This is a genomic window from Paenibacillus physcomitrellae (assembly GCF_002240225.1).
GTDB classification, from domain to species: domain Bacteria; phylum Bacillota; class Bacilli; order Paenibacillales; family Paenibacillaceae; genus Fontibacillus; species Fontibacillus physcomitrellae.
This window is the reverse complement of record NZ_CP022584.1, coordinates 3,718,673-3,776,343: the sequence shown is the minus strand read 5'-3', so window position 1 is coordinate 3,776,343 and position 57,671 is coordinate 3,718,673. Positions and strand designations below refer to the sequence as shown.

49 protein-coding genes (2 of these 49 running past the window's edge) are annotated in these 57,671 nt (G+C 52.0%); 11 read left to right on the top strand and 38 right to left on the bottom strand.

Going from position 1 to position 57,671, the window contains the following annotated elements:
* Window positions 1–7 carry the beginning of an endonuclease MutS2 gene (locus CBE73_RS17005; RefSeq protein ID WP_094095240.1) on the bottom strand. The gene continues 1,958 nt to the left of window position 1, outside the view, so only the first 7 of its 1,965 coding nucleotides appear in the window; its start codon is at window positions 5–7; its stop codon lies off the left edge, out of view.
* A gap of 360 nt (window positions 8–367) precedes the next feature.
* A complete protein-coding gene (locus CBE73_RS22225; RefSeq protein WP_174704760.1) occupies window positions 368–550 on the bottom strand; it encodes a hypothetical protein in 183 nt (60 codons plus the stop codon).
* 131 nt (window positions 551–681) lie between these two features.
* Here CBE73_RS22225 and CBE73_RS17000 point away from each other — a divergent pair, with 131 nt between their 5' ends.
* The 4 genes from CBE73_RS17000 (at window position 682) to CBE73_RS16985 (ending at window position 5,011) form a co-directional block, all read left to right on the top strand.
* A complete protein-coding gene (locus CBE73_RS17000) occupies window positions 682–2,487 on the top strand; it encodes an LTA synthase family protein (RefSeq protein WP_229752593.1) in 1,806 nt (601 codons plus the stop codon).
* 214 nt (window positions 2,488–2,701) lie between these two features.
* On the top strand, window positions 2,702–3,616 hold the full coding sequence (gene trhO, locus CBE73_RS16995) for an oxygen-dependent tRNA uridine(34) hydroxylase TrhO (protein WP_174704759.1): 915 nt from the start codon (window positions 2,702–2,704) through the stop codon (window positions 3,614–3,616).
* Window positions 3,617–3,621: 5 nt separating this feature from the next.
* A complete protein-coding gene (locus CBE73_RS16990) occupies window positions 3,622–4,251 on the top strand; it encodes a helix-turn-helix transcriptional regulator (RefSeq protein ID WP_308420928.1) in 630 nt (209 codons plus the stop codon).
* Window positions 4,252–4,402: 151 nt separating this feature from the next.
* A complete protein-coding gene (locus CBE73_RS16985; RefSeq protein ID WP_094095237.1) occupies window positions 4,403–5,011 on the top strand; it encodes a superoxide dismutase in 609 nt (202 codons plus the stop codon).
* Between the two features lie 140 nt (window positions 5,012–5,151).
* Here CBE73_RS16985 and CBE73_RS16980 read toward each other — a convergent pair whose 3' ends face one another.
* The 9 genes from CBE73_RS16980 to CBE73_RS16940 form a co-directional block, all read right to left on the bottom strand.
* A complete protein-coding gene (locus CBE73_RS16980) occupies window positions 5,152–5,910 on the bottom strand; it encodes a hypothetical protein (protein ID WP_157739606.1) in 759 nt (252 codons plus the stop codon).
* Between the two features lie 202 nt (window positions 5,911–6,112).
* Window positions 6,113–7,246, bottom strand: a complete 1,134-nt coding sequence (locus tag CBE73_RS16975; RefSeq protein WP_094095235.1) for a glycoside hydrolase family 18 protein — start codon at window positions 7,244–7,246, stop codon at window positions 6,113–6,115.
* Window positions 7,247–7,264: 18 nt separating this feature from the next.
* Window positions 7,265–9,892, bottom strand: coding sequence for a transglutaminase domain-containing protein (locus tag CBE73_RS16970; protein WP_094096374.1), 2,628 nt, complete (start codon window positions 9,890–9,892; stop codon window positions 7,265–7,267).
* 9 nt (window positions 9,893–9,901) lie between these two features.
* Window positions 9,902–10,942, bottom strand: a complete 1,041-nt coding sequence (locus CBE73_RS16965) for a carbohydrate-binding family 9-like protein (RefSeq protein ID WP_094095234.1) — start codon at window positions 10,940–10,942, stop codon at window positions 9,902–9,904.
* A 17-nt stretch (window positions 10,943–10,959) separates the two neighbouring features.
* The gene (locus CBE73_RS16960) at window positions 10,960–12,378 is read right to left on the bottom strand and encodes an alpha-L-fucosidase (protein WP_094095233.1); all 1,419 of its coding nucleotides are present in this window, start codon (window positions 12,376–12,378) and stop codon (window positions 10,960–10,962) included.
* Between the two features lie 280 nt (window positions 12,379–12,658).
* Window positions 12,659–13,933 carry an alpha-L-fucosidase gene (locus tag CBE73_RS16955; RefSeq protein WP_094096373.1) on the bottom strand — a complete coding sequence of 425 codons (1,275 nt, stop codon included), beginning with the start codon at window positions 13,931–13,933 and terminating at the stop codon, window positions 12,659–12,661.
* Between the two features lie 78 nt (window positions 13,934–14,011).
* The gene (locus CBE73_RS16950) at window positions 14,012–15,649 is read right to left on the bottom strand and encodes an extracellular solute-binding protein (protein WP_094095232.1); all 1,638 of its coding nucleotides are present in this window, start codon (window positions 15,647–15,649) and stop codon (window positions 14,012–14,014) included.
* Between the two features lie 37 nt (window positions 15,650–15,686).
* Complete coding sequence (locus tag CBE73_RS16945; protein ID WP_094095231.1) at window positions 15,687–16,592, bottom strand: carbohydrate ABC transporter permease; 906 nt, start codon at window positions 16,590–16,592, stop codon at window positions 15,687–15,689.
* A 19-nt stretch (window positions 16,593–16,611) separates the two neighbouring features.
* Window positions 16,612–17,577, bottom strand: coding sequence for an ABC transporter permease (locus tag CBE73_RS16940; protein ID WP_094095230.1), 966 nt, complete (start codon window positions 17,575–17,577; stop codon window positions 16,612–16,614).
* A gap of 528 nt (window positions 17,578–18,105) precedes the next feature.
* Between CBE73_RS16940 and CBE73_RS16935 the strand changes: the two genes are divergently transcribed.
* Window positions 18,106–20,385, top strand: coding sequence for a helix-turn-helix domain-containing protein (locus tag CBE73_RS16935; protein WP_094095229.1), 2,280 nt, complete (start codon window positions 18,106–18,108; stop codon window positions 20,383–20,385).
* 180 nt (window positions 20,386–20,565) lie between these two features.
* On the opposite strand, the gene CBE73_RS16930 is transcribed toward CBE73_RS16935, so the two are convergent.
* The 6 genes from CBE73_RS16930 to CBE73_RS16905 all read right to left on the bottom strand — a co-directional run bounded on the left by CBE73_RS16930 (window position 20,566) and on the right by CBE73_RS16905 (window position 27,757).
* Window positions 20,566–21,462, bottom strand: coding sequence for an ABC transporter permease (locus CBE73_RS16930; protein ID WP_094095228.1), 897 nt, complete (start codon window positions 21,460–21,462; stop codon window positions 20,566–20,568).
* Window positions 21,459–22,403, bottom strand: a complete 945-nt coding sequence (locus CBE73_RS16925) for an ABC transporter ATP-binding protein (protein WP_094095227.1) — start codon at window positions 22,401–22,403, stop codon at window positions 21,459–21,461. The genes CBE73_RS16930 and CBE73_RS16925 overlap by 4 nt, the downstream gene beginning before the upstream one ends.
* Entirely contained in the window at window positions 22,400–23,623 is a 1,224-nt protein-coding gene (locus CBE73_RS16920) for a hypothetical protein (RefSeq protein ID WP_094095226.1), read from the bottom strand. The genes CBE73_RS16925 and CBE73_RS16920 overlap by 4 nt, the downstream gene beginning before the upstream one ends.
* Window positions 23,624–23,650: 27 nt before the next feature.
* On the bottom strand, window positions 23,651–24,199 hold the full coding sequence (locus CBE73_RS16915) for a sigma-70 family RNA polymerase sigma factor (protein ID WP_094095225.1): 549 nt from the start codon (window positions 24,197–24,199) through the stop codon (window positions 23,651–23,653).
* 214 nt (window positions 24,200–24,413) lie between these two features.
* Window positions 24,414–26,141, bottom strand: coding sequence for an ABC transporter ATP-binding protein (locus CBE73_RS16910; protein WP_174704758.1), 1,728 nt, complete (start codon window positions 26,139–26,141; stop codon window positions 24,414–24,416).
* Between the two features lie 191 nt (window positions 26,142–26,332).
* Window positions 26,333–27,757 (bottom strand): MATE family efflux transporter, encoded by a 1,425-nt coding sequence (locus tag CBE73_RS16905; protein ID WP_094095223.1) that lies wholly within the window; start codon window positions 27,755–27,757, stop codon window positions 26,333–26,335.
* A 160-nt stretch (window positions 27,758–27,917) separates the two neighbouring features.
* Here CBE73_RS16905 and CBE73_RS16900 point away from each other — a divergent pair, with 160 nt between their 5' ends.
* From CBE73_RS16900 to CBE73_RS16890, 3 genes are all read left to right on the top strand, one after another.
* Window positions 27,918–28,799, top strand: coding sequence for a helix-turn-helix domain-containing protein (locus CBE73_RS16900; protein ID WP_094095222.1), 882 nt, complete (start codon window positions 27,918–27,920; stop codon window positions 28,797–28,799).
* 345 nt (window positions 28,800–29,144) lie between these two features.
* Complete coding sequence (locus tag CBE73_RS16895; protein WP_094095221.1) at window positions 29,145–29,588, top strand: coiled-coil domain-containing protein; 444 nt, start codon at window positions 29,145–29,147, stop codon at window positions 29,586–29,588.
* Between the two features lie 23 nt (window positions 29,589–29,611).
* Complete coding sequence (locus CBE73_RS16890; RefSeq protein ID WP_373286351.1) at window positions 29,612–30,316, top strand: AIM24 family protein; 705 nt, start codon at window positions 29,612–29,614, stop codon at window positions 30,314–30,316.
* A 247-nt stretch (window positions 30,317–30,563) separates the two neighbouring features.
* On the opposite strand, the gene phnE (CBE73_RS16885) is transcribed toward CBE73_RS16890, so the two are convergent.
* The 5 genes from phnE (CBE73_RS16885) to CBE73_RS16865 all read right to left on the bottom strand — a co-directional run bounded on the left by phnE (CBE73_RS16885) (window position 30,564) and on the right by CBE73_RS16865 (window position 35,525).
* Window positions 30,564–31,370 (bottom strand): phosphonate ABC transporter, permease protein PhnE, encoded by an 807-nt coding sequence (phnE, locus tag CBE73_RS16885; RefSeq protein ID WP_094095220.1) that lies wholly within the window; start codon window positions 31,368–31,370, stop codon window positions 30,564–30,566.
* A gap of 15 nt (window positions 31,371–31,385) precedes the next feature.
* Window positions 31,386–32,201 (bottom strand): phosphonate ABC transporter, permease protein PhnE, encoded by an 816-nt coding sequence (gene phnE, locus CBE73_RS16880; protein WP_094095219.1) that lies wholly within the window; start codon window positions 32,199–32,201, stop codon window positions 31,386–31,388.
* Entirely contained in the window at window positions 32,194–32,976 is a 783-nt protein-coding gene (phnC, locus tag CBE73_RS16875; protein WP_094095218.1) for a phosphonate ABC transporter ATP-binding protein, read from the bottom strand. Before phnC ends, phnE (CBE73_RS16880) begins: the two co-directional genes overlap by 8 nt.
* A gap of 121 nt (window positions 32,977–33,097) precedes the next feature.
* Window positions 33,098–34,192: a phosphate/phosphite/phosphonate ABC transporter substrate-binding protein gene (locus tag CBE73_RS16870; RefSeq protein ID WP_094095217.1), complete on the bottom strand. Its 1,095-nt coding sequence runs from the start codon at window positions 34,190–34,192 to the stop codon at window positions 33,098–33,100.
* 217 nt (window positions 34,193–34,409) lie between these two features.
* Window positions 34,410–35,525 carry a phosphodiester glycosidase family protein gene (locus CBE73_RS16865; protein ID WP_094096371.1) on the bottom strand — a complete coding sequence of 372 codons (1,116 nt, stop codon included), beginning with the start codon at window positions 35,523–35,525 and terminating at the stop codon, window positions 34,410–34,412.
* Window positions 35,526–35,762: 237 nt separating this feature from the next.
* Between CBE73_RS16865 and CBE73_RS16860 the strand changes: the two genes are divergently transcribed.
* A complete protein-coding gene (locus CBE73_RS16860; RefSeq protein ID WP_094095216.1) occupies window positions 35,763–37,109 on the top strand; it encodes a 5'-deoxyadenosine deaminase in 1,347 nt (448 codons plus the stop codon).
* A 149-nt stretch (window positions 37,110–37,258) separates the two neighbouring features.
* On the opposite strand, the gene CBE73_RS16855 is transcribed toward CBE73_RS16860, so the two are convergent.
* The 12 genes from CBE73_RS16855 to CBE73_RS16800 form a co-directional block, all read right to left on the bottom strand.
* Window positions 37,259–38,713 (bottom strand): SulP family inorganic anion transporter, encoded by a 1,455-nt coding sequence (locus CBE73_RS16855; RefSeq protein WP_229752588.1) that lies wholly within the window; start codon window positions 38,711–38,713, stop codon window positions 37,259–37,261.
* A gap of 216 nt (window positions 38,714–38,929) precedes the next feature.
* Window positions 38,930–39,400 carry a GNAT family N-acetyltransferase gene (locus CBE73_RS16850; protein ID WP_094095215.1) on the bottom strand — a complete coding sequence of 157 codons (471 nt, stop codon included), beginning with the start codon at window positions 39,398–39,400 and terminating at the stop codon, window positions 38,930–38,932.
* Between the two features lie 150 nt (window positions 39,401–39,550).
* Window positions 39,551–39,973, bottom strand: a complete 423-nt coding sequence (locus tag CBE73_RS16845) for a universal stress protein (RefSeq protein ID WP_094095214.1) — start codon at window positions 39,971–39,973, stop codon at window positions 39,551–39,553.
* Window positions 39,974–39,992: 19 nt separating this feature from the next.
* Window positions 39,993–41,213, bottom strand: a complete 1,221-nt coding sequence (locus tag CBE73_RS16840; protein WP_094096369.1) for an MFS transporter — start codon at window positions 41,211–41,213, stop codon at window positions 39,993–39,995.
* A gap of 91 nt (window positions 41,214–41,304) precedes the next feature.
* Window positions 41,305–41,736: a MerR family transcriptional regulator gene (locus CBE73_RS16835; protein WP_094095213.1), complete on the bottom strand. Its 432-nt coding sequence runs from the start codon at window positions 41,734–41,736 to the stop codon at window positions 41,305–41,307.
* Window positions 41,737–41,991: 255 nt separating this feature from the next.
* A complete protein-coding gene (locus CBE73_RS16830; protein ID WP_308420926.1) occupies window positions 41,992–44,001 on the bottom strand; it encodes a bifunctional 2',3'-cyclic-nucleotide 2'-phosphodiesterase/3'-nucleotidase in 2,010 nt (669 codons plus the stop codon).
* 183 nt (window positions 44,002–44,184) lie between these two features.
* Entirely contained in the window at window positions 44,185–45,198 is a 1,014-nt protein-coding gene (locus tag CBE73_RS16825; protein ID WP_174704757.1) for a DUF3231 family protein, read from the bottom strand.
* A 139-nt stretch (window positions 45,199–45,337) separates the two neighbouring features.
* Window positions 45,338–45,826 carry a spore coat protein gene (locus CBE73_RS16820; RefSeq protein WP_229752587.1) on the bottom strand — a complete coding sequence of 163 codons (489 nt, stop codon included), beginning with the start codon at window positions 45,824–45,826 and terminating at the stop codon, window positions 45,338–45,340.
* Window positions 45,827–45,918: 92 nt separating this feature from the next.
* Window positions 45,919–46,551 (bottom strand): NUDIX hydrolase, encoded by a 633-nt coding sequence (locus CBE73_RS16815; RefSeq protein WP_157739605.1) that lies wholly within the window; start codon window positions 46,549–46,551, stop codon window positions 45,919–45,921.
* Window positions 46,552–46,589: 38 nt separating this feature from the next.
* Window positions 46,590–48,545: an ATP-dependent DNA helicase gene (locus CBE73_RS16810; protein WP_094095210.1), complete on the bottom strand. Its 1,956-nt coding sequence runs from the start codon at window positions 48,543–48,545 to the stop codon at window positions 46,590–46,592.
* A gap of 208 nt (window positions 48,546–48,753) precedes the next feature.
* Window positions 48,754–50,568 (bottom strand): glycerol-3-phosphate dehydrogenase/oxidase, encoded by a 1,815-nt coding sequence (locus tag CBE73_RS16805; protein ID WP_229752586.1) that lies wholly within the window; start codon window positions 50,566–50,568, stop codon window positions 48,754–48,756.
* Window positions 50,569–50,891: 323 nt separating this feature from the next.
* Window positions 50,892–51,455, bottom strand: coding sequence for a glycerol-3-phosphate responsive antiterminator (locus CBE73_RS16800; protein ID WP_094095209.1), 564 nt, complete (start codon window positions 51,453–51,455; stop codon window positions 50,892–50,894).
* Window positions 51,456–51,621: 166 nt separating this feature from the next.
* Between CBE73_RS16800 and CBE73_RS16795 the strand changes: the two genes are divergently transcribed.
* A complete protein-coding gene (locus tag CBE73_RS16795) occupies window positions 51,622–52,746 on the top strand; it encodes an NADH:flavin oxidoreductase (protein ID WP_094095208.1) in 1,125 nt (374 codons plus the stop codon).
* Window positions 52,747–52,892: 146 nt separating this feature from the next.
* On the opposite strand, the gene CBE73_RS16790 is transcribed toward CBE73_RS16795, so the two are convergent.
* The 3 genes from CBE73_RS16790 to CBE73_RS16780 are packed head-to-tail and all read right to left on the bottom strand — an operon-like array spanning window position 52,893 to window position 55,318.
* A complete protein-coding gene (locus tag CBE73_RS16790; RefSeq protein ID WP_094095207.1) occupies window positions 52,893–53,531 on the bottom strand; it encodes a ThuA domain-containing protein in 639 nt (212 codons plus the stop codon).
* A 26-nt stretch (window positions 53,532–53,557) separates the two neighbouring features.
* Window positions 53,558–54,283: an SDR family NAD(P)-dependent oxidoreductase gene (locus tag CBE73_RS16785; protein ID WP_094095206.1), complete on the bottom strand. Its 726-nt coding sequence runs from the start codon at window positions 54,281–54,283 to the stop codon at window positions 53,558–53,560.
* 54 nt (window positions 54,284–54,337) lie between these two features.
* Window positions 54,338–55,318: an aldo/keto reductase gene (locus CBE73_RS16780; protein WP_094095205.1), complete on the bottom strand. Its 981-nt coding sequence runs from the start codon at window positions 55,316–55,318 to the stop codon at window positions 54,338–54,340.
* A gap of 124 nt (window positions 55,319–55,442) precedes the next feature.
* Between CBE73_RS16780 and CBE73_RS16775 the strand changes: the two genes are divergently transcribed.
* Window positions 55,443–56,297 carry an AraC family transcriptional regulator gene (locus tag CBE73_RS16775; protein ID WP_094095204.1) on the top strand — a complete coding sequence of 285 codons (855 nt, stop codon included), beginning with the start codon at window positions 55,443–55,445 and terminating at the stop codon, window positions 56,295–56,297.
* 135 nt (window positions 56,298–56,432) lie between these two features.
* On the opposite strand, the gene CBE73_RS16770 is transcribed toward CBE73_RS16775, so the two are convergent.
* A protein-coding gene (locus CBE73_RS16770) for an ABC1 kinase family protein (RefSeq protein WP_094095203.1) crosses the window boundary here: on the bottom strand, window positions 56,433–57,671 show its 3' portion. The gene runs 429 nt beyond the window's last position; 1,239 of the gene's 1,668 nt are visible here — the last part of the coding sequence; its start codon lies beyond the right edge, outside the window; the stop codon is at window positions 56,433–56,435.

The following is a 57,671-nucleotide window of genomic DNA, read 5'->3' as shown; positions in this document are numbered from 1 at the left end:
GATCCATTCGTCTGGATACCTCCTTAAGTGTGAAAACGCAAAAAAGGGCAAAGAATGAACGAATTCATTCCTTGCCCCGGATATTTCTCAGCCTTCGATAGAAGAAACTCCAACAAAAAAACCGTGCTGAAAGACAGCACGGTTGTGGAATGTTCTTCATATCAAGGCCGCAATACGGGCGACAATGATGGTCCGCGTGTTCTTAACTAATTTCAGAATGAATCCGGGCAAAGGAAAAATAAGCTCCTCTACGGCCATTTTTCTACGCAAAGGGGCCTTCGCCGTCATTCATCGCTATGAAATTGCTTAGTTAAGAACGATCACCGTCATCAAAATCTCTCCCGTCAGTTAGGATACTGCCAATGTATCAATTCAAAGATATAGAGTCAATAGGCGCAATCAGGTTTATTTGAAAATTCCAGATATTTTCCATTTTCGCTTTTATTGCAGCTAATCCTTCAATTTTACGTGAATTATCCACATCTTCTACAACTTTACGCCGCTTTTGGTCGTCTTTTAATGGAGAAACACATTTTATTGTGGACTTCATTTAGAGTATTATAGTTGTATTGCTCTTTGACCAAATTTGTTATGGAAAGGCAGGTTACCCTCGTGTCATCACAAAACCGACTCTTCAAGGCGTTCAGCGGCCTGAAAGTTTTCTGGATTTTCTCCCTGATCATGATCGTGAAGAGCTATTTAGCATGGATGGCTGTTTTTGACGGGATTCCTCCGTTATCGCCAATTCTGAAAGAGGTTCCGTTCGTCTGGATCGCATTCTGTCTCGTAGAATACTTTGCCTCCAAACGCAAAACCTTATATTACCTTATCGTAAATTTATTACTGACCGGACTTTTCTTTGCCGTTATCATGTATTACAAATATTACGGGGTTATCGTCACGTACCACGCCCTGCAGCAGGTCAATCAGGTTACTGCCGTAAGCAACAGCGTCTTTTCCCTGCTTGATCCTTACTATTTGTTAATCTTTATAGATATCGTGATCATCGGCTTCTACCTGATCCGGAGGGCAAGACGCAGCAAGCGGCAGCCGATCATGTTCCAAATGCCGCGCCGCACAAGCAGAGGTCTGGTTTCCACCGTCTTCGTGTTTGCCCTCGCCGTCTGCCTGCTCAATACCTGGCCGAACCGGGCCAGCATGAATGAGATCAAGAAGGCCGAAGCCATGGGCATTCTGAATTATGAGGCTTACACCGTATTAGCTTCCCAGAAAGAAAAGCTGGTGGACCCTAATCAGATCACCCAGGACACGATTGATAAATTGAAAGGGACTACCGGACTGGAAAATCCTGTTTACTTTGGTCAGGCCAAAGGCAAAAATCTGATTATCATTCAGATGGAGTCCCTGCAAAATTTCCTGGTCAACCTGAAGATTGACGGACAGGAAATTACGCCTAACCTGAATAAGCTTGTCAGCGAAAGCTTGTATTTCCCGCATTTTTATCAGATGGTCGGCCAAGGCAACACTTCGGATGCGGAATTTGTAGTCAACACTTCGTTCTACATTCCGCCGAACGAAGCGGCTACGCAGAACTATCCGGACAAACAGCTTCCTAGCTTGCCGAAGCTGCTTCAGCAGAACAACTATGATACCGCCACTTTCCACACCAATATCGTGGAATTCTGGAACCGCGGCGAGCTGTACAAGGCTTTGGGCTGGAACCGGTATTATGACCAGAAGTTTTATGGCACGGAAGATTCCGTGTTCTTCGGACCTGTAGATGAAGTGTTGTATAAAAAGACTTTGCCGGAGCTCCAGAAAATGGACGCGGCTGACAAACCTTTTTATTCCCAGGTTATTTCGATGACTGCGCACCATCCTTTTACCATTCCGCATGAGCTGGACAAAATCCAGCTGCCGGAGCGTTATCAGGACACGATGGTCGGCGATTACCTCCGCGCGCAGAACTATGCGGACTGGGCTTTGGGCCAATTCATCCAGGGGCTGAAGGATTCCGGCATCTGGGACAACAGCGTAATCATGCTGTATGGCGACCACCAGGGCCTGCCGAAATACTCTCTGAGCAGCAAAGAGATGGATCTGATGAAGGAAATCTACGGCCATGATTACGGCAATATCGATATGATCAACATTCCTTTCATCGTCTCGGTACCGGATGTAGAACCTCAGGTCATCGACCATGTCGGCGGCGAGGTGGACATTTTGCCTACGGCTGCCAACCTGCTTGGCATTCCGCTTGATAACCACATCCATTTCGGCCAGGATATCCTGAACCAGACTTATAACCTGCTGCCTGAACGCTATTATCTGCCTTCCGGCTCGTTCCTGAACGATAAGGCGCTGTTTATGCCTGGCGTTTGGTACAACGACGGCGAGCAGATGCCTCTGGCAGAAGACGGGGTCAGTCAGGCCTTGACGACTGAAGATGAATACAACCGGGCGCTGAAGCTGCTTCAGCTTTCGGACAGCTATGTGAAACAGCTGCCAGACCGGACTGATAAATAGTCTGAATCTGAATATCACTTTATTGCTATCTTGAATCAAAATGGTTAACGCCCGAAGCCGCGAGAAGCGACCGTTCGGGCGTTTCTTTTTTTACACGGACATGTATGCTGGTTGCGATGCCAATTTAAGACTTTCTATACTTATATGTTGACTATCTATTTTTATTGCCTTAAAATCGATCATTATCACTTCAAGAACAAGGAGCTAAACCATTTTGAATAACCAAGCTTACCGCGTGTTGTTGTATTATAAATTCGTTCACATTGAAGATCCGGCGGCTTTTACAGCCGAACATCTGCAATATTGCAAGGATATGGGCCTGAAAGGCCGTATTTTGATTGCCTCTGAAGGCATTAACGGGACTGTGTCCGGCACTTGGGAGCAGACCGAACAATATATGAAGGACCTGCGCAGCAATCCCCTGTTTGCAGATATCGTATTTAAGATCGACGAGGTCGAAGGCCACACCTTCAAAAAAATGTTCGTCCGCCACAAGCAGGAGCTCGTTACCTTCCGGTATGAGAAGCCGCTTGATCCGAATACGAAATTTGGCAAACGCCTTTCGCCTGTTGAATTTTATGAGCAGCTGCAGCAGGAAGACGTCGTAGTCATTGACGGACGTAATGATTATGAATATGAAATCGGCCATTTCCGCGGCGCTATTCGTCCTGATGTCGAGTCCTTCCGGGAGTTTCCGGAATGGATCCGTGCCAACATGGAGCAATTCAAGGACAAGAAAGTACTGACTTACTGCACCGGCGGTATCCGCTGTGAGAAATTGACCGGCTTTCTGATCGATGAAGGCTTCCAGGATGTGAACCAGCTTGAGGGCGGAATCGTAACCTACAGCAAAGATCCGGAAGTTCAAGGACGGCTGTTTGACGGAAAATGCTACGTGTTCGACGAGCGCATCTCTGTGCCGATCAACCACACCGAAGAAGATGTTGTGATTGCAAAATGCTATCACTGCGGCAAAACGCATGACCGCTACATCAACTGCCCGACCTGCAATTTGCAGCATGTGTGCTGCGAGGAATGCGAGGATACTCATCACCGCTTCTGTTCTTCCGAATGCCGCGAGAACGCGCCTGCCAACTACATTTATGAGAAGACGGAGGTTTCTCTTTGAACAAAATGAAAGAAATGCCGACAAGGGAATACCTGCTCCATCTGCTTAAAACCCGCGGACCGTTAACGGCCAAGGAAATGGCGGCCGAGCTCGGCATTACCGAAATGGCGGTCCGCCGCCATTTGGGAACGCTTGAGAGGGACGAACTGATCGAACCTCGCTTGCAGCGTCAAACGATGGGCAGGCCTACGTCTGTCTACGCGCTGACTGAACATGCCGACGGCCTATTTCCCAAAACCTATCATAAGGTCGCTCTGGACCTGCTTGGCGAGCTTGCTGAAGAAGCCGGTGAAGATATGGTTAGCCGGCTGTTTGAACGCCGGAAGCTGAAGCTGATGCGGAATTATGAACCGAAGATGTCCGGCGAGGATCTCCGGGGTAAAGTCCGCCTGCTGGCAGATATGCAAAATGAAGGCGGCTATATGGCCGAATGCGAGGAGCTGGATAACGGACAATTTGTGCTGAAAGAGTACAATTGCCCGATCTTCCAAGTGGCCAATGTCTATAACCAGGCCTGCAGCTGCGAGCTGGATTTGTTCCAGTCTCTGCTGGGCACGGACGTTCAGCGGACCGAATGTCTGGCCAAAGGCGGAAGCTGCTGTACTTATGTCATTTCTCAGAAAAAGAGCGATTAAGCGCAAATTCCGGTTCCACCGGGTCGGAGTTTGCTTCTTCGTGTTTATTTTCCAAGCTAACTTATGATACATAGTTGTTGACTAAGTTGGAAAAGTTTTTTACAATGTCAGTTGTAAGCAAGTTTATACCCACTTTGAGGAGGAATTTATAATGGCTCATCAATTGCCAGCATTGCCTTACCCAGCTAACGCTCTGGAACCGCATATCGACGAAACTACAATGAACATCCACCACGACCGTCACCATAATACATATGTGACAAACCTGAACGCTGCTTTGGAAAGCGCTCCTGAGCTGCAAAGCAAATCCGTTGAAGAGCTGATCGCTAACCTGGACGCTGTTCCAGAAAGCATCCGCACAGCAGTCCGCAACAACGGCGGCGGCCACGCTAACCACTCCCTGTTCTGGGAAGTTATCGGACCAAACGGCGGCGGCGCTCCTAAAGGCAACGTGGCTGCAGCGATCGAAAGCGAGCTTGGCGGCTTCGAGAAATTCAAAGAAGACTTCGCTAAAGCAGCTACTACACGCTTCGGCAGCGGCTGGGCATGGTTGTCCGTGAAAGACGGCAAACTGGTTGTTTCCAGCACACCTAACCAAGACAGCCCGATCATGGAAGGCGCTACGCCGATCCTTGGCCTGGACGTTTGGGAGCATGCTTACTACCTGAACTACCAAAACAAACGCCCTGACTACATCGCTGCTTTCTGGAACGTAATCAACTGGGACGAAGTTGAGAAACGTTACAACGCTGCGAAGTAAGATCGCGGAGACTTGCAAGAAGAAGCAACCCTTCTTCTTTGAGAACACGAAATGCCCCTGAGAATTAGCTGGCAGCCCAATGGGCTGTTCCAGGCAAATTCTTGGGGGTGTTTTTATATATTTAGGATTTATACATTCGGTTATATATCAGGAATAACTTCGATATGATCTGCAGTGAACTCATTTTGGGATTTATCATACTTATAAGTGACGTGGACCGTGCAGATCAAATCAGGAATCATCGACTTTGACTGCAGCCCGCCGGCTAACTCTACCGTCAGCTTCTGCTCCTTTATACTATTTAAAATCACGCTCCCAAAGTAAAGCTTATTTTTGAATTTATCGTCCGGCTCATGCGCTAGTGGAAGCTCACTAATTTTTTTGCTGAATTTGTATTCTTTACCTTGAGCTTTAACGCTAATTTGCAGCTCATCGTTCTTTTTCCTCACTTCCGTTTCTATCTCTGCGGCTATTTCCTCCGCCTTCTGTATCTTGATCTCCGAAAGGTCATCTACGTTTAATACATGAGCTTCATTAGTATCTAATTCAGTCCCCTGTCCAGTAATAAGAATGATAACCGCTTCTTCTTTACCGTCTCCTGTAAGATCGACATGGTACACCAGCGGGTCATAAGTTCCATGTATCATTTCCCAATGAAAATCCTTTTGTCTACCATTAACGTCGACAATGACTCCATCTGCTGTTTCATAGAGCTTTACTTCCTTATCTTCAGAAGCGCTGAGCAGCTTGGAATGATCTTCCGGTTCATTTTGTTCCGTGACGGCAGCAGAGGACTGTTCAACATCTAGCAAGCCGCTCGCCGGTTTATCCGAAGCGCATCCAGAAATCACTAAAACAGCAGACAATAACAATGCGCCTAATCCTATTCCCTTTTTCAATTTGATAAGCTCCCTTTCCGTTCGTATATGGATTATAGTAACAGAACCAATCAAAAGCTTATTTACATAAAAATAACAATTAATTACAAAAAATAAATAGACGACAAAAAGGCACCTGTCACTGAGACCGGCGCCTTTTGCCTTTTTTAGTAGTAACTTTTTTGATAGCTGTTTCAGAGAGTTCACTCCGCTTTAGCAGCTGTTAATGGGAGGACGAAAGCTTCTCCTGCGCAAAGGCCCGGTCAATCGCATTCAAAAGGACACGGTCCGGATCACATTTGTATTCCCAGAACATGATTCCGCCCAGCCCCTGCTCTTTGATAAATTGGCATTTGCAGGCGATCGACTGCTCATCATCATAAGTAATAAACGTGCTGCCGTCAAATAGATAAGGCGCTTTAGCTTCGTCGTCCCAATATCGTTTGTAGCCGTTTTTGTTCAGATATTTGGCGGCAAGCTCGCCGTAATCAGGCCCGTACCCGCCGGAGCCGGCGGTCATCTGGTAGAGGCCCTGATTGTGGTTCGGGACCTCCTTCCACATGCGGGAATAAAAAGCCGCACCCAGCAGCAGCTTCTCCTTCGGTACTCCGGCCCGGATGAACATTTGCGCCGAAGCGTGCGCGCTAATCCGGAACAAATCCCCCGTTCCCGTATACAGATTGGTATGATGCCCGGTTAACGTCTGGAAGCCGCCGCGCATGTCGTAGGTCATCAGCTGCACATAATCCAGGTACTGCTGCGCCTGGTCCATTTCGGTGCCGTCGAGGTAATATTGGTCGGCACCGGCCGCGATCGTAAGCAGGTAATGGCGGCCGTCTTTGGCGCCTGCCGCGTCCAAAGCTTCGCGGATGGCGGCAAGCAGCAGCGTGAAGTTGGTTTTGTCCGCCGGACTGGATGCAATCCCTGCTTCCGAATAGCAGGGATATTCCCAGTCCAGGTCAATCCCGTCGATGGCGTAATCTGTCACGACTTTGACGGCGGATGCGGCCATCCGCAGCCGGCCTTCCGGCGTTGAGGCGGCTTCGGAGAACCCGCCTGCGCTCCAACCGCCGACGGACAGCAGGACGGTAAGGCCCGGGTTCATCCGTTTGATTCCAGGCAGCAGCTCCAGGCTGATCAGATGCCCGGTCTGGATTTCATCGTTGTTGACATGGCCAAACGCGATATTTAAATGGGTCAGCTTCATGGCATCTTCCCGGCTTAATCCCGGCAAATCGCGGTCCCCGACATAACCGACTACCCGGTAAGGTTTAGGTTGTGCCGTTTCCCTTTTGGCCAATTCCGGCTGTCTGAATGACTCTTTCTGTTCCGGCTGATCAAATGATGCAGGCTCCATGCTTAGGATCACCTTCCCTTAATTAGATTGAATGCCTGTCAGAATGCCAAGCGCTTCTTTGCCGCTGCCGGGTTTGTATCCCGATTCCTGATACCGGATGCGGCACTCGCGATCCAGCACGTACAAATAAGGGTATCCCGACCCGCCGAGTGGAACTGCCTTGGCAAAAGCCTGCAGGCTTTCGTCCGCCGGGTCCAGCACGAAGCCAGCGATGGAAGGAAGCCCCGGATGGGCGGCCTGCAGCTCCGCTAACGCCGCCTTATCCGCGCCACCCGTTACGAGCAGAAGCGGAGCGCCGGCCGCATCAAATGCCTCCGCCAGCTCGGCCGATTCCCGCAGCAGATGTTTGGACGGCTCGCGGGATGGATCCAGAAAGGCGACCACGGCGCCTTTGTCCGCGGCCCGCTCTCCAAGCCGGATTGTGCCGGCCCCTTCATTACCGGCCGTAAATACGGCTGCCGGATCGACCTGTCCCAGCACCGGAATGGCCTGCTCCGGCTGGTGGAAGGTAATCGGCACCGTGATTTCCTTACCAGGCTGCACCTCAAAATAGGCCAGCCGGCCGTAGACCGTGCCTTCCTTAAGCCGGATGCCTGTTGTAAGCCGGTATTCGCCGGCTTCAACCTCCAGCGGCTCGGCGAAGTCTTTTTTGGCGTGCGGGTAAATCAAGGTTTTATAGATTCCGTTCTCCAGTCTGGCCAACGTAAAGTTCTCATTGTAGGAGGCCTCCGTGCCGGACTCTGACTCGCTTACCAGACGAAGTGTGCCGGTCTCGCGGGTTTCCTGCTTGGAGCTGGCTATCGTCCGTGGATGACCTTCAAATTCGGCGGCCTGCCAGCCGCTTTCATCCTTAAACTGAGGGTACAGCTCGCTGGGATGCAGCCTTGCCGGGATGCCCAGACTGCGGCAGACCGCTACAAAACAAAGATCGATGGAAACGGAGTCGCCTTTCTTCAAGGCGAAGGTGCCGCCTGGCGCGGCTTTCCCGCGCAGATGGGTCAGGTCGTCCCGAATCTCCCATTCCTGATTGAAGAACTCTACCAAACGGGAAGGATCTCTGCGGAACTCTGCCGCTTCCTCTGCCGTAAAGGCAGATTGGATGGCCTTGCGGTAAGGCGTGAACATTTCAAAATAAACCCTTGGCCGCAAAATATACCGGCTGAAGATTTCATCTTCCTGCTCGCCGAGCAGCGGCAGAGCTCCTTCCAGATGGTCCACCAGCACTTCTCTGGCAGTGTCGATCAAATCCTTGTCATTCAGCACTTCCAGCAGTTTAAGCGCCCATTCGCCATGTTTGGGCGACTGCTCCTTAAGGAAAGCAGCGATGTCATGCGAATTGCCGCGCGCTTTCTCCAATACGGCCCACACGCGGTCTTCAGGCAGCTTAAGCCCGCGCGCCAATTCTTCCGCTTCCGTTTCGTTCATAAAAGAGGCTTCATAAGCCGCACGTATGGCAGTTCCTTCCGCAACCCGGGCGGCATGGCGCTCCAACGCTTCCTCCGTAAGGGGAGCAAGCTCGGGATCCGGAATTTCCGGCGGCGGTACCATAATAAAATCTTCGGCGGCCTGCGGTTGTCCGGTTTGACTCAGCACGATCTCCAGTCGTTCGGCCTCCGGGACGGTAATTTTGCATTGCCCCCACTGCTCTTCATAAACGGCCCGGACCATGAGCTCCCCATACCCTGTCTTGAAGCTCACCTCGCCCTGCGCGTCCGTCACCAGCTGCGCCAGTGGAAACAGCTCAGCATAGTTGTACAGCAAGAATTGAACAGTCGCGCCGGACACCGCCGCTCCGCCGCTGTCCCTGACGCTGACCGTGATCGTGCGGGCAGGCGCGTAGTTGTCCAGCAGGTTGATTTCCGTATGCCACTTGTCGGCATACGTGATGTCCTCCGGCCCGGCATATTGCGCGGGCACACGGGAATGCACCAGCATCGCCCTCCGCGCCGGGCCGCTGAACCAGCCTTGATCCAGCCGCGCTTCCGGCTCGCAAGCGCCGATATAATGCCACTGCCCATCCGCCCAGGCTTCGACCCAGGCGTGATTGTCATCGCAGTGCGCCCAGCGCGGCGTGTAGCACTGGCGCGCCGGAATCCCGATGCTGCGCAGCGCGGACACGCAAAGCGTGGACTCCTCCCCGCAGCGCCCTCTGGCGCTGCGGATCAGGCCCAGCGGCGAAAGTGTCCGGAGGTCGCTGCCGATGTAGGTCGCTTTTTCATGGCACCAGTAGTTGGCCTCCAGAATCGCTTCCTCCATGGTCAAACCTTGAACCCGGGGACCCAGCTCGCTATAAATCACACCGCGATAGTCCTCAATGTTCTCGTTGTTCACGCGGTAAGGCAGCACAAAATGCAGAAAAACGGAATCCGGTATCCTGCTGCCCCATTCGGACTCTCTGCGGGTTGCCAGCGCCTGCCGGACATGCGAAAGGAACAATTCCCCGCTGTAGTCCGCCATATCGTTTAACGGCATGTAAGCATACAAGAATTGCAGCGCAAACCGCTCCTCTGCCGTCAGGGGCTCGTCGAATACGCCGAACAGCTCCTGCCGGCGTGCGGCACCGATCTCCAGCTTCTCCTTAAACCGCTGCTCCATGTTCAGCAGCTCCTGCTCACTCAGCGAAAACACCGGGGTTTTCAGCTCCATGGGTTTCACTCACTCCCTCCACCATTTTCCGTCTTCACGGATATAAAAAGTGCCGGTTCCATCCGCCGAAGGCGCGGAAATCAGGAACGTCCGGGTTGTCGTTTCGATACGCGGCCGTATTTGCCGCACGTCCTCCAGGAAATCTCCGGCCAGCACGGCCAAATCTTCCGAGAAAGCTCCATTCTCCGCAAAATGGTTCCGCTGTCGGTAATACAGCCGTCTCAGCTTCCATTTGATGTATTCGTCCTGGGGAATTTCAAAGGCTTCGTCCCCCTTGCCCTCCTGACCGTTCGCAAAAACCACATACCCCCACAGCTCCGGATAATGCATGTTGATAAGGCCTTGCGGCGACCAGACCCAGTTATCCTCCGGGTAGGGTTTACCGGTTTCCGGATTCATAGCTTTGACGTATCGGCCATTCTTGACCTCCGTCCCCCACTCCACCCGCGAGAAGTTAACTCGCCAGAACTGTCCCGCCTCAGGCGGCTTCCCCTCCGCTGCGCACTCCTTCAAAGCGGACCAGGGCATAGCGACCTCCACGCTCCACATACGGTTCGCCGCCCCCGGCTTGTTGAGTTCCCCGTCGATGTAGACCGCTGTCTGCAAGCCTTGAATATCCCATCCGTTGACCGGCGGTCCACCGTCCCGGTAAGGTTTGATGAGAAGCAGATCCCACACCGTGTTCAGCGCGTTAACTTCAAATTCGTAATACTGGTGCGTGTCGCCGTCGGGATCGATGAAGATTTCAAAGTCGTTATCGTAAAATATAACCGAATCCCGCTCCGTCAGCGTCGCCCAGATTTGATCCTCCATCAGCTCCGCGCCGAAATAAAAATAATCGTCGTCCCATAGCATTTTTACCCGCGTCCGTTTGGCAGGTTTGGGCTGTTGGTCTCCTTCAATGTCAACGAAATCCTCCGTCCATTCGGCTCCCGCCCAAAACGGCTTATCCAGCCGGCCATCCGGCACAAGCTTGCCGGACGCTCGGCGGCAGATGTAGTGCTTGGGCCCATAAGTCAGATTGGGCTCCGGTACTCCGCTTAAATTCACTTGTTCTCCCCTCCCTCTTAACGAATCCGGAATACATGCGCGATTGGAGTCTCATTATTAAGGAGACCTTCCGGAAGCTCGAGCTCGATCCCTTCCGCCGTTCGGGTAAAGGCCAGCTGTTCCGGTCCACCGATCAAATCGATGCGCTCCACGTCTGTTTGCAGAGGGATCAGCAGCTTATCCGGGACCCCCGATTGTTCATCCGCATAAAGGTTAATGGCATAAACCGTGTCTCCCTTGCGAGTAAAACGAATATCCCCAGCCGAAAAAGGTTCGCAGACCCGCGTCCCGTAGATCGCTTCCCCGTTCACCTTCAACCAGGCTCCCAGCCCTTTCATGCCGGCAATGGCCCCCTTCGGCAGACGGCCATCCGGCTGCGGGCCAACGTTAAGCGCAAGATTGCCGCCCTTAGCCACGATTTCGACCAGGAGGTGCACCAGCTGGCGCGGCGTTTTGTATTTATCCTCGAAGCCGAAGGAGAACGAAGTTCCAAGTGTGATGCAGCTTTCCCAAGGTACGTTCATCGGGCGCTCCGGCAGGGTTTGCTCCGGCGTAATCAGGTTTTCGTAAGGACCGCCTACGGTCCGGTCAGCCGTCAGCAGCCAGGGTTGAATCTCCCTTGCTTTCCCCACGACTTCGCCAAGGCGAATGTCCTGATCCCGGCGGGCGTTGACCCAGCCCGCATCCAGCCAAAGCATGTCGATCCGCCCGTAACGGGTCATCAGCTCCATAATTTGATCATGCGTAAACTGGACGAACTGCTCCCACAGCCACGGATACTCCTTGGGATCGTAAGAAGGGCCGCGCCACATGTGGCTGCCTCTTTCCATGCCCGGCGCCCAGTAATAAGGCGTGTGCCAATCCGCCTTGGAGAAATACGCCGAAATCGCCAAGCCTTTGGCCCGGAAGGCATCAAACAGCTGCTTGCAGATGTCCGCATATTTATGAGTATGGAACGGGCACTCCGGCCCCGTAATCCGGTAGTCGGTCGTATGGGTATCCCACATGCAGAACCCGTCATGGTGTTTGGTCGTAAAGGTCAAATATTTAAAACCGCTGTCGGCCGCCAGCTCCGCCCATTGCTCGGGCTGGAAGCGAATCGGATTAAACGTTTTGTTCAACGCAAAATATTCGCGTTTCAGCTCTTCGCCGTCCACGCCCCAGTCTACGTCATGTCTGGCCCAGTCCGCGTCACCGTCGCTTAGCGCCCAGGACTCGACCAGTCCGAGCTGGGAGTATGGCCCCCAGTGCATCATCAGGCCAAGCTTCTGGTCCTGGAACCATTCCAGTCGCTCGAGCAGAACCGGGTCTTCAGGTTTAACCCAGTCACGTTCGCTGCTGTAGTTGTGTACGCCTTCCTCAACCACCGGTTCCTCTGGAAGCAAGGTCTCCTCCTGCACGGCTGTTTCAGATTCCGTCGTTTTCAGATCGCTCATGATTTTCCTCCTAGAAAAAATGATTATAGAGCAGCGTTTGCTCGTACCCCTCCGCTCCGATGTCGAATGTTCTTGCGGCCGCTGTTGTATCCGGAAATTTTTAGAATTCATGTAAGGGCAAGTACTTAAAAGTTTCCTCCGATCGCTGTTGTTCCCGGATTTCTCGAATTATTCTTAAAGGTAGAAAACCTATCACAAAGGCGACCACTGCCGTTTCTTCGGAATTCTTTTACTCCCTTGCCAACATTTCTTTAGCCATTCTTATAAAGCCTTTTTTAGCCTATTCAAGCTCCAGCTCGATCACCGTATCGATATCCTCATCCGACTCCGCGCCGGGCAGGTGGATGAAGGCGCCGCCTTCTATATCCGAATACTGCTCCGCCATCCATGGGACGCTCACCTGGAGCTCTGAGCCGTCGGCCAGCAGGCGCGCCCGTTTGATCCGGTCCTTGAGACCTGCAAAATAGATCGGACCGATGCCGCGGTCAAAGACATGGGCGTACAGCCGGCTGCCCCGCTGTGTATACCTGCCCCACTCCGGCTTGGGCAGATCGGCGGCGGAGCAGCCGTAAATGCTGTCGCCGCTGCGCTTCATCCAGCGGCCGACTTTGTCCAGCACTTGAAGCGAGGATTCGGGAATCTCACCTTTGGCGTCGGGACCAACGTTGAGCAGAAGGTTACCGTTTTTGCTCACGCATTCGACCAGCGCACGCACGACCTGTCTGGCCGACTTGGTATGAAGGTCGCCGGCATGATATCCCCAGTTATCGTTAAGGGTGATGCAAGCCTCCCAAGGAAGCGGTTCCCCGAGTTCGTTCACCACGCCGCCGGGCGGAACGATTTGCTCCGGCGAATAGAAATCGCCGGCGTAAATTTCGGGCTCCGCGGCTTTGATATGACCACCGAGCCGGTTATCGATCAAGATGTCCGGCTGAAGACTGCGGATCATTTGCACCAGCTCCGAAGCTTTCCACTTTTCCCCCGTCATCTCATCATAAGAGAAGTCAAACCACATGATGTCTATTTTCCCGTAGCCGGTCAGCAGTTCACGAACTTGACCGTGCATGTATTCGAGATAACGTTCGAACTGGTGGTCTTTATCCCTGAAAGCCTCATTGCTGCGCATCGGGTGAATCCGGTCGCCGTATGCGGGATAGTCCTCATGATGCCAGTCGATCAGCGAATAATAGAAACCGATGCCGATGCCCTCAGCCCGGAACGCCTCCACGAACTCCCGCACCAGATCGCGTCCGGCAGGCGTGTTTGTCGCTTTGTAGTCGGTCAGCTGACTGTCGAACAGGCAGAAGCCGTCGTGATGTTTGGTAGTCAGGATTGCGTATTTCTGGCCGGCCGCTTTGGCCGCCTTCGCCCATTCCTTCGGGTTATAACGGACGGGATTAAATTCTTCAAAATAAGGCTGATACTGCTCGTTGCTGATCTGCTCATGGCTTCTGACCCACTCTCCCCGCGCAGGGATAGCGTATAACCCCCAATGAATAAACATGCCGAAGCGGTCGTGGCGAAACGCTGCCGTACGGCTCCATCTTTCGTTCATACTGTTCACTTTGTTCACCTCTCTAAAGAAAAAGGGGGGATATCCCCCCTCCTTCCAATTTCAATTTTGTTATTCGGCTTACTGATTGCTGTTCCAACGGTCATAAGCCGCCTGGTACACCTCGCGAACCCGGTCGCTGCCCATTTTCTGCAGCTGGCTTACATATTTATCCCAGTTGGACAGCGGCTCCTGACCGGTCACAAACTTCGCTTCCATCTGTGTCACATAGGTTTCCAGGTCAGACAGTAGTGCGGAAACCTCGGTTTGCTCGTCGTTCGTCAGGTAAACGTTCGGGAACGGAACCTTGCCGATCGGCACGAGTTTTTCCTGGTTTTCCTTGTTGATCCAGTCGTCAAAATCGGTTCTGAGACCATTCGTCATCTCTGGCAGGTTAACGCCCGGCGTCAGAATGCCGTAGTTCGGCGTGATTGTGCCGCGGTATTCCTCGCGGTCGCCGCCGCCCGGCACAGGCAGCCATTCTTTCTCATGAGTAGCTTCGTCTTTATATTTCCAAAGCGTGTCTTCCGGTCCTTGCGTCCACAGCGTTGCGCCTTCATAGCTGTATTGGTAATCGATCCAGCGCATCGTTGCTTCCGGATTCGGGTTGCTCTTCGTGATCGCAAAGGTTCCGTTTGCCGACATGCCCGGATGCAGACCATAGACCGGCGTTCCGGCAATTTCACTGCTGACCGGCGTCATCATCGGGTTATCCGAACTTGGTTCACCGCCGAGAGTGAAATAAGGGAAGTAGTTGTTGAACAGCAGCACCTGGTTGTTTTTGCCTTTGGCTGTCTTCTGGTCGTCGGTTTGAGAGAAGGTTTCATGATCCAGCAGATTCTCGTTCCACAAACGATTCATGAACGTCAGATATCCCTTATAACCTTCCTCTTGCGGGGAATAGTGCACTTTGCCGTCTTTATCCGCATAAATCTCCGTATCATACATGCCCCAGAAGCCAAAGAAATACATGCGCAGATCGTCGAGTTTGACGGAGGTCAGCGGAATTTCGTCTGCTTTGCCGTTGCCGTTCGGATCTTCTTCTTTGGTGCGTTTCAGGAGTGTGTACAGCTCTTCCGTCGTTTTCGGCAGTTCAGTTACGCCAAGAGCTTTCAGGAACTTGCCGTTATACCACATCGGGCTGCGGTACCAAACTGCGGCGGTGTCAATGTAAGGCAACGCATAGATATGCCCGTCGGTGGTCGTAATATTCTTTCGGATGTTTGGATTCTCATCAAGGATTTTCTTCAGGTTAGGCGCATAGTTGTCGATCAGATCCTCCAGCGGGATCAGCACGCCTTGGCTGCCATACGTCACCTGCTCGGCAGGGGTAAGATCGGCGGCATAAAACATATCCGGCAAATCGCCGCTGGCAAATACGAGGTTCTTTTTAGTAGCAAAGCTGTCAATCGGAGCGGTCTGGAACTCAACCTTGATGTTGGACAGCTTCTCCATTTCCTGGATGACCGGCATGGTATTCCAATCAGCCATACCCGCGTCAGGAGCCATCATTGTCAATGTGATAGGCGTATCAACAATCGGAAAACCGTCTTTCTTAACCTCGCTTGCGGTGTTCGATGAACCTGTACCGCCGCTGTTGGCGCTGTTGCCGGTGCCGCCGTTATTAGCCGTCTTGTTCGACGAACCGCATGCGGACAGCAGGGAGACCAGCAGGATGAGACTTAGTACGAGAGCCCCTTTTTGTTGCAGCTTTTGCATAAATGTACCTCCTATTTATTTGTTTTATATGGCAAAATCAGCCCTTAACGGAGCCAATCATGACACCTTGCACGAAATACCGCTGCAGGAACGGATAGATGATGATAACCGGCAGGGTCGAAACGATGATCACGGCATATTTGACGAGCGCCGCCACTTCCGCTTTATTGTTGAGCGCAGATGCCGTAGAGGAGTTCAAGGCCCCCGATTCCGCGGACATCTCCTGCAGGACAAGGATTTGACGCAAGACGAGCTGCAGCGGATATTTGCCGTGGTCATTCAAATAGATCATCGCCGAGAAATAGTTGTTCCAGTGTCCCACCCCAAAGAACAAGGCCATAACCGCAATAATCGAGCTCGATAAAGGCAGGACAATCCGAAAGAACAAACGGAAGTTACTGCAGCCGTCAATCTCTGCCGCCTCCTGCATCTCCTTCGGAATCGCGCTCTGGAAGAAGGTCCGGCAGACGATCAGATTCCAGATCGAGGTTGCCCCCGGCAGGATTAATGCCCACATGCTGTTGACGAGTCCTAAATTCTTAATGAGCAGGTAGGTCGGCACCAGTCCCCCGCCAAAAAACATCGTGACCATAAACACGGCCATAAAGAAATTGCGGCCAACGAAATCTTTACGAGCCAGCGCATAAGCGGCCGGTATCGTCACGATCAGATTGACAAGCGTTCCTACTACGGTATACAGAATCGTGTTGCCATAGCCGACCCAGATCTGGGTATCCCGGAATACCCTTTGATAACCTTCAAAGGTAATATCTTTGGGCCACAGCCACATTTCGCCCGAGGCGACAAGCTTCGGATTACTGATCGAAGCGCTGATAATATAGAGAACGGGATATGCCACAATCACGAAAGCCATAAACAGAAAGATATAATTGCAGGTCAGGAAAAATCGGTCACGCTTGGTTTCTTTAATTGTACTGATCACGAGCGGCCACTCCCTTCTTCTACCATAAGCTGTTCTCGCTGGTGCGCCGTACAATCTGATTCACCAGGATCAGCAGAATAGCGTTAACAACCGAGTTGAACAAGCCCACCGCCGTCGAGAAGCTGTATTGGGCATTCAGCAAACCGGAACGGTACACGAAGGTTGAAATGACATCCGATGACTCCATGTTCAGCGGGTTTTGCAGCAGTAAAATTTTCTCAAAGCCCACGCCGAGCAGGCCGCCCATATTCAGGATCATCAGGATTGTAATCGTCGGAAGAATAGCCGGGATATTGATATGACGGATTCGCTGGAACCGCGTGGCCCCGTCCAGGATTGCCGCTTCATGGAGGCCCGGATCAACGCTCGTCAATGCGGCCAAATAGATGATCGTTCCCCAGCCTGTACTTTGCCAGACATCCGATAGAACATACATCGTCTTGAACCATCTCGGATCGGTAAGGAAATCCGGAGCTGTAAAGCCAAAAGCTTCAATCAGGTGAACCACCATCCCCGAGGAAGGAGACAGGAAAGTAATAATCATGCCCGCCATAACGACCATCGAAATAAAGTGCGGGGCATAAGTGACCGTCTGAACCGTCCGTTTGAATAAGCCGTCCTTCACTTCATTAAAGGCAAGCGCCAGGATAATCGGCAGCGGGAACCCTACGGCCAGCCCGTAAAGACTGATGCTCAGCGTATTCCAGAGCAGGTCCCAGAAATAATAAGAATTAAAGAAACGAATAAAGTGATCGAAGCCGACCCACTGGCTGCCCCAAATACCGTCTACGGGGACAAAATTTTTGAAAGCGATTTGAATCCCGTACATTGGAAAATAACTGAAAATGACGATGCTCAGAAACGCCGGGGCAATAAACACATACAGCTGCCAGTTGCGCAGGATGTTCCGCCAGGTTTTGCTTCTTCTCTTCTCAGTCCGGATAACCGGAGCATCCAGTACGACTTGTGCGTTGTCCTTCACCATCCCACTACTCCTCTCACCATTTGATATAAAATGAACGCTGCCGTCAGGCTTGGACCGGCGGGAGCCATTTTATACAGATCAGGAACATCCGGCATTGTTGTTAAATTATCTAACATGGATTATTTCCGTCCCGCTAATTCCAGCGGGGGAATGTTAAACCTGCGTTAACCGGGTGTAAATCGAAGTCTATAGAAACGCATTCATTTCGTAAATATGTAGTTTTGACTGAAACTCTCAGACTAAAGGCCTTTTTGACAGTTTGTCATGTCATCAAATATTACCTATTCAGTAACTGACTGTCTGGCTAAACATGTATTTTTTGTGCTAAGATTTCAATGTAATCGCATACATTAAATATCACACGCGCTTGATTATGTAGGGTTTATGTGACTGTCATCCTTCCTTTCAGGAGGAGGTTCCCTCAAAAATGACACACTCAGCCACCTGGCCGAGTTGTTTAAATTTCTTGCTTTATTAACCGAACTCTATTACATTTTTATTTAAAAATAGTGACAAGGGGAAATGGAAATGAAGCTCAACTACTTCAAATCGCGCCTGTTCCTAAAGTACATTTCGTCCTACTTGTTAATCCTAATGATTCCTCTCATTCTGCTGACGGTCATCATTTATAACAGCGCCGTTAACAATCTTCGCAGTCAAATCGAGCAGTCTCATCTGAACCAGCTGAATCAGGCCAAATCCATCGTGAACAATCTGGTTGATCAGCTCTATGACATCGCCTCCCGGGTATCCTATGATGAACAATTGACCCGCTATCAGGTGCATGACCCCTATTATGGCCGTTACGCCATTAACACGCTCAAGAATTATAAATCCACCAGTCCGCTCATTAATGAAATGTTTCTGTATTTTCATAACGATAACAGTATTTTTTCTACCGCAGGCATGTCCCGCCTTGAAGTGTTCACCGAGAAATTCAGCTTCCGCCGCTGGCAGGGCAGTGAGGTTATTCAAGATTTGAACGAGGCCAAGTTCCCATCCGTACGTCCAGTTAACCTTGTTGGCAAAAGTGCCTCACTGAACCAGTCCATGCTGGCTTTCCTGGTGCCGATTACACCCAACAGCCCGAATCCGCACGGGACTTTGATGTTTCTGATCAAGGAATCGGAGCTGACAGCGCTGATTAATTCCATCCTTGGCAATTATCAGGGTTCTTCTTTTATCTTCGATAACACTGGTCAGGTGCTGGCCGCCAATTACAATTTGGAAAGCGCGCTGCCCGAACAAGACTTGCAGGAACTGACGAAGCTGACGCCGGGCATTCACAGTCTGCATATTAACGGGGAAACCAATTCCGTCGTATCCGTCAAATCGGAACAGAACGACTGGCAGTTCGTCACCATGATGCCCAGCTCCCAATTCTTCAGCAATGTGCTGCATATCAGGAGCCTGATCCTAATGATCTTTACTGCTGTTCTTGCCGCCGGATCCATCGCAGCCCTGCTGCTGGCCCGCAAGCAGTACAACCCGATCTTTGATCTGTTTCAGTTCGCCAATTCCAAAGCCGGCACTGCCGCTGAGGAGAATCAGGCAAGCAGCAGCGGCCGAAGAAATGAATTGGTCCGCATCCGCACCGCCCTGCATGAATACAGCTCCAAAGCGGATCTTCAGGAGCCTTATGCCCGAAATCACTTTCTGCTTATGCTGTTAAAATACGGCAACCTGGAAAGCCTGCCTTCCGAGCTATCGAAATCGATCAACCTTCATTTCGAAGGCAGCCGTCACTTTGTCATTGTTGTCGGTCGCGGGGAGTCCGCCGAACCGCAAACCACCCCGCCGAACTGGCAGCATGTCATGACCGCCCTTTCCAAAGCCGATTTCAAAGAACATGCTGCCTACGTACACAGTGTAGAACTGCCAAAGCCGGACCAGATCGCCCTGATTGTCAGCTTTGATCCTTTGGATGGGCAAAAGGAACAGCATCAGGTCCGCGAAATGGTTGACGCCCTGTTGGATCGGCTGAGCGGCGCTTTTCAATTTCATCCGATTATGGGGGTAGGGAGATGTTATGCCGGTCCGGCTCAGCTCAACCAATCCTTCATTGAAGCCTGCTCAGCCTTTGATTCGCGGGTTTCGGCCGGCAATGGCAGCATCACCTTCTTTGAGGAACTGTCAGAGTCACCTAGCGAAGCCGGCTGGATTTCCAAAAATCTGCTGCTGAAGCTGTCCCAAAGCTTAAAGCAAGGCAGCTATACGGTGGCCGTTCAGACTGTGGATGAAGCCATGAGCGAACTTCAGAAGGCCGGATTCTGCCTAAAGCTGGCAAGATGCGTCTACTTTGATATCGCGAATACCGTCATCAAAACCGGGCTTGAGCTGGGGGTCGGGAAGCTCATCAGCGATATTCCGGGACAGGACGCCTTCCAGTCTGCTGAGGAACTGAATCGCCGGCTGCGGGCCTTATGTGGGCGGATTTGTACCTGGGTAGAGCAAAATGAGAAAAAAGAAGAACACTCCCTCATGGATCAAATCGTCAGCTACATCGACAGCAATTATATGGATCACTCCTTGAGTCTTGAATTTATTTCGAGCAAATACTCGATTTCGGTCTCCCATTTCAGCCGCTCTTTCAAAGAGGCGGTAGGCACCAATTTTGTGCAGTATATCTGGCAGAAGAGAATCACCGCCGCTATTCACAAACTGACTACAACTAACGAGCCGCTCAAGGATATCATCCAAACGGTCGGTTACCAGGATACACCTAACTTCATTCGGAAATTCAAGAAAGAAACAGGATATACGCCGGGGCAATACCGCAAGCTTTATTCGGAAAAAGCCTCGTCCTGAACACCAGCGCTGTTCCAGCTTTAAAATGAATGGCCCGACGGCGGCTCCAAATCAAAAACACCCCTTACTGGCGGGAGCTATTCCTCTCACCGGATAAGGGGGATTCTTAAATTTGCGTTTATAGGGTAGGATATAGGTTTGGCTTCTGCCTACTCCTGCCTGTTTCTGTCTGTTTTTTTTCTAAAGGTCTTTCTTCTGAAAACGCCACAGGCCGAGAAGCAGTGCGGCTAAGGTATAGAATAACGCATACCAGAGAAACGCATTTGAAGGCGCCATTCCAATACCGAAGATTGAGAAAAGTCCTCCGGCATATGTGTTTGGATCAAAAAACTCCTGCAAAGAAGAAAAATTGTACAGCCGGTCCATCACGAACCGCTGCAGGCCGTCAGCCGGCATCACCAGCGACAGCAGCCCTGAAATGGTCGCTAAAGAATCGCCCATAGTAGCGCCAAATGAACCGAGCTGGGACGAAACCTTGTCGATCATCCCGCCAAGCCAGCCGCCTCCATACAGCATCGTCATCAAAACGCCGTTGCCTACGGCGGAAAGGTATCCAGAGCCGAGCATGGATACGGATACCAGCAAAGGAACAACCGCAGCAAATAGTAAATAGGAGATGATCAATGAGCTCCATTCCCTCGGCACCGCTGCATGTATTCCCGCTATAATCAGAATAGCGGAATAAAGCAGCAAGGCATAAAGCAGGCCAAACGAAACGTATCCCAGCCAGCGTCCTGCATACCAGCGCCATCTGGCAAGGGGACGGGGCATCAAGGCCTGCATGACACCCAGCTCCGCTTCTCCAGAGATAACCGAAGATGAACTGAAGATGGATAAGAACGCGAGCACAAATGAGCCAAAGAAGAAACCTAAACTAACGATAAATAAGCCCCGGCTGAATCTGCCGAGCAGCAGCGTATTAGTGGTGTCGTCCAAGCCGCTCTGCTTAAGTTCTCCTCCTATAGAGGAAGCGATAAACCAGAAAGCGACCAGGAAAGCCGCGGTCATAATCAAGGTCAGCAGCAAAACCCGTTTACGCAGCAGCTCCTTCCAGGTCATACGAAGAATAATGCTCATGCCTTTTCCCCCCTGTGGCTCTTGCCGGCAAGTTCGGCGACAAACCATTCCTCAAGCCGCGTTTTGGCGCGTGCGCTTTCGTACAGCGTCATGCCCTGCTCCATCACCAGAGCATGAAGCCATCCGGCCTGCTCCTCATTCCGGAGCTCCGCTTCAAGTACGGCTGAACCGTCCACTTCCAATCCGGCCACCTGAATGGTGAGGCCTGTTTCTTCCCGAAGCCAGTCCAGCATAGACGGCGTAAAGCCGCCGACCCTGATTTGCCAAACCGGCCGCTGATGAAGCACATCTTCAACCCTGCCCTGCTGCAGAATTTCGCCGTTATTCAGCAGCGCGACACGGTCGCATATGGACTCTACATCCTCCATAAGATGGGAGTTCAGGAAGATCGTTTTCCCCTCCGCTTTCCATTCATGCAGCAGCTGCCGGACCTTGCTGCGACCGATCGGGTCCATCGCCGATGAGGGCTCGTCCAGGAACAGAATCTTCGGATCGCTGACGAGTGCGCAGGCCAGACCCAGACGCTGCTGCATGCCTTTGGAATAGTTCTTGACCCGGTCCTTCGACCGCAGACCGATGCCAACCCGCTCCAGCATCTCTGGAACTCTCCGGTTGGCTTCGCTGCGGGATAATGCGCACAGCTTGGCATGAAGACGCACGACCTCTTCTCCCGTCAGCCATTCCTGATACCGGTACAGCTCCGGCAGATAACCGATGTATCGCCGGGCGGCCAAACTGCCGACAGGCTCGCCAAACAGGGAAGCCCGACCTTCCGTAGGGAAGATCAGGCCGACCAGCATTTTGACGAATGTGCTTTTACCTGCGCCATTGGGGCCGAGGAAGCCAAAGGCTTCCCCTTCCTGCACCGTGATGGATACATCGCGGCACCCCCGGCCGTTATGAAATTGTTTTGTTAAACCTTCAGACTGTATAGCAATCACGCTTCAACCAACTCCTGCAATTTGGTGCGGAACTGCTGATCGACCCCGGTCTGCTCATTATTAACATAGATGTTGTAGGTATATAAGGAGCCGTCCTTCACCCAAATCGCTTCAAGCTGTTTGGAATCCTGGTAATGATGGGTGTTTAGCAGCACTTTAGTCTGGCCTATGGCGATCTGCTGCGTTTGGGTTCCGTTCTCGGTAAATACCGGCAGCGGTATTTCACCCGTAGTCAGGAACTGGCTCTGCTGCAGGCTCTCTTTAAGCTGCTGCGGCAGGAGCGGGAACTGGATAACGGCCTCAATCGCCTCATGCACATCGGCTGTATCGTCAATTGACACGGAAGGAACCCGTGTTTGCGATAAATTCCCGACGATGTCCTTGCTGCCCAGCGCCACATCGTAATAAACGATCGGCGACGATTCCAGCGTAATCGTCTTGCCATCTATGCTGGACGGGAAGAGCTTGCTTGCTCCCAGCTGCTTCATGACTTTATTGATTTCATTGACCTTCATGGTCAAGCTCAGCTTGCTGCCGGGGCTCACGTAAATATGCTGCTGCTTCCCGGTCACCGATTCAGGCAGCATCGGAACACCTGCCTCCTTGATTGCCTCTTGAGCCGTCAATTCACCATACCCCTTGCCGGTCTCCACCGTAAAGGTACCAAACCGGTTAATCTCCTTGTCCGAAATACCCGACTGGAAGACCGAGTTGAACAGCTGCTCCATATCCTTCTCGTTCACTTCGGTTACCTGCTCCATCCGGAATTGTCCCAGAATGGAAGCCAGCGCCTTGTTACCGGCCGGAGTTACGGTCACTACAGCTGCCACAGCCGCGGCTGCAGCCAAAGCCGTCCATTTGCGCGCTCTGCCGCTTCCTCGTTTCCGCGGTTTGGCTGCAGGCGAATTGTGCACTGCCTGCACTGCCTGTACTGCCGGTGCTGCCGCACGGTCTACATGAACTTCGTTCTCCAGCTTCATTCCCGAAGCAGCAGCTCCGCTTTCGATCAAAGCCGAACCCTGAGCCGTGTTAAGCTCCTCCTGCAGCCGATAAGTCTCGACTCTTTCCTTGGAAGCAGCCGGGATCCCGCCCTGCCGGTCAGCTTGTTCCCAATAATCATTGGCCGGCTCCTGCTCCAGCGCCTTCATTAGCCGCTTCCAGGCCATATCGGTCTCTTCTTGGCTCTGCACCTTGTTTATATCTGATTGTTCTTTGGCCATCTTTGTTCATCTCCTTCACCTGTTATTTCATCGAAGCCCTTGCTCTACGGAAGTCCCCTGCTCCATATGGGCCGATTCGCCAGCGCATTTGCGCAGCCGCTCCGTTGCCCGGGCCAGCAGCGTGCCTACCACAGGCGGTCTAACGGAAAGCTCATGGGCAATCTCAGCGTACGTGTAACCCGAATACCGCAGCAGCAACGCCTTACGGTCTCGCTCCGGCAGCTGTTGCAGCCAGCCCCGAACCTCCTCTTGGTCGAGCTGTCGAATCAGCTCTTCTTCACCTGAAGGGCTTGCCGTCCCTTCGGCTCCCAGCAGCAGCTCCTGCCGCTCCGTCAGCTTCCGCTGTCTGGCGGCGCTGCCCATATAGTCATAAGCCAGCCGGGTTGCTACCCTGTGCAGCCATGCACCTGCCGAATCCAGTTGGTCCGGCGGCTGGCGGTACATTTTCAAGAACGTTTCCTGTGCCAAATCTTCCGCTATCGCTTTATCCCCCAGCAGGCCGGTCAGCTTGCGCAGCACCGCGGGGTAATGCTGGTGGAATAGTTGTTTGAATGTCGCCGATTCCGGAATCGTCAATGGTTCCAGCCTCCTTTCTTGCCGCAGCTGTATAGAAGACGGACGCCGCAGGAGAAATGTATCAGATTCTTTGGAGAAAATTTCTCCAATCAGAGGAAGTATACCCCACAAGTGCAGCAGCCTGTACAAAAAAATAAGGAACGAAACGCATCATCACGTTCCGTTCCTGTCAGTTCTATTAGCAAACATCAGACATCTCACCAAATCGGAAAGCCTAAGCCCGAACCTTGAGCTGATGATCCGCAAACTCCCGGTACAAATCATGCACCTCATACAGCTGGGCATGGGTGCCCCGGCCGGTGATCCTTCCCTTCTCGATAAATAAAATCTGATCCGCATCCACTACCGTGGACAAGCGGTGGGCAATGACCAGCGTCGTCCGCCCCTTCATCAGGTTCGACAGCGCCTCCTGGACGATCGCTTCCGATTTGCTGTCAAGACTGGAAGTCGCTTCATCCAGCATGAGCAGGTCAGGATTACGCAGAATCGCCCGGGCAATCGCAATCCGCTGCCGCTGGCCGCCGGACAGCTTGACCCCGCGTTCGCCGACCTGCGTCTCCATCCCCTCCGGGAAATCGCCGATGAAGATATCGGCGTAGGCCATGCGCAGCGCTTCATGCAGCTCGTCTTCACTCACCTGTCGCTCCAGGCCGTACAGGACATTGTCCCGGATCGAGCCGGCGATCAGCGGACTCTCCTGAGATACGTAACCGATCCGTCCGCGCCAGGAGCGCAGCGAATACCTGGATACCTCGGTTCCGCCCAGCTTCATGACGCCGTCTGTAGGTTGATAGAATCGTTCAACCAAAGAGAACAAGGTCGTTTTGCCCCCGCCGCTCGGTCCGACGATAGCCGTTACCTTCCCTGGATCCACCCTGAAGGAAATCCGCTCCAGCGTCGCTTCCTCGCTCCCCGGATAAGAGAAGCTCAGCTCCTCCAGCACAATCGGCTCATTCAGCCGAGTCAGCTCTTGGCCCGTATGAATGTCTTCCTCCTCGGCTTCCAGCGTTTCTATGATTCGTTGCGTGGCCCCTTTGGCTTTCTGCAGCTGGGTGAAGAACTGCGTCACCTGGGTAACCGGAAATATAATCTGGAATAAATAAAGAATGAAGGCAACGAGCGAACCCGCCGTCATTCGCCCTTGCGTAACCTGCATGCCGCCGTAACCGATGATGACGACCAGAATCAGCATGATCACAAACATTGTCAAGGGCGAAATGATCGCCTGCATTTTCCCTTCGGCAATGCCAAGCTTTAGCAGCTTGGTGATTCCTTTTTGCCCATTCTCGTATTCAACCCGCTCTCCATTAGACGATTTAACCAGCCGGATTTCGGATAAAGCCTGGTTCAGCGTGGTCGTGAAGGAAGCCGTTTCGTCCTGCGTGTCTTTGGAAATGAGATACAGCCGGCGGCCAACCGGCGCGATGACAGCGACACATAAAGGCACCGCCACGAAGGTGATCAGCGTCATTTTCCAGTCCATAAACAGCAGTATGAGGATGGCGCCAACCGCCGAAATCACACCGTTCACAAAGCCGGAAATATGCTCCGAAATCAACCCTCTGACTACAGCCGTATCATTTGTCATGCGCGAAATCGTATCGCCGGTCCGGTGTTCATTGTAATAAGGCAGCGACAGCGAAAGCAGCTTCGACCACAAACGATCCCGAAGCCGCGACACCACCGTTTGTCCGACATGATTCAGCAAATAAATCGAAACCGCGCCGGATACCGCCTGGGCAACAAAAGCTAACACCATCAGGATCACCGACAGCGGCGTAATGTTCTGCAAAGAAAATCCGTCCACCAAATCACGGGTAAGCAGCGGTACAACAAGCCCGCCAATCGTGGAAATTAAAGATAAACCCAAGGCAATCCCCAGTTTCGCTTTGGATGGACGGGTATCACGGATCAAACGAAAAAAGCTTTTCCAACTGTACATCTTGTAAATAATCTCCCCTTTGACCGGCCGCCGTATAGTCATAATTGTGTCCCGCAGCCTCTGTGAGAACTAACTATATCCCCTTTATGTTAACTTAATATGAACGGGCATGCCAAAAAGGCACCCCTCCCTTCCCGGGAAAGGTGCCAGCGGTCAGAGGAACCCTTGATGGCGATGGCCAGGTCCCTATTTTATTCGGCTGAAAAAACAGCCCCGGCCGGCTTGCCTCCGCCACCACCACCGGTCCAGCTTTGCTGCTTCGCTTCGCGCTCCAGCTCCTGCTCCTTGATGCGGAGCCGTTTGCGGGCTCTCCAGCGAACGAACGAAAATACGCCTCGTGTATATTCATCGGCGATCATGCAGCTGTAAATCGCCGTGATGCCCCAAGCGGCGGACACGCCTAACAGGTAGGAGCCGCAAACGGCTACGATCCACATGACGATCAGCGATACGGTCATCGTGTATCTGGCGTCGCCGACGGCATTCAGCGAGTTGCCTAGGGCCATGTTGAGCATTTTCCCCGGCTGAAGCAGCATGTTCAGCCACAGCAGAGATTCCGCGATGTTCAGGATGACCGGATCATCCGTGAACAGACCCAGCAGGCTTCGGCCGCAGAAGACGAGAATCAGCGCGTTCAGCGTTACTAGCGGAAGGCCAATGGCCAGCGCTTTATAAGAAGCCTTGTAGGCTTCTTTGGTTCGTCCCCCGCCGAAGAGGTGGGCCACCTGGATTTGCAGCGCAAGCGCAACCGAGAAACCAAGCAGGAAGCAAAACGACTCCAGCGTATTCATATACGTCCGGGCAGCCAGCTCTTTTGCGCCAAGCATGGCCAGGAACGAGAAGATCACCAGCTGGGAGAAAAACCAGCTTGCCGAGTTGACGCCCAACGGCCAGCCGATGTCCATAATCTCTTTAAAGAGTTTGCGGTCGAACAGCCGCAGATCTTTAAAGTTAATTTTCCGGCAGAAAGCATTCAGGAAAATAATAAACAACACGATACAGGCCAGCGTACGGCTTGTTACGGTAGACACGCCTACCCCGGCGAGCCCGACTTGCGGGAAACCAAGTTTGCCAAAGATAAAGCAATAGTTCAGCCCGATGTGGATCAGGTTCATACCAACCGCGATCAGCATCGGTGCTTTGGTGTTGCCCGTGCTGCGGATTTCAGTGCTCAATACCGCGATCAGCGCCGTCAGGATCATGCCTCCGCCGACGATCGATATATAGGTTTCTCCCAGGGATAGTAATTCGTCCGGAAGCTGCAGGATTTGGGCGATCGGCCCGGGGAATGCAACCAGGACCACACTCAAAATCAGTCCGATCAAAGCCGTAACCTTTAATCCGATAATACCAACCGTTCGCGCTTCCTCCTCTTTGGCGGAGCCGATCTTCTGCGCGATCAGGATCCCTGCCCCGCTCGCCACCGTTACAAACAAGGTCGTCAGCGCGTTGAACAGCTGGTTGGAGAAGCCAACCACTGCGACGGCGTCATCCGACAGATGGCTGACCATCAGCGTATCGACCGCCCCCAGCAGGAACTGGAGAAACTGCTCGATAAAGATGGGCCAGGCGAGCATCCATAGTGAGAATTTATAGGGCGCTTCTTTTTTCAACATTACAACCTCCCGAAGGGGAAGAAAGAGCGGCGCTCATTTCCTCTTCACATTTTTGTCTGAAACAAATTATAGATGGTATACTGAATCGGAACTATCATTTTTACAACCTAAAGTTTCAATATTCCAACCATATCTCCCTTCAGAAAAGGAAGGATTATTTATGCTTATACTGGAGTTTACGTTACCTCCGCTGCCCCATTTTATCGCTTGTGACTACGGGCGCCTGCCTGTCGGCTCGCGGCATGTGAGCAGAAGGAATACGGGGATCTTTGATCTGCTGTTCGTTCAGAGCGGCTGTATTTATATCGGCGAGGAAGGCCGGGACTATGAGGTTGCCGCGGGTGACTGCTTCATTCTGACGCCGGACCGCTACCATTATTCGACGGCCGAATGCAAGGAGGATACGCTCTATTTCTGGCTGCATTTTCAGACAACCGGACCGTGGACGCTGCTGGAGCAGGATTCGGAATACCGGTTGGAGCATCCTTTGTCCGAAGCGCCGGTCTTTCTGCCGACCTATACGACAACGCCCTTCACCCAGCTGATTCCGCAGTATGTGCACCTGTCCCAGCCCGGTAAGTTTAACGATGTGCTGGAGGAGTTGACCCTGCTCGGCAAATCACTCCATCTGCCCGGCAGCCGGTTCAAACAGCAGCTGCTGTTTCAGGAGGTGCTGCGCCAGCTTGCGGATTTTGCAGCCAGCGAAGCTCCGTCCGCGCAAATGGTTTGCGCCGAAAGAGCCGCCGCTTATCTGCGGGAGCATTACCGGGAGGAAGTCACCGCCAAGGCGCTTGGCGAAAGCATCAACTTCCACCCGGTTTATATCGCCCGCTGCATGCAGAAAGCATTCGGCTGCTCCCCCGCTGCTTATCTGGTGCGCTATCGCGTGGAACGCTCCAAGCTGCTGCTGATGCAGACCGACTTGTCCATCGCCCGGATCGCCGAGGAAGTCGGCTTTAACCAGTCGGCTTATTTCACCTCCTGTTTCGTGAAATACGAGGGTGTGTCGCCGCGTAAATACCGGCAGCGTTTTGCCTATTAGTTGGGGAGAATTTGTTCGAATAATCATACAAAAAGGAAACGCAACTGAAGCAGCCAACGTTATGAATACGAAAAATCACACCATCGCCAACCGCACATGTTCAACAGCAACAAGTCAACGCAACGGGCCAACGGCTAAATGGTCTGGTCTGGCACCGAGCAGCACCAAGACGGGCGGCTGGCCCGTCCTCCTTTTTTCTGAAAAAAACGCGAAAATTGTCATAAAAAATTGCAATTACAGGAAACCTTAGGCCCTATGGCTGCGTAATAAATAGTAGATAGTGGCAAGCCCTGCTTGCCTTTACTTACGTTTAGGTTTGCTGCTCAAGAAAGGAGGGCGATACGCATGAACAAGACGAAATCACTGGCCGTCCGCTCCCTGTACGTTTTAACCCTTCTTATAGCTGGTCTATTTATTTTGAACTTCAACGCCCCTTCCGCCAAAGCCAACTACTTCGATGACGTTTATAACGGTATAAAAAGCTTCTCCGAAGTCCCGGTTGAACTCAACCGCCTTCAGGAAAATTACGATGATGCTTCACAGAAGCTTCAAGAAACACAAAGCAGCCTGGAGACCTACCGGCAGCAAAGCGAGGCGCTGGCTGCGCAGAACGAGCAGCTTTCGGCGCAGAACCGCCAGCTTGCCGAAACGGTACAGACGCTGCAGGAAATCAATACCGCCCGGGAGACAACCTCCCATAAGCTTCGAGTTATGCTGTATACAGCTGTCGGATTATTCATCGGTTACTTCGTATTCAAACGTGTAGTGCGAGTGCTGCTTCGAAAATAATAATCCCTCAAGGAGGACAAGCCGTGGATATCCGCTTTGAGACGGAGACACTCCAAGCCTTGGGCGAAGCCGCCACCTTCCGGCTAAGCGATGGCGAAACCGCCCATATGCTGCATCCCAGTCAAATCATCGCTTATCGCGGGGCCTCGGCCGGTCGTGTAGACCGGCTGATGGACGTTAAAGGCATGTACCGGAAGCACAAGCTGCTCCGTGCCGATCTGACAGGCCCCTGCGAGTTTATCGCGGTCCTGCCGCCCGGTTATAATCTCAAACCCGTCGAGCTTCAGACAGGAAGCGACTTGCTGTACGATTATCGGCACCTCTTCTATTATACGGACGGTGTGACGATGCAAAGCCGGATTCTAAACGTCAAGAACATGCTGATCACCCGTGACGCCATCAAAATGAAGTTCTCCGGCATTGGACAGATAGGCTTGCTAACGGAAGGACATGTTGTCGAAGCCGTTCTGCACCCTTCCGAGCCTATTTACGTTCAGGCCGACAGCGTTATCGCCTACCCGGAGAATGCACGAATGGAGCTTGCCGTTTACGGCAACCATCTGGCGAGCCAGCATATGAGCTACCACTGGAAAATAACCGGCCAAGGCTCCGTACTGCTGCAGGCCGGACGCGAAAGCCGCAAGCTTGAAGACAGTCTGCAGAACGAAGGTTTGTTCAAGCGGATCCTGCGGGAGGTCATTCCTTTCGGGAGTGTCTTTATTAAATAGGGACAGCAGAGTGGAGAATAGAGGGAAATGAAACTCAGTACCCAGAAAATTCTGACCCAGATAACTCAGCCACAATAATTCAAACACGATAATTCAGACATAAAAAATGCCCAGCCGTTTCGGCTGGGCATTCTAGTCAGACAGGATACTCCCTGCAGCCTATGAATTAGAAAACATGCTGGGCAGCAGCAGTCTCTAGTCCATCATAACAGCTAAGAGCAGGCTCCTATCCCTCTTTCCCTATTTCTTATCCCTTGATCAGTTTCGAACGAAGTTTGTTGGAAAGAAGCTCGATAATCAGGATCAAGATAACCAATCCGATCAAAATCGATCCGACCTGGTTCCATTTATAACCGTTCATGGCGAAGATGAGCGGCGCACCGATTCCGCCGGCGCCTACCAGACCCAAAATGGAAGCTTCACGCATGTTCATATCAAAACGATAAATGGTTACGGACATAAAGACGGACATCAGCTGCGGAATGATCCCATAACGCACCTTCTCAAAGGTTGTGCAGCCGATGGAGGTCATCGACTCAAGCACGCGGGTATCCAGTTCTTCAATGGCATCCACATACAGCTTGGCCAGCATCCCGATCGAGGTAATGCCAATGGTGAGTACACCGGCAAACGGACCCGGACCCGAAACTCGAATAAACATCAAACCGTATACGAGCGCGGGAATCGTGCGGATAATGATCAGCAGCAAACGGGTAAGCCAGGAAATCGGTTTAGGTACGATATTGGAAGCAGCTAGGAAAGCCAGCGGAATAGACACAATCGCACCAACAATCGTCCCCAAAAATGCGATAGCTACTGTTTGCAGCAGCAGAAATGGAACACTCTGCTTGGTTCCGTTAAACAGCAGATGCCAATCCGGATGGATAATCCCTCTTATAATATTCCCTGCAATTTTGAGACCGCTTTGGTTCACGTCCTTGAACGTTACGGCCATGGCAGACCAGCCGATCAACAAAATAAGGATAACCGCGATCGTAAGGTAATACCAGGTTCTTTTTGGCGAAGCAAGAAGCTGCTTCTCTACAGTCGTCATAACACAACTTCTCCCTCAAATTAACTTTTTTCTAAAATACTCGCTGACAGTTTCAATGATATACACCGTTACGACAAGCGCCAGGATAATCATCCCTACGCTCGGATAATCGCGCCAGCCAAGGTTCTCATTGATCAGAAGGCCTACGCCGCCGGCGCCGACATAACCAAGAATCGCCGCATAACGAACGTTGCCTTCAAAACAGAACAGCGAGGTAGACAGATAACCCGGAAGGACCTGAGGAATGATGGCAGAACGGAAAGCTTCGATTCGGGACATACCGATCGACTCCATAGCTTCAAAGGCACCCATATCAACGTTCTCAATCTGTTCATATAATAATTTCCCTACATAGGAAAGCGTGAACAGCAGGATGGCTACAACCCCCGCTGTTGGCCCAAGACCAAACACAAAGGTAGCGATCAGAGCCGTTACCAGTGTAGGAAGCGTTCTTAGCAAGCTCAGGATAACTTTGAATACAGCAACGACTACCCGATTACGGATGATGTTGGCCGAAGCCGCTACCGCAAAAGGCAGGGCCAGCACAGCCCCGATAACCGAGCCCAGCAAAGACATTTGCAGCGTGGCAAACAACGCACTTAGCAAGTCGTCAAAGTAACTCCATTCCGGTGGAATCATGCTTCCGATAATGGTGAAGAAATTACCAATCCGAGTGAACAGAATCTTTAAGCTGAAATCAGTGAGCTCCACCGAATAATAAGTGGCAACGATTAAAATGAGCAAAATCAGCGGTAACCGCGTTCTTTTCTCCAAAACAACCTTACCGTCGGGAAGAACAATTTTCTTGGGCGGGAAGATTTTATCATACATGGGCAGGACTCTCCTCCAGCGAAGCTGTGGCCTCCTCGACCTGACCTCCATAAATGGTGTCCAGAATTTCTTTAGTCACCTTCGCAGATTCACCGTCAAATACCACTGTACCCTTATGAATACCGATAATACGATCCGCGTATTCAAGGGCAACTTCCACGTGGTGGATGTTCATGATAACGGAGATATTCATCTCTTGGTTGATACGTTTGAAATCGTCCATAACCATCTTAGCCGTTACCGGGTCAAGAGAAGCAATCGGTTCGTCCGCCAAAATAATGTCCGGATTCTGAGCCAGCGTACGTGCCAGAGCAACCCGCTGCTGCTGACCACCGGACAACTGGTCCACGCGGATATAAGCCTTGTCCAAAATACCCACTTTATCCAGCGCTTCCAAAGCTTTAATCTTATGATCACGGTTATAGACGCCTGTAAGCTTACGCCAGAACGGAAGGTCCGGTACAAAGGAAACCAGTACATTCTTCAGTACGGTTGTCCGCGTCACCAGGTTAAAAGATTGGAAGATCATGCCGATTCTTCTGCGGAAACGGCGGATTTGTTTCCCTCTCAGCTTGCCAACATCAACGTTGTCTACATTCAATTGCCCGCCTGTGATATCATGCATCCGGTTGATGCAGCGGATCAGTGTGGACTTACCCGCACCGGAAAGGCCGATAACAGCAACGAACTCACCCTGCTCAATTTTCAAATTGATATTTTGCAGAGCAACCGTTCCGTTTGCGTATTTTTTCTCCACATTAATAAACTCTATCATGGAATTACCCCGATCTCTTTAGACTTGACTTAACTCTCTTGAACTAGGAAAAGATGAGAGCATCATGTAGGCATGATGCTCTCACCTTTTAAATAAAATCCCGATAAATTGTTGCGACGAATTACTTCTTCAAGGACTTGATGATTTCTTGTGCTTTTCTTTCAGCATCGTAATCGGAAGATTGAGCCGCTTTGTAGCCTTCATGGCTGTAGATTGCGATAACTTTCTTACCTTCTTCGGTTTGACCGATAGCGATAAAGGCATCTTGCAATGCTTTCTTGAAGTCATCTGTCATCAGCGGATCGTTTTTGCTCACGCTGATTGTATCGTTATAGATACCATCTGTTACGCCAATGATGTTTGTTTCGTCCCAAATCGATTTGCCGCGGCCGAAGTCTGTTGTCCATTGTTTCTCGAAGTCTCTTCTTGCATCAGCATAAGCGACAACTACGTCAGCTTGTCCAGCAGCAAGACGGGCAAAGGAACTGCCGTAGGAATCGGAAGTTACAACATGAGCCAGATCAGTGATACCTTTTTGGTAGTTGTTTTGCAGCCACAGGGTTGGGTAGATATAACCTGCGGAAGAAGAAGTGGACATTACAGCCCAGTTAGCGCTGTTCAGGTCGTCCCAAGTCAATTGTTGACCGGCGTTTACTTTAGCAGCCAACTCTTGACCCTTCGGAGAAGGACCGGCAAAGAACAATGCGCGGTAGTAAGTCGCTTGATCTTCAGTTGGTTGAGTTGGTTTGTTGTCGTTCCAGTCTTTCGGATTATCGGAATCGTTCGACAATCCTGCGCGTGTAGCTGTCAAGATGACATCAGCGCCATCATCGTACAAGACATAAGTTCCGCCTGGAATGAAACCGACATCCGTAGTTCCGGCTGTCAAAGCTTCACCTACAGCTTCGTAAGTAGTACCTACATCAATAGTAACAGTATCAACATTGTAGCCTTCAGTAGCCAATTGCTTCTTCAACAGATCTTTAAGAGGATCAGTAGCTGTAATGATTTCTCCTGGATCTTTGGATGGAACAAAGCTGATCTTCAGCTCTTTGATTTCTTTCGACGTATCAGCAGCAGGAGCAGAAGCGGTATTGTCTGCAGAACTGTTGCCAGCGGATGAATTGTTTGCCGCCGTGTTGTTGTTGGAGCCACAGCCTGCCAGAAGCACCAAAACCAATGCGAACGCAGCAAATAGAGAAAGCTTGTTTTTCACTCTTGAGATCCCCCTAAGGTATATTATCTAAGACACAAAACTATCATACTTCTCTTATATTAACGGGTTGTTAACAAGATGTAAATTAATATGATAAGTTTTTTTACATAGATACTCATGATATTTTCATATAATCGTGAAAAGAATTCTTTGTACTAAAATCCCCGAAGGAATAGCCTTCGGGGATTGCTTTTTTTAGATATCTATGCTGTATGAGTTATTTCTTCCCTCCGTCAATATCCTTCGGATTGAGTCCCTGCCATACATTTGGCACGGTCACGTTCTCCGGATGCTCGAAGACCAGGAAGGCTGTGGGCAAATAACGTTCACCGTACTGCGAAGACGGTTTGTTTAAGATGTCCCCGTCCTTGACCAGCACAGTCGAAGAACCGCCGTCCAGGTTGGCGGCAATGACAGCCCCGTGCTTCAGCATAATGTTCTGCACATCATACAAGTCGGCACCGATGCTATACCCTGGCTGACGGCCGTCAATGACCACAAAGAGGATAGCGCCGTCGGAGCGCTGACCCATCGCGGTACGCGGAGCAATGCCCCAGCCGTCCTTATGGTTCTTGATTTGGCCTTTGCCGTTTACGATGATCCGCGGCTGAAAGGTCACGGCCTCCTGCACGTTCATGTCGCTGAGTTCATTCAGCGTATAGCGGCCGGCGATCATTTTCCCCTGTTTATCGATACCTACGATCTGGGTGGAGCTGCTGCTGCCAAGTCCGTTGTAATACAGCTTGCCTTGCGAAATGACTACGCCAATCGGCTTAAAGCCGTTGCCCTTCCAGTTCGGATCGTCAAAGCCGCCTGCATTAACCCCGGCTATGGCGCCGAGACGGCTGACCATGCTCGACACCTTCTCGCCTTTGCCGACCTTGGCAGGTACGCCGAGCCGGATTTTCGTAGGATCATTAACGGTCATAACGTAGCCGTGATAACTGGCGCCCGAAATTTCCTCGATCTGCACGAGAGGTTTCTCTTCCGCCTTCACCGGAGTAGGAATGCTGATCGTATGGGTATCTTTCTCCGTTCCCATCTGTTCGAACTGCTGCGTATACTTCGCCACGCGCTTATTCAGCTCATCTTCCCCGATAATATATTTCGCCCACTGCCGGTGCTGGGTAGTGATGATTGTATCTGCGGCCAAATAGCGGAAGTTTTCCCCTGACTTTGTGAAGAACAGCCAGCATACGCCGATAATGCCCAAGATTAGAACAGTCACAACCATTCGGTATACAAAACGAAAAAATCCGCGTTTCTTAGTTCTCTTCTTTCTATTTCTGCCCGCGCGCGTTTCCTGGCGTTTGGGCAGCGCTGTTTGCGCCATGTGACGTTTCCTTCTTTCCCGTGAATAGGACTTAAAATATCCGGAATCTTTGAATACCCGAACACTTTTCATAATAGACGAAAAGGCAGAAATGAAAGTTTCATTTTTTTCATTAAAGGCTGTTCCCATCTAATCCTGCATAAAAATGTGTTATCAAACCGATTTGTTATTCTCATTATTCAAGCGCCGTAATTTCCGCGATAATCGGTAATAAGCTTCTTGCAGGAGGGATCGCTGATGGAGAGTCCGGAGAATTTGTTGATCAAAAATGCCGAAATCATTACGATGAACGCTTCAGAGGATATTCTACATGGAGACATCTGGATCGAAAATGGACGGATTGCCGCGATTGGCGGACATCTCACTCCTGAAGGTCCATTTCGGACGCTCGACGCGTCCGGCAGAACGGTCATTCCGGGTTTCGTGCAGACTCATATCCATTTATGCCAGACGTTATTCCGCGGCAAAGGCGATGATCTGGAGCTGATGGACTGGCTGCGGAACCGTATCTGGCCGCTGGAAGCTGCTCATGACGAGGAATCGGTCTATTACTCCGCGCTGCTCGGCCTCGGTGAGCTGATCTCCAGCGGGACGACAACGATCGTCGATATGGAGACCGTCCACCATACCGGCTCTGCCCTTCGGGCCATCGCTGAAAGCGGCATCCGCGCCTTGTCCGGGAAAGTGATGATGGACCGGAAGGACAGCGACATTCCGCCTCCGCTTCAGGAGGATACATCCGCATCCCTGCAGGAAAGCGTCGATCTGCTGGAGCAGTGGGACGGCTATGATGACGGAAGGATCCGTTACGCCTTCAGTCCTCGCTTTGTCATATCCTGCACGGAGCCGTTACTGAAGGAAGTCCGCGATTTGGCTGCCAGGTATAATGTGATGGTACACACTCACGCCTCCGAGAACCGCGGGGAAATCGATATTGTGCAGGCCACTACCGGCATGCGCAACATCGTCTATCTCGATCATATCGGACTTGCCAACGAACGGCTGATCCTGGCCCACTGCATTTGGCTGGATGAGGAGGAGAAGCGGATTCTGCATGACCGCAAGGTCCGTGTCAGCCACTGCCCCGGCTCCAATCTGAAGCTCGCCTCCGGGATCGCTGAAACACCGGATCTGCTTGCCCGGGGCATCTCCGTCAGCCTTGGCGCAGACGGTGCCCCCTGCAACAACAACCTCGACATGTTTAATGAAATGCGGCTCGCCGCATTAATTCAGAAACCTTATCACGGTCCGACCGTGATGGATGCCCGCACTGTCTTCCGGATGGCCACAATTGGCGGAGCCAAAGCGGTCGGCATGGAGAAGGAGATCGGCAGCATTGAGACCGGCAAAAAAGCCGATTTCGCGATCCTTAACCTGATGAACTTTCATACTTTCCCTTCTTATGATGTCGATCCCATCTCGCGGATTGTCTATTCGGCTACCCGGGCGGACGTGGAAACAACGATCATCGGCGGCAGAGTGGTCATGGAAAGCGGTCTGGTGAAAACGCTGGATAAGGCCACCGTGCTCAAGGAGGCGAATACCAGCATCAAACGTATGCTCAAGCGCGGGGCTTTGGCCTAACAGCAATTCCTCCGCAAGCTAAGGCGTGTTTCGAAGCACACATCGCTTCTTGCCTGCCGATTAACCTGAAACTTACAAATGGTTAATGGTTCTAAAAAAGGTGTTACCGCGGATGCAGCAACACCTTTAAATGCTTTTTCATATGAGAATCAATGACCGCCTGCCCCCGCCAGTCCAATCCGTTCTACCAGCGCCTTGCTTTCGGCATTTAATCCTTTAATGCTGACTTCCTTGCCCTGCTGGCGGTATTTCTCAATCACCCGGGCTATACCGTTAACGGCCGATTGATCCCAAATATGGGTTCTGGAGAAATCGATCGTGATCCGGTCCGGATCCTCCGCCACATGGAAGCTGTTCACGAAGTGGTGCATCGTGCCAAAGAACATCTGCCCGGAGACGGTATACACCTTGCTTCCGTCTTCCGCGGCGGCTGCCGCCAATCGGACAACGGCCATTTTCCAGGCAAAAACGACCGAACTGAGCACTACGCCCACCGCCACGCCGATGGACAGGTTATCCGTAGCGACTACAACAATAACCGTTACAACCATCACAATTGCGTCCGCTAAAGGAATTTTATTTAAGGTCGTTAAGGATTTCCAGTCGAAGGTCCCGATACAGACGACGATCATCACGCCCACCAGCGCGGCCATCGGGATCTGCTTGACGATATCGCCCAGCAAAGCAAGCAGAATCATCAGAAACACGCCGGACACCAGGGTGGACAAACGTGTTCTTCCCCCTGATTTGATATTAATCATCGACTGTCCGATCATCGCGCAGCCGCCCATGCCTCCGAAGAAACCTGTAACGATGTTCGCCACGCCTTGACCGCGCATTTCGCGGTTTTTGTTGCTGCTTGTATCGGTCAGATCATCGATCAGCATCGCTGTCATCAGCGATTCCAGCAAGCCCACAAAAGCCATAGACACCGAATAAGGCAAAATGATCATGAACGTCTCCCAGGTAAACGGGATGTTCGGCAGATGGAAGGTCGGAAGGTCACGGCTTAACGCTCCCATATCGCCTACCTTATAAACATCCAAATGCAGCGTAATGGTAAGAATCGACACGATGACGATGGCCACCAGCGCAGGCGGAACCGCCTTGGTAATCCTCGGGAGCACGTAAATAATGACCAGCGTCAATGCTACCAAAGCATACATCACCCAGCCCTGGCCTTTGAAATGGGTCAGCTGCGCCATAAATATCAGGATCGCCAGCGCGTTGACAAACCCCGTCATAACAGGCTGCGGCACAAAGGTAATAAATCTGCCCAGCTTGAGTACGCCTAAAATAATCTGAATCACCCCGGCCAGCACGGCTGCGGCGAACAGATATTCGACGCCATGGTCCTTCACAAGTCCCGTTACGAGAAGCGCAATAGCACCTGTAGCCGCGGAGATCATACCAGGGCGTCCTCCGGCAAGCGAAATGATAATCGCCATCGTAATGGAAGCATACAAACCGACCATCGGGCTGACGCCGGCTACAATGGAGAAGGCGATAGCTTCAGGAATCAGCGCCAGCGCTACGGTCATACCGGACAACAGATCGATCCGGGTATTCGAGAGCCAGTGTTTCTTAAGTTGTGTGAAAAACAAAGAAAAATCCTCCTTCTGAGTCAAAGCAAAGAGCAGACATCAGGAACGCCTGTGTTATCTGCATCCCACTTGTCTGCACTCGATATTTTTGTTTAATATAGGTCCGATGCAACACTTAGGCTTCCATTGTAACTTGACGCTAAAATTTGAAGCAAAAGCGGAATTCTTTTATGTAACCGCTTAAAAAACGAGATTCCTCATTATTCATCCCTATTTCTAAACGAGTCTTTCATATATTATAATTTCCCGTCCGTCTTCCTTATGACTCGAATCAACCGGTTTAAACCCCTGCCTGACCCAGAAATGCCGGGCCGGTTCATTGTCAGCCGTAACACCAATCCGCACGCGGGCGACTTCTCTTTCCTGCATCATGACCATAAACAGCCTGAAGGTTTGCTCTCCATACCCCCTGCGCTGCCAAGGTTTGCCGATCAACAGCAGACCCAGCCAGGTTTGACCGTCCTTCGGATGTTTCATCAAAAACTCCAGAATACCAATCCGCTTATCATTAAGCACAATAAAGTATCTCTCGGTTCCTAACGCTTCAGACTCGTAAATTTCTTCCAGCGCTTCCTCCAGGCTGAATTGTTTCTTCCCCTTGGAAACCCAATTAAAATACGGATCGGAGTTCATCAGCTCCAGCTCCGAACGTACCTGGCCTTTCTTTATTCTCTCCAATGTAACCATGTATTGTCTATCTCCTTGATTTTACTGGAATACATTGTAACCCAGAAAACGTTTTAGTTCTATAGACAAAAAAGAACCGGCTTTCGATCCTCCCTGTTAAGATCTAGGCGGACTAACCGGTTCAATTCTGTATTACAAACAAAATGCTGCTTATTTAGTTGTCAGGACAGGACAACCCGCATGCTGAATCACATAATGGCTGACGGAACCGATCAGAAGTTCGGAGACCAGGCCCATTCCTCTTGTGCCCATCACGATCAGATCCGCTCCTTCCTCTCCGGCCGTGCGGCAAATGATTTTGCCGGGATCGCCGTGTTTAACCAAGGTGTTATAACCGGAAGACAGATCCGCCAGCATTGCTTGGACCGGCGTCAGCATCCGGCTGCCTTCCTCTGCGATGCGCTCATCCAGCTCGATGCCAACCGGCGGTTCGTTGATCGTGACATCGGGATTGACATGCAGCACGGTCAGCTTTGGAGGCACGGATAAGCTGAGCGTCAGATTTTTGGCATAAACCAATGCGTTCAACGCATGATCAGAACCATCCACCGGAACTAAAATATGAGTTAACATTGCGGATCACTCCTTAAATTTAATGGCCTTCCATGTTAATTCCGCGCAAATGGCGGCCTCTTGCAACCAGCACGATTACCGCAACCAGTACCATAGCCCCGCCGAACCAGAAAGGCAGCTCAGCCGTGTACCACTCCGACAACTTGCCGGCGAGCCAAGGCGATACAGCCCCGCCCAGAAAACGTACAAAGCTGTACGCAGCGGATGCCGTTGAACGTTCCACAGGCGCGGCCTGCATAACCGCCGTAGTAATCAAAGTATTGTTGATCCCGAGGAATAAGCCCGCTACAATAACCGCCACAATAACCGTGTTCGGCGAATGGTTGATCGTGCCGATCGCCATGACGCCCAAATCAACCGCAAACAACGTCAGCATCCAGCCAATGGAAGGAACCAGGTTAAATCTGCGCTGAATTTTCGGTGCAATAAATACGGAAGACAAAGCAAGCAGGACACCCCAGCCAAAGAATACATAGCCTAAACCATGCTCATCCAGCTCCATGACATATGGCGAATAAGCCATCAAGGTGAAAAATCCGAAGTTGTACAGAAAAGCCACGATCCCGAGCGTCAGCAAAGACGGATATGCCAACGCTTTGAACGGGTCCTTCAACGAGGTTTTGCTCGTTGTTGCCGCCTTCTTGACTTTAGGAAGAACAAACAGGACAAACAGGAAACCGAGGAGCATCAGCCCGGCTACACCGAAGAAGGGACCGCGCCAGGAGATCGATCCAAGCTCGCCGCCCAGCAGCGGGCCTACGGAGATACCCAGCCCCAAGGCTGCTTCATATAAAATAATGGCTTTGGCCGTTCCTGAAGTAGAGAATCCGACGATCGCCGATAACGCAGTTGCGATAAACAAAGCATTGCCCAAACCCCAGCCCGCGCGAAAGCCTACAATTCCGCCAATCGAGTCCGACAGACCGCCGAGTGCCGAGAAGGCCACAATTAAAATCATCCCGACCAGCAGGGTCCACTTAATTCCAATCCGGCTGGAAATAACGCCGGTAATCAGCATGGCCAGGCCCGTTACAAGGTTATAGCTTGTAAACAGCAGGGAAACCTGGCTTTTGCTGGCGTTCAGCTGCTCGGCAATCGCCGGCAGAATCGGATCGACCAGTCCCAGTCCCATAAATGATATGACGCAGGCAAAAGCAACAGCCCATACAGCTTTAGGCTGCGATAACATCCCAGAGCGCTTCTGCAGCAGTTCCCCGGTGTTTTGTGATTCTGATTTCATGAGTTTAACCTCCATATTTCCATTTGTTTCTTTGCGTTCCTTGGCCCAATCCATTCGAGACCATCTCATTAAGGCCCATTCCATTCAGGCCCTATTCATCGAGCTTCTTAAGTCCGCCCTTCACAAGCTTCTGGAACTCGAGGAGCTCCTCCTGAAATCCCCGGATATTGCGGATCTTCTGTTCCATTAACTCCAATTGATCCGTTACCGTTCTATCGATCTCCATCAGCTTGTTCTTTCTTTCCTCCAGACTCAGGCTGTTCATCTTCTCCAAATAAGCCTGCCTCTGGCCCGCAAGCACTTCGGCATATTGGACATACTGCTGCAGCTCCTGCAGCGAGAAACCCAGCACCTCACGCGCGCTGACGATTTTCTTCAGCAGATCGATATCATTTTGGCTGTACAGCCGCATGCCGCCCTCGCTGCGTTGGGGAGATGGCAGCAAACCTATTTCCTCATAGTAACGGATCGTTCGTTTGGTCAGTCCACACTCTCTGGCCACTTCATCAATTTTATACAGCATAGGTATCTCTCCTTCCTTAACTGGTTCCCCCTCCTATCCTCATGAATAATAACAATTATTACACTATAACTTTTTATTATGTAAAATATTATATATTTAAGTAACGTTAACGTCAACGTTAACCTTTATGATTTCAAGACAAGCTATAAAGCAAAAAGACCGTTCCCTTTCGGGAACGGCCGATCCATTGGCTGCAGCCATTAGCCATTAGCACGCACTTGCCGTGAGTTCAAAGCTGCTTTTTTTTCTTTAGCTTTATTCCTCTTTTTTCGGCTTTAATTGATCCAGATCCACCCGGAATTTGGCAAAACCGGCTTCGTTGATTCCTTCAAAATGCAAACCTTCCCAATGCTCGGCGGTTTGAACAGCCTTTGGCGAAGTTAGATAAGTAATAACCGGCTGCCCGCCGGTCGGAAGCAGTCTCCAATTGCCATCCGCATAAGGATGAATCGTTCCCGTATCGCGAATGTATTGGGTGAGCACCTGACGGTTCTCTTCCGTAGAAGCCAGCACGATTCTTTGTCCGCCCGGATTCGCCAGTTCAGACGAAAATGCCCGGTAACTGTTGGTCGCCACAACAAAAAACTGCCCTGCTCCCACAAGCCGGCCTTCATAAGTAAGACTTACGATCCGGTTCGACTCCGGATGAATCAGCTTGCCTGCGGCATCATACCTCGCCGGTTTGGTTACATCAATTACATAATCAACCCCATCGATCACATCAAAATTAAAGCTCGGAAAATCAGGGTCGATCAATGGCTGTTCCTCGGCGGAATGAGGATCGATCTGTGTAAACAGTCCTGCCGCCCATTCCAGCCACTCCTTCAGCTCGGCCCCGTTCAGATGCAGCGCATGGAGCGTGTTTGGATAATTGTACAAGTCCGCAATATGCTTGATGGCCAGTCCACCGGCCGGAATGCTTGTAAAATGCGCCGGGCCGTACCGTCCGCCTGTTTTAAACGGGGCGGAAGCCGCCAGCACGGGCAATCCTTCATAAACCGTACCCGCCATCTGTTTTCGTGTGTACTCTCGCTGCGCATCGTTGATCAGCTGAACCGAGCTGTCGTCTGCAAGCAGGGAGAAGTAGCTATGGATCGGTCCTGTCGTTCGTCCCACCGCTCCACGGATATAATTCAGCACTTCCTGATGGTTGCTCTCCAGCAGACGGGCCAGCTCCGCATCCGGTTCCACCAGCGGCTTGCCTGCCGCTGTATCATAAACCGGCCTACATTCGGATCGGCCGTCCGCCACCCGCCATTTGCCGTTCTCCCGCTCAAGTTCCAGGTCAATGACGCCGAGATGCTCTCCCGCATACCCCGGTTCCACCGCAGGGATGCCATGCAGCGTTCCGCGCAGGTTGTCGACACCGGTTTTGCCTTCGAAGAACGGGCCAGGGAACAGCTTGTGCGCATGCCCGAACACAATCGCATCCACATCGGGCACCTGTCCAAAGTGAAGCGCGGCATTTTCCATATAAGGGGTTTCTGGAAGATCCTCGTATCCGGCATGAACCATGGCGATAACAATCTCCGCCCCCTGTTCCTTCATGACAGGAATCCATTCACGGGCAGTTTCCAGCATGTCACGCACCTTGATTTTGCCTTCGAGGTTCCCTCTGTCCCATTGCATAATCTGAGGCGGAACAAAACCGATCAGACCGATTTTAACGGTACTCTCCGTTCCATCCTCGCACTTAAGCGGCTTGTCCAGCAGAACGAAGGGATTAAACAGAGGACGGCCGCTGAACTCTCCATCGGCAACCCCAATAATATTCGCATTTGTAATAGGGAAATCGGCCATTTCCAAACATTGCTGCAGATACTCCAGGCCGTAATTGAATTCATGGTTGCCCAATGTCCCGGCGTCATAGCCGAGATAATTCATGGCCTTAAATACCGGGTGAATGCCGGTACTCTTCGCCACTGCTGCTGAACCCGCCTCAACAGATACAGACGAATCCGTTGCATTCGCAGCTTTCTGCGCTTCATAATCGCCCATCGGAGAGCCCTGCAGAATATCCCCGTTGTCGAGCAGCAGACTGTTCGGTGCTTCAAGTCTTGCCTGACGGATCAGGCCCGCCGTATAGACAAGTCCGTTATGATTCGACTCCTGATCCCCATAATAATCGTATCCAAGCAGATGAACATGCACATCCGTAGTCGCCAGGATGCGCAGCTTGGCCATCGCCGTTTTGTCCGTCAGGGAAAGATCCGGGTTCTCCTTTTGCCCGTTCAGTCCCTTTGATTCTAAATGTTCAGTATTCAATGGATTTCCTCCCACAGCCTTTAATCACTTCCGAGTATACCGCCTTTCGCCCTTAAATGCTTATTTTGCTAAAAAAAAGAGCCGGAAATAGCCGTGAAGCTGAGCTGACGGGACAGGCAATCTGAACAAATACGGGAATGCGAATGCAAACGCTGCAAACAAAACAGGAAACCTCCACCCCTGTTACCTTTGTGCCAAAGCCTCCCGGTCTGGCGCCTCTGGAGGTTCCTCCAAATAGCCGTGTTTAATCATCATAACGGCTCCGTCTTCCGCATATACCGCGATTTCTGCTGCAAGCCTAACGTAAGCTAACGCTATATCTTTTCTTGGACTGGCCGCCGCAGCCACTCCGTAATTCCCCGTCCCCGCCGCTACAAGAAGGGACATATGGAACAAAATCAGTTTATCGGAGAACGGGACTTCCGTTGAGGTTGTGATTTCCGATTCCCAGGTCATAGGCGTAGGCAGGTTATCATCCAGTAAGAAATCAGAGAAAACCTTAACATGTTTGGCCGAGATGTCTGCTCCCCGTTGCAAATATTTCCGTATTTCTTCCGATTGAACAACTTGACTGAAACCGATAAGCAGCGCTTTCCCGAGTGCATTGGTTTGAACATTGGAAAATAAGTGGCTGATTTCAATAGTAGTGAGAGGGCGCTTGTCCCGAAAACCAAAAAATCCTCCCGATAAAAACCGGCGGCTTTCCACAAATTCCGTTCTTTCCGGAATAGGAATGTGGGGCGGACGGATAAATAATCCTTTGGATTGCAGCAGTTCTGTTGCCTTTTGATCCATGAGCATAACCTGCTGCAGGCAATCGCCGAAAAAAATCCTCACGTCGGCACGCGTGCTCATGGAATAAGCCTGACTGTGTACGGCCAGACCGACCTTAGCCATATTTTTGATGTAATACAAATAAAAATAATCGGAAAACAACCGTTTCGCACGGATGTTAACGTCTTCTTCCGAAAAACCCTGAGGAATTGGAAAGTTCTCCTCCTTGAGCAGCTTTCTGAGCGTCTCCACATGTTGGTTGGAGTATCCCAGCGTCACTTCAATGAGCCCTTTCACTTTTGAATCTTCGGTGTTGCTCAAGAAATGCTTCAAGATGCAAATTGACATCGTATCATTAATATAGGTCGTCCAGAGCAATCCCATCTCAGTCGAAGTTAAAGGAATCGGTTCCTTTTTACTCAATGTTGTGCCCTTCCTTTCAGTTGGATTAGATATGCTGATGGTATTCCCTTTACATGGCATTTCATACCTGAAAAACCCGCTCAATCTTGTAGATTGGCGGGTTCTTGCTGTTTTGATCACTTAAATATATAAGATTTGGTTATAAAGAAATGGCTTTATTCGCCTGGTTAACATCATTCTCCAAAAGCTTGTGCAGATCATAAGCCGCGTACAAACCGCGCTCCTGCATAAAATGAAAAATCTTGGCATGGAGCTTAATCGCGTTATCCAGCTGCTTATGCAGCGTTTCCCGCAGTGCAGGCGTAGACGTTTCCGTAATTGCAATGGCATAAGAACGAATCGCCGTCTTGGCGAACCCGAGCAGAAGGGCTGCATAAAATCCGGTCATATCCATTCCTTTCGATTCGCCTCTGGTGCCTTGAGGCGCCTTCGGATAGAACTTGAGCAGCTCTTTCAGATTGCTTTCAATGGATTTGATCGTTTCAACATACAGCGCTTTTAATTCCGGATCCGTTATGTCGTTTAAATGCATTTTAAAGAGGATCAGCTGGTTGCTTTGGAAAGCGGTTAATTCATGCAGCTCCAAGGTTTCATGCCAGGCCAAATGCTGCGGATTGCTTCTATACAATTTAAATCCCTCCCAGAAGATATGCTTCAGCCTATTCCGCATACCTTTCAGAAGTGAATGAAAAAATGATCTTTTGGACCGGGTTGAAAAGTTTACCACCCCAGCGCTTTGAACAGCAGCTTGTAATGAGCCTCCGAGTTCGGTGTAAAATCTTCAAGTCTGAACCGCTCAACAGAACGGTACAGCTTATCCAGCCCCCGGTCGTACCGAATGCCTTCTCTTGCCTGGGCGTATTCGCGTTCTCCCTGAAGCAGCGCTTTGTATTCGGCCAGCCCGATGAAGAAGAGACCGGAGATTTCACTGATTTGAAAACGGTAATCCTCCAGCGGCAGCCCGCTTTCGTACAGATACACCTGATTAAATTCCCGGTCGATGATATCCGGTGCGATATAGCTTTCCTGAGCTACCATGCCGCAGTAGCGGAGATCCTGCAGCTCCGCCTCGATCCCCAGCTCTTCCTGCAGCTCGCGGATGCCGTCCTCCGGCGTTTCACCGGCCAGTAAATGACCGGCACAGGAAATGTCCAATTTGCCGGGAAAGGTATCTTTATCCTCAGCACGAAGTTGAAACAGAAGCCCGGGATTGTCCGGATTGGACTGTTTGTCCAAAACCCAGCATTGAAACGTCTGATGCCACAAACCCTCTTCATGCGCCTGCTTGCGGCTGACACTTCCTGTCTTAACTCTCTGTGCCGTATATACGTCCAACATTTCGTGTGATGACACCAAAACCCCTCCCTGTTTGGGCGAATGGTCTTCGCCGGTTACAAAACCGTGTTCTCCTCCAGCTTATTCAGTTCTACGCCTTTAGGCAAGACGGAACCGATGAAATCGTGAACCGGACGCTGCTCCGGATCGGCCATAACCATAACGATACCCTCGTCGCTGCTAGAGCGGATCAGACGCCCGATGCCCTGCTTCAAACGAAGCAGCATATACGGGAGATCCACCTCTTCAAATGGATCAGCCGCTTCGGAGCGTTTAGCCGCAAATACGGGGTCGTTCGGCGGGTAAGGCAGCGACCAGATGATCACATTGGACAGCGACGGCCCCGGAATGTCGAGACCTTCCCAGAGCCGGACGGCGGCCAGGATGCTGTGTTCATCATTTTGAAAGTCGGAAATCAAATGGCTGATCTCCCTGTCGCCTTCAAACAGCAGACGGTACTCGGCCAGCTCCGGCAGCGCGGCTGCCGCAGCTTTGAAGCGGCGCAGCTCCTCCTGCGTCCGCAGCAGCACCAGCGCCCGGCCTTCCGTATGGCGGATTAACCGCAAAGCAAGTTTTATTTTTCCCTCGAAGTCGCCTTGAAGAGGTTCTGGAAGGTAAGCCTTCATCCGCGTTTCGTAATCATATGGAGAATCGACTGAGAACGAAAGGTAATCCTTGATCCCCAGGCTATCGGCCATAAACGCAAAAGACTTGCCCACCGACATTGTCGCCGACGAGAAAATAACCGGCATACGCTGGCTGAACACACGCTCCTCGAGCACCTGCTTGACGTTCCGGGGCATAACGCTGAGCGTTAAGCCGTCTTTCTCCTCAGCCGCCCAGCAGATCAGAGCGCCCGACTCTTCAAAGAGCCGGAGGGCGATGCCCATCATCTCCAAATGCTCCTCCACAATGCGGAGCTGGTAGCTGTCGATCGTATACAGCTCGCCTTCAAAGACCAGTTCCTCCTCGATTGCGCTAATGACGCTGCGCAGCTGGTGAACTTCCCGCAGCAGCGCCGGATTCAGCTCGATGCTCATCCGGTCGGAGCCGGGAACCTTGCGGCTTTGGCGCCGGATGGCGGCAAACATCCGCTCACTCTGCATAATGGCCTCATCAACCAGAACGGCAAGCGTTTCGCGGATTTCGTTCTGCAGCAGGCGGCTGATCAGTTCCTCAAATACCGTATGCTTCATCCGGTAGCCGAGCGCCTTCATCGCTGCTCCCTCCAGCAGATGGCCTTCGTCAAAGACGACGGCGCAGTGCTCAGGCAGCAATGGAAGCTGGCCCTCCCGTTTGCGGCCTTCATAGGTCCATACATGCTCCATGTAATAATCGTGGGAGCAGATAATCAAATCCGCCGCTTTGCGGTAATGATCCCGCGACAGCGTCTGCCCGCAGCGGTGGCGCATGTCACAAGCGAAGCAGTCCTGGAACGAGTCCCAGTTCACCCGGCTCCACTGCTCATCGGTCATATCCGGGTAGTCTCTGCGGTCACCGTACGGATGGAACTCCTGAAGCGCAGCGTGGGCATGGACAAAATCAGGAATCGTACCGTACAGCTCCGCCAGCGGAAGGCTGTCATCCTGAATGTTCTGAGCCTGGTCTAGCTTCTTGAGACACAGATACTGATCCGGCGATTTCGCCAGCCGGGCGTCAATTTCAAGCCCCAAATGACGGGCCAGCTTGGCAATGTCGCCCTCCGGTTTGACCAGCTGTTCAATCAGCGATTCATCCGCACAGGCGATAACCGCCGGCTTGCGAGTATAACGGGCATAACAGAAGCTGTACAGCAGATAAACAAGCGTCTTCCCTGTTCCCACTCCCGCTTCCGCAAAAATCGGCGCCTTGTCGGCAAAAGCCCGCTCAAGCTGATACGCCATATAAATCTGCTCGTCCCGGATTTCAAACCCGGCTTCGGGCAGCACATCATAGAAAACATCTCCGATCCACTCGCCCGCCTGTTCGATGAACGGACGGGAAGGATCATATTCAAAAGGATAACGGCTCACTTGCTTGACCTACCTCCACCTAATTAACAGCGTTAACTTTCTACCTCATAAACCAAACAAACGGCAAAATTTCATTATGGCATGAAGAGGTGGAAAAGACAAGAACCGCTCACTGACAAGGGTGGAGGTTGGATAACCTCCTGTCAAGCCTCTGGCGGTCAAACGCCCTTTACACACAGAAAGCGTTCTGTCCCTTCAGGCAGAAGGTTTAGAAGGTAGGCCGCAGCATGGCGGCAGCCGCTTCCCGCAAATACTGGTCCATTTTCTCCTTGTACGCTTGTTTCTGATCCGCTGTCCAGGCCAGCCGCTCCGCCATCGCATCGATCACCGCTTCCTGGCGCAGCCGGGCCTTCTCGATATTGAAGAACAGCCACCCCGTGCGGCGGATAAGAAAATCCTCCGGCTTCGCGGCCATCTCCCGCTCGATCGCGTAGGCCAGCCGGGCTGCAGCGGCAAGCGGGAGTCCGCTGCGGCCCGCCCAGGCCCGTGTTTCGGCGTCCCGGGCATAAGCGAAGATATCTGAAACGTTGGAGCCATAGAAAGCGGCGAGCTCACGCGCTTCCCGCGAAGTAAGGCCTGCCGCTTCGCCTTCGGCTATTTTGGATCTCTGATAGGCTTCGAACGCCTCTGAACCGCCCACATCGCCGCCAGAGATACGAACGTCCTTGGTTTGGCACTGGGGATTCACTTCCCGGCCCGGGAGCCGTCCTTCTGCGAGCAATCGGCCGACAACGTCGTCCACCACGTGCTCCGCCATTTTACGGTAGCCGGTCAGTTTGCCCCCCGCAATTGAGATCAGCCCTGAAGGCGAATGAAAAATCTCGTCCCGCCGCGATATTTCCGACGGATCTTTGCCTTCCTGCTGGATCAGCGGACGCAGGCCCGCCCAGCTCGATTCAATATCCCCGTCCTCAAGCTTCAGGCCCGGGAACATGAAATTGGCGGCGGCCAGCAGGTAATCCCGGTCTGCCTGATCGGCCAGCGGGTGAACGATGTCCCCCGTATAATTCGTATCGGTTGTGCCGAAATACGTCTTGCCCTCTCTCGGGATGGCAAAGACCATCCGCCCGTCCGGCGTATCGAAATAAACGGCCTGCCGCAGCGGAAACCGGCTTTGATCAAAAACGAGGTGAACGCCCTTCGTAAGCCGCAGCGTTTTACCCGACTTCGAGCGATCCATCTCGCGGATGGTATCGACCCATGGACCCGCTGCGTTCACGATTTTGGCGGCATGGAGGTTATAAGTCCGCCCGCTGATGAGGTCCGTGACCTTGACGCCGGTCAGCTTCGGTTCGCCGCTGCTGCCGTTCTCATAAATAAGCGATTCAACTTTCGTATAATTCACAGCCTGCGCTCCGTATTCGGCAGCCTTCTTCATCACTTCGATCGTCAGCCGGGCATCGTCAGTCCGGTACTCGACGTAATAACCGCCGCCCCGCAGCCCTTCCTTCTTCAGCAGCGGCTCTTTGCGGAGGGTCTCCTCCGGACTTAACATGGAGCGGCGTTCCGACTTCTTCACACCGGCCAGGAAATCGTACACCCGCAGCCCCAGCGAAGTGGACAACGGGCCAAACGTGCCGCCCTCGTAGAACGGCAGCAGCATCCATTCCGGCGTGGTTACATGCGGGCCGTTCTCATAAACAATCGCCCGCTCCTTGCCGACCTCGGCTACAACGCCAATCTCCAGCTGCTTTAAATACCGCAGCCCGCCGTGCACCAGCTTGGTCGACCGGCTGGACGTGCCCGCTGCAAAGTCCTGCATCTCCACCAGTCCGGTCTTCAGCCCCCGGCTAGCCGCATCCAAGGCAATTCCGGCTCCGGTAATGCCCCCGCCAATGATCAGGACATCAAGCGGGCCTTCCTGAAGATGATGCAAAACCTGCTCCCGGCTGATTGCCGAGAAGGCACTGGCAGAATGAGCATTGCTGCTGATACGGGCATTCGTATTGGTATTCGTATTGGTATTCGTATTGGTATTCGCATCCATATTATCATTCGCATTCGTATGGGTACTTGAATTCATAAGTATGGCCTCCTTTGAGATATACGGGCATTCTCCCGGGATCCGGGGATTGGGACCCGACCGGCCAGGGAGCTTCCCCTTACGAGGCATAAAAAAAGAAACCACGAAAGCAGCCCGGCCCTGCGGCGGTCCCGGCAAATTTCGTGGTTTCTCCTCGTCTCCAACCCGTATCAACTTGTTGGTTTCATTATAACATTGTCTGTTTTATCCAGCTATCGTTAATTTTAATTTGAATGAATCATAATTTCAAATTTTAACAAATGACAGGCAGATGGATGGGCATAGAACTTAACTTAACTTAATTTAATTTTATTTAATTTTATTTAATTCTGCTGAACCTGCAGACGCCAAAGCTCCTGCCTTGAAGTGGAAATGGCCTGCGCCCCCGCTGCAAGCGCCGCCTCGACATCGGCAGGCGTGCGGATAAACCCGCCGGCGATAATCGGAATGCCCGTGCGGGCTTTAACCTCCTGAATCAGCGAAGGTACGATACCCGGCAGAACCTCGATGAAGTCGGGGGGATTTTTTTCAAACAATGCATAATTGCTCTCCAGCGCTCCAGAGTCAATCAGGAACATGCGCTGTACTGCGATCAGCTTGTTCTGCTTCGCTTTCTGGACGACGCTGGATCGGGTGGAGATCAACCCGGCGGGGCGGACGGCCTGGCATAAATATTCCGCCGCATGTTCATCATTTTTCAGTTCGTCCACCAGATCAGCGTGCAGCAGCACTTGTTTGCCGGCCCGTTCGGCAAGCTCGATCAACGGCCGAAGGCGGGCCAGCCGGCCCCCTAGCAGAACAAGATAAGTATAAGGAGCGGCAAGCACCGCTTCCATTTCTTTGGCTGTTTTAACGGCTGGCAGTATGTATTGCTGTTCAAAAGGCATTCCTCTACAAGCCTCCATTCGTCACGTCTGTCAACGGACCTCGTCTATATGGCAGGGATCCTTCCGCCACAAATTTTACTTGGAATTGTAAAAATTGTACAATCTATTCGCAGCATTAGTTCCACCTATGACTAACCTTACTATACATGATTGGAGGCCGAGTTACATGAGTAATCCACAATCCAACTCTCCGTCTTTGGAGTCCTTGTTTGAGCCTGTCACGATCAAGTCCTTGCAGCTGTCATCCCGCATCGTGATGGCGCCGATGACACGCGCAATGTCTCCGAACGGAATTCCGGGAGAAGACGTAGCCGCTTACTATCGCCGCCGCGCTGAAAATGGCGTAGGCTTGATTGTCACCGAAGGCACACTGATCTCCCATCCCGCCGCAGGCGATACGCTGAATGTACCGTTCTTCTACGGCGAAGAAGCGCTTAACGGCTGGGCGGAGGTCGTTCGTCAGGTGCATGAAGCCGGAGGTAAAATATTCCCGCAAATCTGGCATGTCGGCATGTCCCGCCAGAAGGGCTCCGGTCCGAATCCGGAAGTTCCGCCGATCGGCCCGTCCGGGCTGGATCTGGAGGGCAATCCGTCCACGGAACCAATGACAGAGGAAGAGATCGCCAAGGTCGTTCAGGCTTTCGCCGCGGCTGCGGCCGATGCCAAACGGATCGGCTTCGACGGTGTCGAAATTCACGGAGCGCATGGCTATCTGATCGACCAGTTCCTGTGGGAGAAGACGAACCGCCGCACAGACCGCTATGGCGGAGACATGATGAAGCGGGCCCAGTTCGCTATCGAGGTTATCCAGGCCGTTCGGGCTGCGGTAGGGCCGGATTATCCGGTAGCCTTCCGGCTGTCGCAATGGAAGATGAGCGATTACGGGGCCAAGCTTGCCGATACGCCCGAGAAGCTCGGCCAGCTTGTCGGTGCGCTTTCGGGCGCGGGAGTGGATCTGTTCCACTGCTCAACCCGGCGTTTCTGGGAGCCGGAATTTGCAGGCTCTGATTTAAATCTGGCCGGCTGGGTGAAGAAACTGACCGGTAAACCATCCATTACGGTGGGTTCCGTAGGTCTCGACAGTGAATTCACCGCTCTCTTTAGCGAAGGGAAAAGCGCCGGATTTAAAGACATTAATGAACTGGCGGAACGCTTGAGCCGTGAAGAGTTCGACCTTGTCGCGATCGGACGCGCGCTGCTCCAGGATCCCGAATGGGCCGTAAAAATCCGCGAAGGCCGTCTGGATGAGATCCAGACGTTTACGCCGGAAGCGCTGCAGAAGCTTTATTAAGAAAAAAAGCTGACCGGCTAACCCAATCCTCAAAATAGATTTTATAGACATGGTTTTCTGGTCATGGTGTTAGAGCTGGTTTCGCCGTATCAAACATATAGGCCCCAATCCCTTGGACGAATGTCTTGGAATTGGGGCCTGTTCATTTACTTCATTCCTGCCGCCCACCGGGCGGCCTGTGCAATCCACGGCTGGTATCCTTCATGCTGGAAGGAAGGGAGATGATGGCCGGGCATCAGGAAAACCACCCTGCCCAGACCATAATTTCGAGCCCAGGCCGCCGGCCAATCTTGTCCTTCATGGCTGTAAGTCAGCAGCACTTCGATTTGAGCCAGCGGGTCGAGTTCGAACCGATAGGGCTCCTCGTCCATCGTAAATCCCTTCAGACCGGAGCTTGCCGGATGTTCAGCCTCTGTAGGGCGAAACTCCAGCCCGGTATACTTGGGGTGTCCTGTAAATTTGCCGCCGATCAGCTGCGCCAGCTCCGGAGCAGCCTGAAGCGAGATGCCGTTATGAATCGCCAGCAGACCTCCTCCTCCGGCCACATATTGAATAAGCCCTGCCGTCTCCCGGGCATGCGGTACTCGCTTCCAGCTGTCCGTATAGGAAATACATAAACCGTATTCGGATAAGGTGAGCCGGTCCGCAGCCAAACGGGCGCGCTCTTCCGTGGCTTCCACTTGATAATCCGTCCCTAACAGAGCCGTCAGCGTCTCACGTACCGCCCCCAAAGGATGATAGGGAGCCTCAGCTTGATCTCCCAGGAGTAAAGTTTTAACCGTCATTCAAACACCTCCTGAACAATAAAATTCTACCAGTTCATCTGCCTTCCGCTGTAATCGATCAGCGACAGCTCCTTCTGCCTATATCCAGGCTGCAAACGCTCATCGGCCAGCTGCAAAATAGCAGCAGCCGATTCATCGGACGACAATTCGCCTTCCGTGCTGAGCGTGCCGGACATATAAGTCCGCACCCAGCCCGGATGTACAACCAGCACCTTGCCTCCCTTAGGGGCAATCCGGTTGAAAATCAGCTTGGACTGCATGTTCACCGCCGATTTGGACATGCAGTAAGCAAACCAGCTGGTGCGTTCGCTGTCCTCGGCGCTTCCGGCTTCCGAGGAAATATTCACGACAAGCTTGCCTTCGCTATTAAGCACATGGCTGATCAACGCACTCGTAACCCGCAGCGAACCCAGCGTATTAACATTATAAACCCGCTGCATCTCTTCAAAATCCAGTTCGTCCTCCACGGTCGCATCAGTATCGCCCAAAATGGCCGCGGCATTGATCAGCATCTCCAGCCGATCCGTAACGGCAGCAACCTGCTTCGCCGCCTCGCCAACACTGTATCCGCTTCCAATATCAAGCGGGACAAGCAGGAGCGAATCCCCCTGCTCCTGCTTCAGTTCGGCGAGCTCCGTCCACTGCGGCATGTATTGACCGGCAAACACGGTGTATCCCCGTGCCAGCAGCCCTTTCACCAGCGCCAGCCCGAGGCCCCGGTCAGCTCCGGTTACAAATGCATACCTGTTCAAGCGGCTTGGCCCCCTTTTCCTTACTTATTGAAAACTGATTCTCAAGGTCCGCCCTTACCAGGCGTAAGCTTCCGGTGCAGCGCCCCCAGGCCCCGGGAAAATGCGGTCCAGCTCATCCAGCGTCGCTTGATCCAGCTTGATCTCTACAGCACGAAGCGTATTCTCCAGCTGCTCAATCGTTCTTGGCCCGATAATCGGCGCTGTGATCGCCGGGTTGGCCAGCAGCCAGGCCAAAGCCACATTGGCTTGCGACTCGCCGAGTTCGTCGCATAGCTTCGCATACTGCTCCAGCTGCTGGCGATGACGTTCAATCTTCTCTTGAGCATGGCTTGTACGTTTACCTTTATCCGCCTTAAGTGCGCTGCCGCCGAGCAGGCCGCCCGCAAGCGGACTCCAGACCACGACACCCAGACCGTAATCCCGAGCCGCAGGAAGCACTTCAAGCTCCGCATTGCGGTTCACAAGGTTGTACAAATGCTGTTCGCTGACAAGCCCCAGGAAATTCCGTTTCTCCGCGGCGGCCTGCGCTTTCGCCAAATGCCAGCCGGCAAAGTTGCTTGAGCCGATATAATCGACCTTGCCCTGGTTCACCATCGCTTCAAATCCGCTCCACAGCTCTTCCCAAGAGGTGCGGCGATCAATATGGTGCATCTGGTAAAGCTCAATGTGATCCGTCTGCAGCCGGCGAAGGGAACCTTCGAGGTGACGGCGGATTTTGTACAGGGACAAGCCGCGCTCGTCATTCGGACCATCGCTGGCATCATGCATTTGTCCATGAACCTTGGTAGCCAGCACAACCTTCTCGCGCCGTCCGCCGCCTTGGGCAAACCATTTTCCGATAATCGTCTCTGTCAGCCCGGAGTTCTCCCCCCAGCCGTAAATATTTGCTGTATCAAAAAAAGTAATTCCCGCATCAAGCGCGGCATCCATGATGCGAAAAGCTTCCTTCTCTTCCGTATCTACGCCGAAATTCATCGTTCCAAGACACAAGGTGCTGACCTTCATTCCTGTTCTGCCTAAATAAGTATATTCCATGAAACAACACACCTCTCCCTTATCTGAATGCGTTTCCTATATCATTTTAGTAAAATAGTAATACTTATTCTATGATAGAATGGCAGTATCGTATGGAAAAATGTCATTGAAGGGGAAATGCCTGATGACCGTTAAACCGCATAAAATCGCTCAACATTACATAGACGCCGGCCAGGACATCCAGTTCTATTATACCGGTACAGAGCAGTGCCTCCCCGGCCATTCATGGGGACCCGGCATTAAGGATCATTATAAAATTCTGTACATCCACAGTGGACAAGGCATCTACCGAACGCCGCGGGAAACCCACCGGTTATCTGCCGGCCAAGCTTTCCTTCTGACCCCCGGAGAACTCTGTTTCTATCAGGCGGACGAAACCGACCCGTGGAATTATTCCTGGGTAGCCTTTAACGGCAGCCAGGCGGAGCATTATCTCCGGCAGGGGGGGTTCACCCATGAGCATCCAGTCATTTCCTGTTCCAGAGACGCTGAAATCCGGGCCTGCTTAAACCATTTGTTTGATGCCAACCAGCAGCCTTACAGCAACCCGCTGCGCGTGGCTTCCGCCCTGTACGCCTTTTTGTCGATTCTGCTGGAGCCTGACGTCCATGAGGCCGCACTGCCGCAGAAGCAGCAGATCCATAACGATTATGTCAGACAAGGCATCTGTTATATCCAGCGGCATTATACGCAGCCGATCACCATTGAGAATATGGCCTCTGCACTTGGCCTGCACCGCAAATACATCGCTCAGCTGTTCAAGGCCTCCACCGGCCTGCCTCCCCAGCAGTACCTGACCCGTTACCGGATGGAGAAAGCCTGCGAGCTGCTGTCCCAGACTGCACTGTCCATCAAGGAAATTGCCTTCTCCGTCGGCTATGCAGACCAGCTGCTATTCTCACGGATGTTCAAGAAAACGACCGGATACTCCCCCACGGATTTCCGCATGACAAAAACCGCCGGGCAAGAGAGCATCTAGCTCTTGGTCCGGCGGTTTGTCTTGTTTGGTTGTCTTGTTCGAGACCTTGTTCAGTCGCCTTATTCGATCGACTCGCTCGGTTATCTTGTCCAGTTATCTTGTTCGGTTATCCCTATCTTTAGCCCGTCATAATCCTTAAAAACGTCCGGACCTGAAGATCGCCAGGATCAGCCAGGCCACCAGAATGCCTGAAATGATCAGGCCGATCTCGATCACCGGGAAATTCCACAGCACCGACTGCTGGCTGCTCATCGCGGAGGCGATGATGAGACCCGTCATCAAAATACTGAAGGACAACAGGACGATACTGAAAGAGACCCGGTTGCTTACCCTGTCCAGCCTGCGTAGAAAAGCGTTAAGCTCCGGAACGGTAAGCTCGACCTGTACTTTGCCTTTCTTGACCAGCGTGCTTAAGATCTTGATGTTCTTGGGCACATCGGTCAGCAGGTCCCAGTAGTCCGGGATTTTGTCCGACCATTGCTTGAAGACGTTAACCGGATTAACCCGTTCCTTCAGTAACTGTAAGCCGTAGGGCTCGGCAATATCGAACACGCTGATGTCAGGGTCCAAGGCCGTGACTACTCCTTCCATCGTCAGCAATGCCTTACCCACCAGCGTCAGCTCGGAAGGCAGCATGATCCGGTGCCGAAAGGCAACCCGGAACATGTCGTTCACCGCTTCCCCCAGGCTGATCTGGCTGAGCGGAACGTTATAATATCGTTCTCTTAGCTGCTCAACATCATCAAATAGCTTGGACTCATTAACTTCGTCAGGAACGATGCCCATTGCGGCAATCGCTCTTATAATCCCTTTGGAGCTTTGGCTCCGCAGCGCAATTACCATGGAGGCAAAATGCTGCTTCATACTCGGCGACAGCCTTCCGACCATCCCGAAATCCAGCATCGCCAGCTCGCCGCCGGGCAGCACCAGGAAATTGCCGGGATGAGGGTCCCCATGAAAGAACCCTTCGACCAGAATCTGATGGAAAATGACCGACGCAATGCGGCTTGCCAGCTGCTTGCGGTTTACGCCGGCAGCCTCCAGCCTTTTGGCATCGGTTAATTTAATGCCGGTCAGGAATTCCATCGTCAGCACCCTGCGGGTACAGTATTCCCAGTACAAATTCGGAGTTCTGACGCTGCCGGACTGCAGGCTCTGGGCTGAAATCTTCTCCCCGTTCCTCGCTTCAAGCGTGTAGTCGAGTTCCTCGTTCAGCACTTTGGCGATTTCCTCAGCAATTTCCCTGACCCGGTAATGCTTCGCCCATTCCAGCCTCTCTTCGGCTATACGGGACAGTTCCAGAAGGATATCCAGATCGGTCCGGATCACCTGCTCCACTTTAGGACGCTGCACCTTAACCGCCACTCTGGAACC

Coding starts and splice junctions, on each gene's coding strand:
- CBE73_RS22225 (WP_174704760.1), bottom strand. CDS start 550: ATGAAGTCCACAATAAAATGTGTTTCTCCATTAAAAGACGACCAAAAG.
- CBE73_RS17000 (WP_229752593.1), top strand. CDS start 682: ATGATCGTGAAGAGCTATTTAGCATGGATGGCTGTTTTTGACGGGATT.
- CBE73_RS16990 (WP_308420928.1), top strand. CDS start 3,622: ATGAAAGAAATGCCGACAAGGGAATACCTGCTCCATCTGCTTAAAACC.
- CBE73_RS16985 (WP_094095237.1), top strand. CDS start 4,403: ATGGCTCATCAATTGCCAGCATTGCCTTACCCAGCTAACGCTCTGGAA.
- CBE73_RS16975 (WP_094095235.1), bottom strand. CDS start 7,246: ATGGAGCCTGCATCATTTGATCAGCCGGAACAGAAAGAGTCATTCAGA.
- CBE73_RS16970 (WP_094096374.1), bottom strand. CDS start 9,892: ATGGAGCTGAAAACCCCGGTGTTTTCGCTGAGTGAGCAGGAGCTGCTG.
- CBE73_RS16960 (WP_094095233.1), bottom strand. CDS start 12,378: ATGAGCGATCTGAAAACGACGGAATCTGAAACAGCCGTGCAGGAGGAG.
- CBE73_RS16955 (WP_094096373.1), bottom strand. CDS start 13,933: ATGAACGAAAGATGGAGCCGTACGGCAGCGTTTCGCCACGACCGCTTC.
- CBE73_RS16950 (WP_094095232.1), bottom strand. CDS start 15,649: ATGCAAAAGCTGCAACAAAAAGGGGCTCTCGTACTAAGTCTCATCCTG.
- CBE73_RS16940 (WP_094095230.1), bottom strand. CDS start 17,577: ATGGTGAAGGACAACGCACAAGTCGTACTGGATGCTCCGGTTATCCGG.
- CBE73_RS16935 (WP_094095229.1), top strand. CDS start 18,106: ATGAAGCTCAACTACTTCAAATCGCGCCTGTTCCTAAAGTACATTTCG.
- CBE73_RS16930 (WP_094095228.1), bottom strand. CDS start 21,462: ATGAGCATTATTCTTCGTATGACCTGGAAGGAGCTGCTGCGTAAACGG.
- CBE73_RS16920 (WP_094095226.1), bottom strand. CDS start 23,623: ATGGCCAAAGAACAATCAGATATAAACAAGGTGCAGAGCCAAGAAGAG.
- CBE73_RS16910 (WP_174704758.1), bottom strand. CDS start 26,141: ATGTACAGTTGGAAAAGCTTTTTTCGTTTGATCCGTGATACCCGTCCA.
- CBE73_RS16905 (WP_094095223.1), bottom strand. CDS start 27,757: ATGTTGAAAAAAGAAGCGCCCTATAAATTCTCACTATGGATGCTCGCC.
- CBE73_RS16900 (WP_094095222.1), top strand. CDS start 27,918: ATGCTTATACTGGAGTTTACGTTACCTCCGCTGCCCCATTTTATCGCT.
- CBE73_RS16895 (WP_094095221.1), top strand. CDS start 29,145: ATGAACAAGACGAAATCACTGGCCGTCCGCTCCCTGTACGTTTTAACC.
- phnE (WP_094095220.1), bottom strand. CDS start 31,370: ATGACGACTGTAGAGAAGCAGCTTCTTGCTTCGCCAAAAAGAACCTGG.
- phnE (WP_094095219.1), bottom strand. CDS start 32,201: ATGTATGATAAAATCTTCCCGCCCAAGAAAATTGTTCTTCCCGACGGT.
- phnC (WP_094095218.1), bottom strand. CDS start 32,976: ATGATAGAGTTTATTAATGTGGAGAAAAAATACGCAAACGGAACGGTT.
- CBE73_RS16865 (WP_094096371.1), bottom strand. CDS start 35,525: ATGGCGCAAACAGCGCTGCCCAAACGCCAGGAAACGCGCGCGGGCAGA.
- CBE73_RS16860 (WP_094095216.1), top strand. CDS start 35,763: ATGGAGAGTCCGGAGAATTTGTTGATCAAAAATGCCGAAATCATTACG.
- CBE73_RS16850 (WP_094095215.1), bottom strand. CDS start 39,400: ATGGTTACATTGGAGAGAATAAAGAAAGGCCAGGTACGTTCGGAGCTG.
- CBE73_RS16845 (WP_094095214.1), bottom strand. CDS start 39,973: ATGTTAACTCATATTTTAGTTCCGGTGGATGGTTCTGATCATGCGTTG.
- CBE73_RS16840 (WP_094096369.1), bottom strand. CDS start 41,213: ATGAAATCAGAATCACAAAACACCGGGGAACTGCTGCAGAAGCGCTCT.
- CBE73_RS16835 (WP_094095213.1), bottom strand. CDS start 41,736: ATGCTGTATAAAATTGATGAAGTGGCCAGAGAGTGTGGACTGACCAAA.
- CBE73_RS16805 (WP_229752586.1), bottom strand. CDS start 50,568: ATGAATTCAAGTACCCATACGAATGCGAATGATAATATGGATGCGAAT.
- CBE73_RS16800 (WP_094095209.1), bottom strand. CDS start 51,455: ATGCCTTTTGAACAGCAATACATACTGCCAGCCGTTAAAACAGCCAAA.
- CBE73_RS16795 (WP_094095208.1), top strand. CDS start 51,622: ATGAGTAATCCACAATCCAACTCTCCGTCTTTGGAGTCCTTGTTTGAG.
- CBE73_RS16790 (WP_094095207.1), bottom strand. CDS start 53,531: ATGACGGTTAAAACTTTACTCCTGGGAGATCAAGCTGAGGCTCCCTAT.
- CBE73_RS16780 (WP_094095205.1), bottom strand. CDS start 55,318: ATGGAATATACTTATTTAGGCAGAACAGGAATGAAGGTCAGCACCTTG.
- CBE73_RS16775 (WP_094095204.1), top strand. CDS start 55,443: ATGACCGTTAAACCGCATAAAATCGCTCAACATTACATAGACGCCGGC.